The organism is Endozoicomonas arenosclerae, from assembly GCF_001562015.1.
Taxonomy (GTDB): domain Bacteria; phylum Pseudomonadota; class Gammaproteobacteria; order Pseudomonadales; family Endozoicomonadaceae; genus Endozoicomonas_A; species Endozoicomonas_A arenosclerae.
In genome coordinates, this window is the sequence record NZ_LASA01000056.1 from 1 (window position 1) to 57,671 (window position 57,671).

Here is a 57,671-nt window from a genome sequence, read left to right on the forward strand (position 1 = left end):
GGCTTATGGTGTCCTGAAAAAACAGAAAGTGTCAGGTCATCAAAACGACGCTGACATTCTTTACAAGAATATCTCTGTCTGTCAGGCTGTGAATCGTCCTTGCCTTGGCGGGTTATGTCTGAGCTGGCACAGTGAGGGCATTTCACCCCGTCAGGCCAGCGAATCTGGCGTATCTGTTCAAAGCACTTGGCGTTGTCGAGGAGGTCATAAAGTTTCATGACACTTTTGTACAAGAAAACGTCTTCTATTCATAGTCAAATAACTCGTCCTCAACCAGCTCCCCAGAATCCATTAAGAGCCTTTATTTTTTGCACTTTTTGCTGCTTTCAGCATACAGCTGATTCTTCTGATGGAAAAAGCAGACCAGCTGGACAAGGCCACCGCCCAGGTCATTAATGCCAAGCGTCATCAAAAGGCCGCTCCGGTATTGGAAGAGAATTGTCCTGACCTTAATGTTAAAGAAGCCTACCGGATACAACAGAAGACAGTAGACCTGCAATTGCATGAGGGGCAGCGAATTGTTGGTTACAAGGCGGGTTTAACCCATAAGAAAGGCCAGCAAGCCTTTGGTCTTAATGAACCCGTAACAGGCGCTTTGCTCTCCGATGCTCTTTGGCAGGCTGATAGTGACTACTCTGTAAGCCAGGGCAAAAAGTTAATGATTGAGCAGGAGCTGGCTTTTCGGCTGGATAAGGACATAACCCGAGCCGTCTATGATGTGGAAGAACTTCGCTCCTATATCTCGGAAGTAGCTCCCGCTATTGAACTGCCGGACCTTGGATTTACCGGAAAGCCCAGAGGGGTTGATGTCATCGCCAATAATGTTGCCAATAGAGCCTTCCATATTGGGCAATGGCAAACTATTCCGGATAACCTCGACTCTATGAACTTATCTCTGAGCTGCAATGACCAGACTCTGAGTCAGACTCAATCGGGCAATACCATGGAAGGTCAATGGGAAGCGCTACTGTGGATGGTTAATCAGCAGTTTAAACTGGGCTATCCACTTGAAGAAGGACATGTTCTGATGACGGGAAACCTTGTTAAATTGTTGCCCGGTAAGCCTTGCGAATACACGGCGGACTTTGCCAATTTAGGGAAGCTGGAGTTCACTCTTACCCGTTAAAAACAGCCCCTGAGTTACTCAGGGGCTATCTGACTTAGGAGTTGTCTGAAACTCTCAAAACCCGTTCGGGCTGAGCTTGTCGAAGCCCATTACCACCACCCTTCGACAAGCTCAGGGCAAACGGCATCCGAGTAAATCGGGAAATTATCAAGAGACAAATCTTTACTCAGCAAAAGCTCTACCTTCAGCAATTCTACCCCCCAGGGCAGCCAGCAGTGCGGCCGATGACCCCAACGTCATCTCCAGTTGTCTGGCCCAAAGGCAATAGCGCCACAGGTGATAATCCTTGTCGATGCCAGTACCACCATGCAGATGCTGGGATGCATAACTGACGCGGTGCCCGGTATCTCCGGCCCAGATTTTGGCCATGAGGACTTCGTTAGTCGCTTCTTTTTCAGAATCCAGCAGAGACACGGCCTGATAGGTAGTCAGCTTCAGGCAGGTCACATCAATAAAGCAATCTGCCGCCCGATGTTGCACCGCCTGGAAAGAGCCTACAGGCACTCCAAACTGAACCCTCTCACAGGTATAACCTGCTGTAATTTTCGTGGACTGATCTGCCACACCTACCTGCATCGCACAGCTGGCAGCCATTGTTCGCTCGGCAACCCAAAGCGCTGCAGCCTGACCTTCAGACCCAGTCATCAGCACATCTTCTTCTGCAACAAGTGCCCCAGTTAGAACCACCTCATACCAGGGCTCGCGGGTTGTAGAAACTTCCCGGTTCAACTCAACACCATCAGCCTGAGGGTCCAGCAGGAAAACGCCCACTTCATCCCCTACTTTTGCTGTCACCAGAATACGCTCGGCTTTATAAGCAAAAGGCACTGCGATCTTGCAGCCTGTCAGTTTAAAACCTTTACCAGCAGATTCCGCCACAGTAGCAGGAGCAGAAGGGCACTCGGCGAGAGCTTCTAAAAGACCTGCAGTAATCAACTTTTCTCCGGAAACCACCCCAGGCAGTAAACGCTTTTGCTGTTCAGGGGTACCAAACTTCTGAATCGGCAGAGCAGCACTGACCAGTACGGGAATGACCGGTGCAGCGGCAACGGTTCTACCAACCTCTTCAATAAAAAGGCTGAGTTCGGTGAAACCAAACCCCATCCCACCATTCTCTTCTGAGATGGAGGTACCCAAGAGACCCGACTCGGCCAGCTGAGCCCAGAGCTTTTCGTCAAAACGATCTTCCTGCTGATCTATAACATTCAGACGCTCGGTAGTCGAAAGGTCAGTAAGAATCTGGTTAGCCAAATTCTGAACTTCTTTCTGGGTGTCGTTAAATGAAAAATCCATAGTGATTGCTTCCTTCTATCCTGGCTCCGGGCGGCTTATCGTTTAGCTCTGGGCATGCCCAGACCGCCCCGGGCAATCAGGTCACGCTGAACTTCATTGGTACCACCACCAAAGGTAATGATCGAAGCGGTCCGATACAGCTCTTCCAGACGACCATTTAATACAGACCCTTTCGAATCCCTGTGCAGAGTACTGCTGACACCCAACACTTCCGCCAGATTTCGATAAAGCTCAACAAAGAACTCGGTACCGTACACCTTGGCAGCGGAGGCATCTTCCATGGCCAAATTCCCCCGGGTCATTTCAGAGGCCTGTCGATAACAGATCAATTTCAGGGCTTCCAGACCAGCACGACATTTAGCCAGGTTGATCTGAACCCAGGGCTGGTCAATCACTGTTTTACCACCGGGCATCTCAGTGTCGCTGGCCCACTGAGTCACGTCATTGAACAGCTTCAGGAAGGAGCCCACATTAACCAGAGAAAGTCGCTCACGGTTGAGCTGCTCAAAAATCATCAGCATGCCCATACCTTCATCACCCACCAGGTGATCAGCAGGTACACGCACATTGTCGTAATAAGTAGCATTGGTACGAACATCACCCAGAGTATGAACGGGTGAACAGCTGTAACCTTCAGCGTCGGTGGGTACCAAAAAGATGGAAATAGCCGAATGACTTTTCACTTCCGGATCAAAGTTGGTTCGGGCCGCCAGCCAGATGTAGTCAGCATGATGCGCCAGTGAGGTCCACATTTTCTGACCATTGATCACCCACTCATCGCCGTCTTTTTTCGCTGTAGTCTTGAGAGACATCAAGTCGGTTCCGGCACCCGGCTCCGAATAGCCGATCCCCAGCATCATCTTGCCGCCGAGGATTTTCGAAACCAGCTCTTCTTTCATTCTTGCTGTGGCGTATTTGGCCAGAATGGGTCCGACCGATTCAGTCGTCAGGAAAGGGAAAGGAAAGCCCGCCCTCATCACTTCTTCGACAAAGATGAACTGTTCCATCTCACTCAGACCGCGACCGCCCATCTCTTCTGGCCAGCCGACACCAATCCAGCCATCTTTGCCCAGCTTGTCCATGGCCTCCCAAAACAAGGGGCCACCCCCTTCGCCGACAGCCTTGGAGACTTCAGCTGTCAGCTCAGGGGTCATTAATTCACTAAAATAGGCTCGCAACTCCTGACGAAGTGCGTCCTGTTCAGGGGTAAATTCTATTTTCATTGCAGCACCTGAATTCCTTTCGCCCGTCGAAAAGGGCGCAGAGACATTGACTGTCCATGCGCCCCCTCAACTCAGATTGATAACTCAGTCAGAATTAAGCTTCTTCCAGAAGCTCATTGACGTGAGTGATACTGTCGGCGTATTCGAACAAGAGACGCTCAACAACCCGACGACTGGATTCAACGTTATTGATCTGGCCAACTACCTGTCCGACCGGGTTGAACGCCACTTTCTGGCACTCACCCTTGGCAGCATAATGGTGTGTACGACGAATACCGTCAGCTGTTACCAGACCCTGCAGCGGCATACCCAGAGGATCAGGAGTATCTTCACTGGCCCAGGCCTCGGTCCACTCATTCTTCAGCATCCGGCAGGGCTTACCTGTCCAGCTGCGAGAGCGAACGGTATCTTCTGAAGTAGCGCTCAGGTAAGACTCTTTCTGTGCAGGCTCAGCTTCGGCTTCTTCAACGGTCAGCCACAGGGAACCGGTCCAGACACCTTGAGCCCCCAGGCACATGGCGGCAGCCATCTGACGGCCATCACCAATACCACCAGCAGCCAGTACAGGTGTGTCGCCTACAGCGTCAATAATCTGGGGCCAGAGAACGATGGAACCCACATCACCGGTGTGACCACCCCCTTCGCCACCCTGGGCAATAATAAAGTCGAGACCGGCTTCTTTATGCTGAACCGCCTGCTTAACACGACCACACAGAGCACCAATCAATCGACCCGTATCCTGTACCCGCTTGATAATATCTGCAGGAGGAGTACCCAGGGCATTGGCAATCAGGCGACAGTTTGGACGCTCTAGTGCCACATCAATCAACTGGGAAGCAATGGCTTCGTTCCAGCCCAGAAGACCCATTTCGTCGTCTTTATCTGGCCATTCTGGAACACCGTGTTCAGACAGCAGTTTGGCGGCAAAGTCGTGATGCTCCTGAGGCACCATGGCTGAAAGCATGCTCTCCAGCTTCTCAGAGTCCATCTCACCCATGCCTTCGTATTTCTGGGGGATTACAACATCCACACCGTACGGCAGATCACCAATGTGAGCATCAATCCAGTCAAGCTCTTCTTTCAGTTTCTCTGGAGAGAAACCAACAGCACCCAGTACGCCCAGACCACCTGCCTTACTGACAGCAACCACTACGTCACGGCAGTGTGTAAATGCAAATATGGGGGTTTCTATCCCCAGCTTTTTACAAATTTCGGTTTGCATAATACCAGTCCCTTATCTTGTTATTGTTCTATGGTGACAGCACTTAACACCGATTAAGCAGAACAAACAGCTCTACTAGTCGATAAACTGGACGTTTTGATCCAGTTCAGCCCGGCCAACCCTGCACGAGTTGGCAGGATGTTCCTTATCTTCATAGCCAAATGAGATTCCAAACATCAGCTTCATACCAGCCTCCACATCCAGCTCTTCTCTGACCGTGTCACAGGCAAAGCTGAGGGCAGTCTGTGGACAACTGGCCAGCCCATGGGCACTCAGACTGAGCATCAATGTCTGGGCGTACATACCCAGATCCGCTGCTTCACGAATACCAAACTGCTCTGGCAAAAACAGAAAGGCAGCATGGGGAGCTCCAAAAAAATCAAAGTTGCGCATAAAGGCTTCGTGCCTTGCGGCCTTGTCTTCCCTGGCTATGCCCATGGCTGAGTAAAGATCACTGGCAGCGCCATATTGACGCTCTTTATAGATACCTTCGTAGCTGCCCAGATAAGGAAAATCCATCTGGTATAACCCCTGATTCAGAGCGTCCTGCAATTTTTTTCCCAATGCACGACAGCTGTCACCACTGACTACCGCTATATGCCAGGGTTGGGTATTACAATTGGAAGGGGCTCGTGCGGCTTCGGAAAAAATCTGCTGCAACAGCTCAGACTCAGCGCGCTGCTCTGTGAAGGCCCGTACGGATCGACGGTTATCCAGGATCTGTTGAAAAACAGTACTGTGATCGGTGCTCATAGTGTTTGAGGTGCCATTGCTGATCAACGTACACCTTTTGCCTCTGTTTGTTCTCTGCCACAGATTTCACCGAGTTACTGAAAGCTGCTTCGGACACCATGGCTATTGGCTTTTTATTCAAGGCTTTTGACGCATTTAAAACACGTGCTTTACCGTACATACCTTCGTCTGAATCAACAAGGGTATCATCGTTCAAACAGACGATGCCCAAAGGCCAAAACCTCGACAGTGGCGGGCTTTTTTGAAGGTTTACAATTCTGACTTTAACGGTATAGTTAAGTCACTCATCTTAACGCTGTTTACTCTCAAACAGCCATGAGTCGGAATGACAGCTTCGACAAAAATTATAACAAGCGCTGTATTCCAGAAATGGCAGCATTTTCCAAACGGCCATGAGCTTTATTAGCAGCCATGGGCAAAGAAAACAGTTTTGTGAAAATGCAATGCGTCCAATGGATCGAATGAGAATAATAAAAATGACATGGAATTTATCAGCAGGATTCATCCCCTCTGCTCAGAAGACTGCTACGTTTCTTTCTGCCATAGCCCTCTCTGTTTCCGCGGCAAATGCTAACAACCTTCCCCCTGAAAACCCTTATCTTGCCGACTCCACATACCCCATTACCCATGTAACCAGCGCCCAGCAAGGTGCCATCGCTGTTCAGGGCCCAGAAGACAAGAATCGTCGTTTAACTGACAAAGAAAAAGAATACATCTACACCGGCCCAAGCCACCTTATCTTCAGCATTTCCGGACAATACGACAATGGTAAAAGGGTAATCTGGTCTTCAGGGTCTGATCGGTTGATCAAGCAGGATTATGACACCTTTGAAGTCATTGATACCGTCATGCTCCGTGAAGATGAAGGCTGGGATGAAGCCTGGTCCGAAGAGAGAATGGAAAAAGTTGCCTCAGGGTGGGAGCCGCTAAGGATTTATAACGCCCTGCAGGAAATGCTGCGGTTTGCTGAAGCTGGCGGTATCTATCCCATGATGGATGCTGATAACAACTTTTACCTGGGCAGTACTGACGGCACTATTCAGGTTTATGGTGACAGCAAGCCTGATGACCCATCATCCACTATTTCACTAAAACACCGCTACCAGATCAAAGCCCCGGTTACTGGTAAGGTTAATGGTTTCAACATCAGTTATGACGGCTATATCACAGCCGTAACAGACGACGGGTGGATGGTAGCCATGAGTCGGGATTTCAAGGAGCAGTATCAGATTAAGCTGGAAGGCGCTCCGCAAGAATCCTACAACAAGGAAGATCCTCTTAGTGGCTGGGTTCGTAATTCTTTTGCCATGGACCCTAATGGCATGACTTATGTGGTCAGTCGTGACTTTCTTCATGGTGTGAAATGGACGGGTAAAGGCTGGTCTCAGGACGCCAAAGATGGTGCCTGGATAGCCCCCTACTCCAACACTAAAGGCTTTGGTTCAGGTTCCACACCTTCACTGATGGGCTTTGGTCAGGATGACAAACTGGTGGTCATCACAGACGGTGATGAATTGATGAACCTGACACTCTTCTGGCGCGAAGCCATTCCTGAAGACTGGAAAGGACTCCCCGGAGAAGATCGTCGTGTTGCGGGTAAAATTGCCGCCAATATGGCCCGTGAAGATCTGAAAAAGGTGCAATCCGAACAGTCTGTGGCGGTTTACGGTTATGGTGCGGTGATCGTCAACAACCAGCCACCCAGCCTGCCTTTTTATGCTCCTGATATTTTCGCTCCTGTGTTTGTTGGCTTACTGGGCAATGAAGAAGATTATAAGCCTCACGGCATTCAAAAGTTTGTCTGGGATACACAAACCCGAACCCTCAACCAGCAATGGGTGAATAACAATATCAGTTCCCCGAACTCGGTTCCGGTCATTGCCGCTTACAACGACATGATTTACACCGGCGGTGTGCGTGATGGAGAGTGGACACTGGAAGCTCTGGACTGGAACACCGGCACGGAAAAATTCCACTGGATTCTGGGTGATAACAAGTACAACACCAACTTTGCCCCCCTGGCCATTGATCCCCAAGGACGGATTACTTATGGGACTACATGGGGTCGGGTTCGCTTGAATCCAGCCCCCTGAGCCCTGAACAGCATTCAGGCCACTCAGGCCTGAATGCTGATATTCAGTGTTCTTTCTGAAGAGTCATGGACAGGCTGTCACAAGCCCCCTGATAGAGATGCCCTTCCTGTAATATAAACATCGCCTCGATCACATCCTTATCTTTATCCTTAATTAACAGAGGGACACCCTCCACCGACACATCGAAAGCATCAGACACCCCTTCCACTTTTTTGACAGGAACATCAGACATTAAAAACTCACTATCTGCAGATTTGACCGCATCTACACCAACGTTTTTAATAACTCTATCCAGACGAACTCTGGAAAAGTGATCGTTATATCGCTTGCTCGCTGCTCTGTAGAGCTTATCCTTACGCACCAGCTTAACTTCCGAATCCAGACTCAAAGAGGCCCCCTTCAGAATCCAGCTGGGCAACTCAGTGAGACAAGCATCTTCCTGTGAACACCATTTCCCTTCAGACAGTCTTTTCATATAACAACGGGCAGACTGGTTTTCCTTGAACCTCTCAGCAACATTCCCCTCCATCATGACTTTATACAACTTTCTGTAAGTCCCCATTGCGACCTCAGGATTATCTTCTGCAATCACACCTGCATAAGCCATAATTGCGTCCACATTGGCTTGCGTACCCAATTCCGGATCATCTTTCAGGAACTCTATATGCCAAAGCAGACGCTCTACCGAGAGTGTGTTGAAATGTCGTATATCGACTACACTCAGCAAGCTTTCGGCCTTATCTGTCGCTTCTCTCTGCTGATTGAAAAACGCCACCCACTGCTTGTTTTCTGCATAGTTGTCTAACTGTAAAAAGTACTTCCTTAAAGTAAGATCCAGAGGATAGGCAATACAAGCCAGACGCAGGTTTTCGAATTCAAACCGATTACAGAAATCCAAATCAGAACCCACATAATGACCTTTATCATCCATCAGGAACACTGAACCTGAAGAAAATGCATTAGAGGTGCCTTCAGCATCCTGAGGCTGCCTCAAAGGTATTACACTTTGTGTCAGATTGGCCACCAGCTCTGGACTGTCCAACGATCCTGACAGGCCTTGAACATGCTCCACCTGCCACTGGGCCTGCCGCTTCCAAACAGGATCAAGCAGGTTACCATTCATAAACGAAAGCCAGTGGACTCGCTCCCACTTCTGATCAAATTCAGGCAGGAGCAGCAAATGAGCACTCCCTTTAAAATCCAGATAGGTCTTATTACCGACTACACGACACTGAACGGCTTCGTCAGAGTTCATACCTTTCTGAAGAGAGGAAGGCTGGCAACGAAAGCGCCCATCCACTTCAAACAACTGGTTCTGGCCAATCCAGATACTGGCCAGAGCATGATAAGCCACAGCAAATCGATACCCTCCCGGCTGAGCTTCAAAAGAAGGGGTAATGGTAAAACCTCCACGTCCGGGATCAGGCATCAGCGACATAGCCTTATCCTGCCAGTCTACTGAATGAACCAGCCCCAACCATGCCCTTCTAGACGGTAAATCTTCCCACATCCCCTCACAACCATTAACCAGTCCTTCACCGCAAACGGCCATATGGAAACGAATAAATTCAACGTGTTCCTGATAATCAGCACTGCAACCTTTGAAGTGTTTCTGGCAGGAAATAAAGCTGTGATTGAAGGCTTTTACCTTCTTTTTCAGGTCAAACTCAGCAAAAGGCAAATAGTCCTTTGCACTAACCACACCATCCTTTTCCCGGTATTCCATCATGCCCAGAGGCAAGCTCGGATTCATAGACAGAGCCAGAAGCATATTCAATTTGTTCAAATCCCTGTTCTTCTGAAAATAAACAAACAGGTCTGAAAGTTTCTGATAACGAACCAATGTCCGATCATCAGGGGCCTGGGCATAATAGTTACTGAGTATTTGCCACTGTAAAAGTGCCATGAAAGAAACAATGGAACCTGTAACAGCCTGAGAGACGGCACTCCCCCCTTGAGAGAACACAACCCAGTAAACAAGATGATATAAACCCAGGAAAGAAACGCCTGATATCCTTGGGTATTCGGTCATAAAATGCCAGTTTTGCTGCTCAATGCTGACCACAGGACTCAAGCCACTTTGCCTGTTAAACAACCTTTTTTTAGCAGGCCGGGGCCTTTCCAATTGAGTGTGTGCTTTAGCATTACCCTTCTGCTCATCCCACTCTATCAACTGCTGACCATTCGAAACCAACAAACGTTTCGGTGATACACCACCTTGGTCTGATAACCCATAAACTCTTCCGGGAATAAATTTAACAGGCTGCCCACTGATTACACTTGATAACACCTTATGCCAACGCTCGTGACCTTCAGAAACAAACAAATCGTATGGCTCCTCCACATGGTCGGGGACAAGCCCTTCAGGGTTAGCAGGTCTCTGGAGAATGGGTGAGTTCATAACAATTAACTCTTTACTGGCAGCTTTCAGTTTTCTGTTCTCGTATTCCAAAAATCCGGAAAGCCCTGCCTGATCCAGATGGTAAAGAGGTGAAAAGCCAAGATAGCTGACATCTTCAGGGGGAGTAACCCTGCTCAACTGTTGCAGATAATAAACACGGTGCATATCGTGCTGGTACCAGTCCGAGCTCTCTGAAACTTGCTCTATAAGCCAATCAAAACAATTGCCATGGACTTTTTTAGCCGGTTTCCCCAAGGGAAAGCCGCACCAGAGAATCGCCTGACTCAATACATCAAGCCCCCCCATGGAAGCCAGCTCCAACTGCTCATCACTGAAACGCCTGGTCAGTTTCACAGACAGGCTCTCAAGCATTTCTCTGACAACCCCTTCTGCCATTCTGAAGTAAGGCTGATGCTTCACCTTCAAGCCTGGCCAATCAAGATATCCCACCTCGCCATACACCAACCCTTCCAGCTTATCGGGCAGTGTTTTCCTGTAGATATTCTGCAAGGGACCTGATTGATGAAAGATAGAAAATACCGGATGAGGCTGATCTTTGGTCATGACCTTCGCTGACTGCATAATCAGCTGAGCGGCACGATGTTGATCTCCTCCCAGGAGTGACTCACAAGCCATTGAATAATCTCGACTGACGTTGTCTCCTTTACACTGCACATCGACAGAAGCCAACTCGTCGGCAGGCTCGTCCTTAATACTGTCAGAGTGATCCATTGCTTTGGCTTCAGAGTGATCCATTGCTCTCCAATACCAGAGGGTAATACCAATACCTGTGGCAAAGAGCACACCTCCGACCACCACTTTCACTACTGAACGAAGAGGGGTTGATGATATACGCCCTGAAGAGCGGATCGAAGCGGCCTTCTTTTTAAGCAAAATGACAGGCTTTGTAGCTGATTTTTTTGGTTTTCTTGACAAAAACCGGCCTAATTTTTTGACTTGCTCCACAAAAAAATCACTGAGCTTAGACACGTTTTTTCTGAACCAACCGGGTGCTTTCCCCTGTCCATTGCGATCACAGCATTTTGCTGTCATACCAACACTCAGGCCAGCTACTACGCTTTCAGAGCCAGGTGTTTCTATTTCGCTGACTTCGTTTGGCTTATTCTGATTCTTTTTTTTACTTTGATTTCTGAGACTTTGCCCCCCCTTATTGCCCTGCCTTTGATGTGGATTAGCGCTTCTCTTATCTCTTTTTTTCTTCTTACTCTGCGGACCACTCGGCTTTACCTCAACCTTTTCCTGATTTTTCCCATCTTTATCTGGCTGCGAGGATGAAGAAGTCAAATAGTCAGGCTCATCCTTATCCTCATTATGACTAGGAGGGGAGTCGTTCACTGGCTCTTCTACTGGAGTGGGCGGGGGTGTGGGCGGGGGAGTAGCTGAATTTAAAGAATGCTGATCATCAAGTTCCTCTTCATCCTCAGACTGAGGTTTATTGTCAGTTTTGTCATCACTCGATCGAGAATAAGGGCTGTTATTGCCCGCCACCATCAAAGGCGGTTCCTCAACAGGGTGATCATCATTTGACGGTGAATGATTAACTGTCAATTCTATTGAAGGCTCAGAGTTTTCATCTTTGTCTGATTCATCTTTTTTGTTTTCGCCTGCAACTGTCAGATTGCTATCATCAGGCTGAGCCCCTGCGCCAAGATCATTCTTTTGATAATCCTCATTATCAGAAGAGCTTTTATTTTCGTTGTTACCCTCATTCTCTTCGTCACTCTCAATTTCATCAATTATTACGGGCTGAACTTGATTGAACTCCGGATTGAACTCCGGACTGAACTCCGGATTGAACTGCGGATTGAACTGCGGATTGAAAACCAATTGCGGACTGGTAACAGGCACAAATACAATGCCTCCAGGATGGGCAGGCATCTGATGCGGTCCTGGAGGTGGAAACATGTGAGGAGGAATAAAGCCTGCCCCTGTATAACCGGGAGATCCCACCATATGAGACGATATTGGGGGTATCTGACCCATGACTTGGGGAAAATAAAAAGGCTGCTGCTGTAAATGGAAACCTGACTGTGCCTGTATATGCTGATTCTGGATATGAGTTTGAAAATTCATCTCCATAAAGGAAAAAGCAGGAGAACCTTGAGGTATTTGAAAAACCTCCTGCTCAGAAATGGCTATTTCAAAGCCTTGCTCATTAAGAGACCACTGGCCATTAATCAATAAATTATAAGAAGTGCCCGATAAAACATGTACCGCTCCTGATTTCTTGGCCAAGCCAGAAAACTCAAGATCGTCTATAGTCCTGAGAATTTCAATTCCAGCCCATACCTCTCCTTGTACCCCTCCCCCCAGGAAGAGCAATAATACCAGTTGAACAGAAGCCTTTCTGACACACTTGAGCATAGACACACCAAGACTGCGGTTTTCAGGATGCGAATTAAAAGCCCAGTTCATATTAGCGTCAGGAAATGAATGCGTATAAATATTTTTTAAAAAATTATTCTTTTGTACGGATCTTCAGCGCAGATATCCATTTCGACAAAAAATTATGCATGAAAGGATCTTGTAAATTTTAATTCGCTTGACTTAAAATCAATGCTTGATAGTCATTCATTGACGTATAATCAACTCACGATAGTACTTTTATTGTCGTCTGTAATAACAATAAATGAGAATTCAAGATGATACGGAAGCTGTCTCTGCCAGGCTTCGCTCTGGCTTGTGGAATCCCCTCTGTTCTGGCCTCGGCCATTGCCTTTGCCCAACCCAACATGCCGCCAGCCAATGCTTACCTGGCTGACTCCCCCTATCCAATCACTCACGTGACCAGTGCTCAGCAGGGTGCCGTTGACCTTAAAGGGCCTGTCAGCCAGTCACGTCGACTGGACAACAAAGAGATTCAATACCAGTACATTGGCCCCAACCAGTTGATCGTTACCCTGTCAGGACAATACTCTGATGGACGCAGGGTACTCTGGTCTGCCGGTGCGGATCGAGTGGTCAAACAGGATTATGATTCCTTTGAAATGATCGACTCCTTTATGACACGGGAAGACGAAGGGTGGGACAGCGAATGGGCAGAAGAGCGGGAGAGAAAAGTATCCTCCGGTTTTGAACCCCTGCGTATCATCAATGCTATTCAGGAAATGTATCGCTTTGCCGAGGCCGGCTCCCTTTACCCACTGATTGATAAAGATAACCGCTTCTATCTCGGCAGAGACGATGGAAACATTGTCGTTTATGGTGACAAGGTAGAGGGTGACAAGGTAGAGGGTGACCCGTCATCCGCCATTGAGCAAAAGTACGATTACAAGATTGCCGCACCTGTGACCGGCAGGGTGACTGGAATTAATATGTCCTACGATGGTTACCTGATTGCAGTCACTGATGATGGCTGGGTGGTCGCCATGAGTCGTGACTTTAAAGAGCAGTATCAGGCCAAACTGAATTTCGCTCCGGAACAATCCCAGAATAAAGACGATCCACTCAACGGCTGGGTAAGAAACTCTTTCGCCATGGACGAAAAAGGCATGATGTACGTTGCCAGTACCGAGCATATGCATGCCATTAAATGGACGGGAAAAGGCTGGTCTAAGTCGCCCCAGGACGGAGCCTGGTCTGCACCTTACTCAAATACTAAAGGCCGGGGCACAGGCTCTACACCTTCCCTCATGGGCTTTGGTGACGAAGACAAGCTGGTAGCCATTACCGACGGTGATGACCTGATGAATCTGACGCTTTTCTGGCGAGAAGCGATTCCCAAAGACTGGAAAGGTTTACCAGGAGAAGATCGTCGTGTAGCCGGTAAAATTGCTGCCAATATGGGTAATCCTGACCTGAAGGAAGTTCAGTCTGAGCAATCGGTAGCTGTTTATGGTTACGGTGCAGTCATTGTAAATAATGAGCCCCCTACCCTGCCTTTCTATTTACCGAATATGTTCGCACCGGTCTTTGCCGGACTGCTGGCCAATGAAGATGAATACCGCCCACTGGGCATCCAGAAGTTTGAGTGGAAACCTCAAACCCGAACTCTGGAAGAAGCCTGGGTTAACGTTAATGTCAGCTCACCCAATGCCGTCCCTATCATCTCCGCCCAAAATAATGTTCTCTACACAGGTGGAGCGCGTGATGGTGAATGGACCATGGAAGCCATTGACTGGGAAACCGGCAAGGAGAAATTCCACTGGATTCTTGGCCCTAACAAATACAATACTAACTTTGCCCCTATCGCTATCGATCCCGAAGGTCGTCTGACTTATGACAGCACCTGGGGCCGGGTTCGCCTGAACCCTCAGGGCTAAATCATTCAAACCAGTCAGGAGCCTTTGGGTTCCTGACTCATCACAGGAAGTTGATTGCATGATTCTTGAAGTGGCTGTATTAGATGTTAAGCCCGACCTGGAAACTGACTTTGAACAAGCTTTTGAGAAGGCTCAAACCATCATTGCCAGTATGAAAGGTTATGTCTCCCATCAGCTACAAAAGTGTCTGGAAAAAGACAACCGCTATTTGCTGTTAGTGAACTGGGAAACTCTGGAAGATCATACCGAAGGCTTTCGTGGCTCTGAGGAATACCAGGAATGGAAAGCCTTGCTGCACCACTTTTATGAGCCCTTTCCGGAAGTGGAGCATTATCAGACTGTGATCCGTTCCTGACCCTTTGAAAAAGGCAGTTCCCTTAGCTGGGCTGCCTTATAACCTGATCGTATTTATCTCATCAATTCTCTGGCATATTCTCCGATTCTCTCAACCAGAACAGAGGATATTTCTTCAGGTAATTGCTGTCTGTACAGCAAGACCATACCTTCCATTTTTTGCAGAACTTCTTCCCTGGTGTTCAGTGAGCTGACTGTTCTGCGGATTAAATATCCACAGTATCTTTCAATGGCCTGCATCAGCTGATCCCCCTGATTTTTGTGATCCAGAATCAGCACGGAGATATGGTTCAATAACATAATCCCGTATTCCTCGCTCTCCTGATCCCAATACCAGCCATTGGCTCCTTGATAAAGCTCTGACGCCGCAGCAAACCAATTACGTCTGACCAACTCTTCGCCTATCATAAACAGCAAGGGGTATCGGTTGTGAACAATAGGTAACCATGCCAGTTCACGACCAAACTCCAGGGTACTGCTGGTAAATTTTCCCACCGTGTCTAGCAGAGTTTTTAAAGCTTGCTCCCTCAATTGAGCATGCTGATCCGATAAGGTCAGCATTTCAGCCAGAGCAATAATCCTGTCCCTGCAGTTGTCCAACGATCCTTCGGCCTCACAGGCAACAAAGAAACTCGCAGCATCGGTCTCACTTTTTGATCTGTCCAGATGCTCAAGGAAGACATTGCCCTGCCAGCTTCCCATTTTTCTGATATGTTCTAACAGTCTCTGCAGCAACTCAGACGCATCCAACGCTGATGAATCAGGTTGTTCTGATTCTGAATCGGAATCTTCTCCAGACTGATCAATCCTTTGCTGAAGCACCGTCAAAATAGCCCAGGCTTGTAACACAGGATCATCATCAACCGTATCATCTTCAAGTATGACTTCAGGTGACTGATTCAGCCGATCAATATTCTCCAGTACAGAGAAAGGCAAGTTTTTGAACACAGCCTGGGGATGGACAGTCCAGTATTCGCTGATCATACGAAAACTGTCTTCCGTTCGAACAGCTTTATGTAAACCTCTCAAGCGCTCAATGAAAAACACACTGGTTTTGTCGCCCATTTCAAGGGCCAGTAAAAATGAAGGAAACAGCCTCACTGCCGAGGGTAAAAAGTGGTTATAGAGGATTTCCGGAGTAATTTTATGATGTTTTGCCCAGTAGTCGACCACCCGTAAATAGTGCCCAAGGGGATTATCCAACTCTAAAAGCTGCTCGATGATAGCTGGCAGATTTGCCAACCCGTCTAGACCTTCCAGGTTTCCGGAAAGCTGCTTCAGTGCGAGTTCCCGCAGGTCGATCACGTCTTTCTCATACTTCTTAGACTCAAGTTCCAGCTCCATATACCACTGAGGAGTATAGGGTAAGGCTTCTGGTTGAGGCTCCCAGGGTATCAGTGCTGTTCCCGTTTCAACCTCTGACACGGTTTCAGCCTCATGATCTTTCAGCCATTCCAGTTGCGCCTTCACCTGCTGACCTTTGGCATTTTGAAGAAGTCGCAGTGCCTTTGAGTAGAAATCTCTTTGAACGGGTTCAAGCCCAGCATGCAGGCTACCTCTATAACAGTTCTGGGCAAGCTGTCCGAGCATGGCTGTTTTGTATACTGACCGCCAGCTTTTCTGCCAGCACTGGTTATTCTTCATGACCAGATTCAGCATGTAGGAAGGGAAGTGTTTCATGTCCCAATTGGCCATAATCTGGTACGCCAGAACGCCCAATAAAATATTCTTTTTAGTCAGGCCACTGGCAAACTGTCTTGCTTTATCCGGATTGAACAACATCGGACTGCAACTCAATATATAGGCCAGATACCCCTTACCATGATCCAGATTTTCACCCGAGATCAATAATAAATCATTAGTCAATTGAGTTTGAGCTGAGGGAAAGTCACAACAAAATTTTGTTGCCAGAGGGTTGGTGCAATAATTCATGTACTGCAATTGGGCAGTGGTTTGGGTAACAGGCAGCAGATGACCTTTATGCTCAGCCGCCATGGCTTTGAAAGCCTGCTCATCCGTCATCTGCCCGGCAATGCACTTTAATATAACCCCATTGCCTTTTTTTCCGGCTTTTCCAAGTTTTAATAACCTGGTTTTCGCCTTTGAATCCAGAGACATGCCTAAAGCACTTTGGCAGAGCAAATACATAGGGCTGCTCTGGCTTTGAGCCAATGCCTGAAAAACCAACTTTCTGTCTTCATCTGATCCTGCAGCGGCCCATTGCAACAATAACCTATCCAGTTTAAGGACAGTATCAGATACTGTTTCAGTCCGATCGAGCAACTGAAAATCCACTTCCAGTTGCTCACCATTATGTGCCGCCACTCTCTGGTAGAGCACGGGCACAGCCTGGGGGTCGAACTGGCAGGAATGGCTATTCAGAAACAAAGATAAAGCCTGTCTTCTAGCGCATGGCAGATAGACCGCCGATGACACCAGAGGATACCTGCAGGAAACCCGGTCAGAATCACTTATGCAAAGGAAACACAGATAGTTTGCACCCGCCTCGCCATTGAACGCTGCAGCCTCCAACAGTCGAGTCACCTCTTCAGACCGAAAAGCCTGAGAATGCACCCACACTTTTGGAAGATTGCCACTGATTTGCTGAAAACCTGCCCGGGGCCCCATCAAAGCAGCAAAGAACAGCTTCTCCCGGACTCGCCTGTTTTCAGGTAATGCAAGAAAGTGAGGATCCAGAAACTGTGCTTCCAGTTCGGTTGAATCCCGATGAGACCAGTCAAATCCCATGCCTACGTGCTCAGGACCTTCTAATAATTCAACCTCAGGGGGAAAGGGTAACCAGATAGCAGCTTCCGGTATATGTGGCCATCGACTTTTAATGGCGCTCAGTTGTCTTTTGAGATGAATTGCCTTTGGGTTGTTAAGGGCATAATGAACTACCCCGCAGCAAGCTGCGGGGTATCCTCAGTGCAACTTGAGTGGTCAGTCCATAAACAGACTGATTTGGTTCGGACTTATTTCCTTCCGGTGTAGCTGCTTGTACTCCGCATTGCCTTGGTTTTTGACATAATTTGCAATTACATCTTCATTACCATGCTGGCCGACAGTATTCATAAAATATCCTGAACTCCAGAATGCTCCACCCCATAACTTTTGCTTAACTTCAGGGTTTTTCTTGAAAACTTCACGTGCCGTGATGCTCTTTACTTTCTGAGCGATCGACTTCGGACTCATGGTCGGTACCGACTGTATAAGAAAATGGACATGATCCTTATCAGCACCAATTTCTAAGAAGTAAATTTCATAACGCTCTGAGATAGCCAAGCATACCTCCTTCAACGTCTTGTCTACTTCATCGCTAAAGACCACTCTTCGATACTTTGCTGGACAGACCAAGTGATACATAAGAACAGTGACATTGTGGGATTTGTGGATGAACCTACTTTTAGCCATCCACAAAATGTAGTCACAAGTTCATGCTGCGGCTAATGCCGCAGAAACGCAGCAAGCTGCGGGGAATATGACCCGTAGAGATTCAAGCATTTATCTTCTACCTTGACATATTCCCAGACATTCTCGGCTTTAAATACCTTACTCATTCAATTCTAATAATCTTCGGATATTCTTTAATCATCGGAATTTCAGCCATTTACTTTGTAAATAAAGAAGATTCAATCAAAAAAGGATATAATAATTTAAAAAACAAGGCCTTCTTTAAGTGGCTTTTATTACCTGCATACATCGCCACATATGTCACATCACATTTTGCTTTAATCTTTGTCTGTATACTTCTAGTAGCTTCACCATTCTTAGGTTACAAAATTGGATCTGAGAGCAGCCTAAAACAGAAGGCATTATTCCAAGAGCTCTATGAAAAAACTGCCTGCGATATGAGCAAACTGGCAAAGCCCTATTCCTGTGTTTTCTTGATTGACGGAAACAAGAAAATTTTACATGGGAAGTTAATTGCTAAATCACAAACTCATATAGCTATCTGGGATGGAGAAAAAACAGTAGTCGAACCACTAGGTGACTCCAAAATAGAGATTCGATTTGGCAAGCTGGAAGAGCCAGACAAGTAACTCATTTGATACAACTGCTCTCTTCTTTCATACCCCGTCAGGGCGAAGCTGCCTTCTCAGGAACTTTCTTCCTGTTCTGCACTCCAATATCTATTAGGGATATCGTTTTGCTGAGGGAGCCAGTCAGTGATCAACCATCCATTTCTACAACCCAGCATTTCCAGTGCACATTCAGAGGAAGATGACTCTGTCAGCTGGCTCAGTATTCGACAAGAAGAACACACCTCTTTTTCAAATGCTCCACTACGGCTGGCTGGTCGGCGAGTAAAACTGAATTACACTGCCAGCACGCCGCCTCCAGAACCCAACCTCCCCAGACGCAAAGGCAGAAAATCCAAAAGAAAAGGAAACCGTGTCAACAAGCCCAGAGTGATTCGCCATATTAATGGAGTCACTGAAATAGCTGGCTCTTCCCGCATTCTGGAATGTACCCAATCCCTCTCACACCTTTTTCATCATGATCACCAAATAGTTCGGTTTCCTCTTCATCTGATCAGACCGCAAACAGTAGAAGAGAGCCCAATTCCTGAGCTCGAAGAAGTTACAACTTCCCCACCACGCTCACCTGAAGTCATTTCAGAAAATACCTTTCAGGCACCTGCGGACAGCCCACCTTTTCTTGAGTTGGAAATGTCAGAGAGTCCACATGAAGCACGCCCTATTGAGGCGGATACGGAAACACAGCCAACCCATAACCTGGCACCTGCACCGAATACTTCAGAGCCAGCCCTTGAAACTCCAGCACCAACAACTGTCACACAGACCATCCAAACTCAGCCAAACTCAATTCATATGACCTTTCGAGTAATTAAACCCGTCAGAACGGTTCTACAGACATCTGCTGGAGAAGTGTCAGGACTTCTTGTCCCTCCAGCTTTGATCGGCCGTAAAAAACCGCAAACCAGAGAGCAGCGACTCCAGCTGAACAAAGAAAGGGAAAAGCTTCGCCGCCAGAGAAAAAAGCAGGAACAAACTGTCCTCGAACAGAGTAACCAGCAACGAGCCCTGGAAACAAAACAGCAGGTCTCTTCCCAAATACAAAGAGATATCAACTCAAGCGATATTGTGCAGGTACTCAGAGAGCGCAAGCAGGAAGGAAAGTTAAGTGTCGCATTGACAGAAGAAAACTTTGAGGAGTTTGCCCTTTTCGTACTGGAGTCTTCCTGCGTGTCCCGAAGGTGTGATTTCTCATTCAAAGGCCAGGAGTACGAACAATTAAGACGCAGTATTCAAACTACACTGAGAAGCCGAATTGACCGACAACGCAAAGCCACTTATATAAACGAGCTTAAAAACGCAGCCTCTTCAGCCTCCCAGTCAACAACTTAAAGCTAACCAGCCTACTCGTAAATCAATCGTCCACGCTCACCATAAAGCTCATCAATCAGCTTCAGAGCCTCAGGCTTTTCTTTAGTACTCAGGAACCCAAAGACATTGTCGCCTTCTTCCTGGCTGATATTACTGCCTCTCAGCTCAACTTCTTTTGCCCAATCCAGTGGCGCTCTCCAGCCCGCCTGAGGAACCACTTTGGTGGTACCGCCAGCCCAGGGCCTTCTTGCACGCCACTCGTTTAGCAATGTCTTGTACGACTCAACCAGTACAGGGTAATACTGAGCAATATTATTTTGCTCATTAGGATCAATATTCAGGTTATAGAGTTCATTGGTAATGGTCTGATACTCAAACGTTCTGTCTACCTGTTGAACCAGCTTCATACCGGCAAATGTCACAGAAAAGTGGAAGAAGCCACCAATAGTGTCTTCAGAACCATTGATCAGAGGCTTTGAACGAGCCTTTTTAGTGCCTTCTACCAGGTTGTCCCAGAAGTCTTCACCATCCAGAGGCTTGGTATTCTTCATGGCAATATTTGTAGCATTAGCCAGTGAAGGGAACAGGTCCATGGCACTCAAATATTGATTGCTGACGGTATTCTCAGGCAGTACTCCTGGCCATTTGATGGTCGATACAACACGGATACCACCTTCATACGCGGTACCCTTCTGACCTTTCAATGGGAAGTTGCTGCCACCACCAGTTTCTACACCACCGTTGTCACTGTAGAAAAGCACAATGGTGTTATTTTCAGCACCCTGTCGCTTAATCTCATCCATTACCCAACCCATACCCTGGTCCATAGCATAAACCATGGCAGCGTATGTACGACGGCTCTTGTCTTCGATGTAGTCAAACTTCTTGATCAGAGACTCAGGCGCTTCCAGAGGCGTATGAGGCGCCTTGAAAGGGATATACATAAAGAACGGGCTGTCTTTTTCCCAGTCTTCCTTCAACCAGCGAACCGCATCACTGGCCAGCAAATGTGGCCCGTAATTCACTGCAGGATCGATGGTGGTTACATCGATGGTTTTCCCGTTTCTCTGCAAATCAACCCCCCTCTGAACAGTGTGTTCAAAGAAGTTTACGTTGGTATTCAGATGACCAAAGAAGTAATCAAAGCCACGGTTGTTTGGCGTATGTACTGGAATTGAATGCCCCAAGTGCCACTTACCAAACATAGCTGTCTGATAACCATTCTCCTGGAAAGACTCTGACATGAAGTGCTCGGACATCGGTACCGCTGTCTGTTCCCAGGGATAAATCGTTGAGTATTCAACGCCCATGGTAATAGGATCGCGCCCTGTCAGCATCGCTGCCCTGGTAGGCGTACATTTGGGATTGGTATAAAAGCGATTGAGACGAACCCCGTCTTCAGCAATGGAATCAATATTAGGTGTAGGGTATTCAGAGCCGTGGTAGCCCACATCAGCCCACCCCAGATCGTCGGCAAGAAAAACAACCACATTGGGTGGCTGATCAGCAGGTACAGCCTGAGCACTGGTTGCTCCCAGCCCTATAGCTGCAAGACCTGCTATGGCCAGTTTTATTATTTTCATTTCGAGGCATATGTGTTTAAAAATGGAGTACAGACTCTAATTAAGTTACCCCTGAAAATAGAGTGAACCCGTTCACACTGATCAAAATTAAGGCGTTTTTCTTATACTGTCCGATCGGGAAATAGCTGCAATAAACTGCCTCAGTCCTGCTGACACGCTATCAATTCAAGCAGCCAGGTCTCCCGCTCAATAGATAAACCTTTTTTAGGGCTGTTAGCCATCACAGCTTGATTATGAGCAATGGCTTCGTTGATATTGATCCAGACAGGCTTCATTCCGTTAGCCACTTCGTAGTCTTCGTGTCTGGGCTCTCCCAGCTCAGGATCAACACTGCAGAAAAAACAATAAGACGACATATGCAAGATGTCATGCTCAGGCTTATACCAGGGACGAAACTCTTCATAGATGCCCAGCTCACTGATGACCTGGATATTTCTGGCTCCGGTTTCCTCCTCAAGCTCCCGAACTAACCCTTCCCTGATGTCCTCTCCTTCATCAACACCCCCGCCGGGCAGACTGTAGTCATGATAGCGCTCGGTATACATCAACAGGATATCGTTACCATTCAGAACAATGGCACGTGTAGCTAATCGGTGGAGTGTTGAACCTTCGAGGTTTTCAAGATCGGGGTGGCGAGTCGTTCTGAGAGTCTTCAATGGGCTTTCCTGAGCAACCGGAAGTCACGAAACCCTCTTCGTCACTTCCGGGGTAAAATCATTCACAAGAGTGCGATTCAAATCAGGAGACATTGTACCTGTTATTGTCTTTTTCACGCTTACAAAATCTACGTTCAAACTCAGGGTGCCTTGAGCATTCCACCCAGAGCCTGACAAAATCGCTTGTTCCGACCAAAAACATCACCGCATTGATGAATCACCTTCTGGGTATAAGGGTCTTCTTTGATCGTTTTTTTCACTTCGGGGTCCTGCTGGTAGTTATGCAGGAACTCAAGCAATTCATCTTCTGAAGCAAACTTGTCAAATTCGGGCTGAGTTTCCAGGTAAGTGCAAAGTACCGGATTGAAACGTATTTTGGCATCATAGCTATTAAGCGCTTCAGACATATCATTCAAATGGCTTTCCCTGTCATCAATCATCACCACCTGACTCGGCCTTTTAAATGCCCCTTTCTTAAGCAGCTCAACCAGGGTTTCACCTTTCTTGTTACCATGGCTCACCATGACCACACCATGAATTAGCTTGATGCTTCTGTCTCCCGACAATTTGAACACTTTCTCGGGACCGGTATCAGTGAAGTGAATGCCGGCCCTTTCCAGCTGCATCTGGGTAACATCGGCAATTTTTCGCCCTCTGGCAGTCATACCAATGACTTTGATACCGCGCTCTCGCAAATTATCCAGCACACCAGGCAACTCTTCATCCGTGGGCACAACAGCCACCTTTTTATAGACCTCCACCAGCAGTGGATCTATAGACTCGGCCAACTCTTCCTTAGTCTTATCCGGATGAGCTTTCTGCTCTTTGTCCAGCAAGTAATAGAACATATCCGACCGCCCCAATAACTGCCCCTGGGGACTGGTAATGGTGGTGTCATCCAGATCCAGGATGATCAGAATGTCATCTGGATAAGGATACTGCGCCAACAGCGATTTCAAATACTGTCCGGGTTGGGGGGTTTTGTCCCGGGCGACGATTTCAGCCAGTGAATGGGCAGTCATCAGCATGGTCAGAAGCACTCCTGCGAGCAGCTTATATTTATTCATTGCACAGCCTACAACTTCTACTTGCCAAGCCAGTTCCAGAGCATCTGGACGCTCTGTCAGGGCTACTTTAAAGCTGTAACTATAGACAATGCTTTATATCGGCCATTCTGGAAAGCCCCCAACTTTCAACACTGATTGACCCAGTAAGCACCACAGCAGCAACCACAACTGAATATACAAACGAACTGCACCATAAAGGATGTTAGTGTCAGGTAGAGTCCAGTCCATAACATGTCATCACCGGTCTCTTTTTGATGCTTTGGCCGAGATTGATGACACAATGTAAAAACCTCTTTGTCTTTAACTCCCTGATAACACAAATGTCCTGGCAGACTGACCCAATGACCGCCATGCTGGTCTTTTTGCACTTTATTATTAATCTTTTTCCTGAACTGGCTGATGGCCTGATCGGGATTATCGGATTGGCAATCTGCAACATGAACAGACTTTTCCTGTCCTCCTGACAACCAGTATCCAGTCTGGTTATTCACTGGGGCCATTCCCCACTGTCCAGAGTCCGGCCTGCAAAAGGAGAAAGTCTTGATAGGCTGACCACTTGTGTTTGTAGTTTGGAATTGCTCCAGCTGGAGGGTATTGACCAGCTCCGTCATTTCATCCAGATCAGGCGCTGCGGGAAAGTCCTCAGCCATTGCCAGAACCGGCAGTAAAAACACAAGGAGTGCTCGCAAACGAAAGGCCATTTCACACCTGTTAGCAAGTTAAAGGAGTGAAAGTATAGTTAGCGAATCCGGCCAGACTTGATATTTCGCCAACACTCAAAAGAGCTGAAATCCCCCCTGACTCCGGCGCCTTCATTACGTACAATACGCAATCTGCCAAGAGACGTCGCTTTCTCAAAGTTTCGCAGTCATGACTATAAAACGGTAAAGCCCGGGAGAAGGACAGTGATCAGCAAACTGGACCAACAGGCCACAAAAACTCTGCATCAACATTTTGCAGACCGGCTGGCCAACTCCGGATTTCAGGGGGATATAGAGCTGGGTTATGCCAACCGAACGGTTTTGGCGACCGACAACTCTATCTATCAGGTTTACCCGGAAGGTGTCCTGTACCCTGCAGGCACCCGGGATTTAAGCAAAATCCTGTCCCTGGCTAACGAACCTTCTTTCCAGGCTATTGTGTTATCCCCACGGGGAGGTGGTACCGGCACCAACGGTCAATCGCTGACTTGGGGATTTATGGTGGACACCAGCCGTCATATGAACCAGGTATTGGAGATTAATCCTGAGGAGCGCTGGGCAAGGGTTCAGAGCGGTGCAGTAAAAGACTACCTGAATGAACTGGCAGCAAAGCACGGATTATTCTTCGCTCCGGAACTATCCACCAGCAACCGGGCAACTGTAGGTGGCATGGTTAATACCGACGCCAGTGGCCAGGGTTCCGTTGTCTATGGCAAAACCCGCCATCATGTTCTGGAGCTGACTTCAGTATTGGCGGACGGCACGATTTGGACTTCATCACCGCTGGAAGACCAGGAACTGGACGAACTTTGTCATCGGGATGACCGGGTGGGTGACATTCATAAAGCCGTGAATGAAGCCTATCTTCAGAATAAAGACCGTGTTGAACAGGTCTTTCCTAAACTCAATCGCAATCTGACCGGTTACGATCTGGCCAACATTCGCAGGAAAGACCCAGTCGATCGCGAAGATATTGGCAAGTTCGACCTCAATGCCATTCTCTGCGGCTCCGAAGGCACTCTGGCCATGGTCAGTGAGGTCAAGGTGAACCTTCTGCCTATTCCTGAAACTTCAGCACTGGTTCTGGTTTTCTATTCCAGCTTTCAGGAATCTCTTCGTGATGCACAGTCACTGATGAAAGCGACTCCGAGTTCCGTGGAGACAATAGACTCCAAAGTACTCTCTCTGGCAAAAGCAGACAGTGTCTGGGAAAGCGTCAAAGCCTACTTCCCTGACGACATCCATCTTATTGATGGCATCAACTTTGTTGAATACACAGGTCACTCTGAAGAAGAAATTCAGGAAGGTATATCGCGATTAAAACAAGAGCTGGATAAACCTTCCGAGATCAACCGAGTGGGTCACAGTATCGTACTCGGAACGGCTAACGTTAAAAAGATCTGGAACATGCGCAAGCAGTCCGTTGGCTTGCTGGGTAATATGGAAGGCGACGCACGTCCAATACCTTTCGTGGAAGATGTAGCCGTTCCCCCTGAGAATCTTGCGGCATTCATTGCCCGCTTCAGGGAGCTTCTGGATGGCCACGACCTGTCCTACGGCATGTTTGGTCATGTAGATGCCGGAGTTCTGCACGTTCGCCCAGCCATTGATATGAAAGATGTCCAACAGGAAGTTCTGGTCAGAACCATCAGTGACGAGGTGGCCGCTCTCGCCAAAGAACATGGCGGCGTACTCTGGGGTGAACACGGTAAAGGCGTTCGTTCTGAATATGCACCTGACTTCTTCCAGGACCTTTACCCGGTATTGCAGGACATCAAGGGAGCCTTCGACCCACACAACCAGCTGAACCCCGGAAAGATAGCAACGCCTTCGACTCAGGCCTCAGAAACTCTGCTGAAAATTGATGGCGTTCAAACCCGGGGACAACTGGACAGAACCATTGAAAGACAAGCATTCGAAGCTTTTACCAGCGGTATGTATTGCAACGGCAATGGCGCGTGTTTCAATTACAGCCCTAAAAGCCCCATGTGCCCAACCTGGAAAGCCACTCTGGATAGAACCCAATCCCCCAAGGGACGCTCCGGACTGGTTCGCGAATGGCTGAGATTACAAAGTGCAGCGGGCAATAACATTTCAGAAGAAATGGGCAAAGCTCGTCAGTCAGGTCTTTTTTACAATGCCATGGATAAAACACGTAACACGATTGATAAGTTACGCGGCAAGGAAGACTTCAGCCATGAAGTCTATGAAGCGCTGGATAGCTGTATGAGCTGTAAATCCTGCGCTGGGCAGTGTCCGATTCAGGTCAATGTGCCGGACTTGAGGTCAAGGTACTTTGAGCTTTATCACACACGCTACCTCCGCCCGATTAAGCACCATGCCGCAGCAATGCTTGAGCCCATGCTGCCGAAACTGGCAAAAGCCAAACCGGCTTATAATCTGGTCGCTAATTCGGGCCTGATGAACAAGATTGCAGCAAAGACAGCGGGGCTTCAGGACCTGCCTGCCATCACCAGCACCTCACCACTGGAAGACAGTTGCCGTTCAGGAGCCTCTGTAGCCTCCGAATCATTGCTGAACTCCATGACTGAAGAAGAACTGTCTCGCACCGTTGTTATTGTTCAGGATGCTTTTACCAGTTTCTTCGAAACCCCCTTGCTGACAGACCTTGTTGAATTACTGGTAAGGCTGGGATACCGCCCACTGGTTGCCCCTTACAAACCCAACGGAAAGGTTTTGCATGTATACGGATTCCTGGGACGTTTTGAGAAAGTAGCCAAAACCAACGCTCAAGAGCTCAAGAAACTGGCAGACAAAGGGGTAGCACTGGTGGGTATTGATGCCGCTGTAACCCTCACCTATCGCGATGAGTATGAAGAGGTTATGGGTAAGGAAGCGCCAGAAGTGCAGTTGCTGTCAGAATGGTTTGCCAGTCAGGCAGATACTATCAGAGAGCAAAAGCTGAACCTCTCGGGAGAGTTCAAACTGCTGGGTCATTGTACTGAAACCACCAATGCCCCCGCCGCACCGGCACAATGGCAAAGACTCTTCTCAGCCTGTGGATTGACGCTAACCCATCAACCTACAGGCTGCTGTGGAATGGCGGGCATTTATGGCCATGAAGCACGAAACCAGAAGACCTCCCGAAAGCTATACGATATGAGCTGGAAGCCGGTGGTGGAAAACCCCGAAAATACCGGACAGCTGGTGGCGACAGGTTATTCTTGCCGAAGCCAGGTAAAACGTCTTGGGAATACTGAAATCCCTCACCCGGTTTCAAAACTACTGGCATTAATGAACGGGTAACAACCGGGGCTGCAGGTATCCCCCTGCAGCCCTTCCAGGAACTGCACCAGCGACTACGACTTTTACAGAATCCCACCCTGAATTTATTATACGACAACAAGCATTTATTTATTTCCTATCCTGATCAACCCACACCAACACTTTTTCCTCTTGCCCAGTGGCTACTGGAAAAAGAAATATCAGATATTCTATGCCTCGAATATGGAGTAATCAGTCATTATTATCTTACCTGCTACTACCTTCCAGAAAGGAAAAAGTTCTATTTCAGTGAAAACAACATTACCCACCGTACATCCTCCTTAAACACGATATACCTAAACAGAAGCCAAATAAGAATACTTGCTGCGTTACTGATTAGCTCCAGTACCTTTTTCAAACCAATGCATTAACCCACTTATTAAGCAGACCATCCACAACGATCTTTCTAAGCCTTAAGATTAGGCGCCACTTAATTGTGACCGCAGGTTCTGAAATGAGCTCTATAATGGGACTACCCATTCACATGAACCACCAAAGCCATGTCACCACAAGCCCCTTTGTTTGAACTTTTGGAACATACAGTAGGCTTTGCCTTCCACTCTATCAATCCTTTGTTAAGTGAATGGGTTGCCTGCTGGAATGGCTCTGACCCGCTACTGGATATTGGCTGTGGTAATTGCATCAATGCTTTGAAGGGCATAGAAGCCGGAGCAAAAGTTCTCGCCACTGAACTGGATAGCAATGCCCTGAAGCAACTTGAGCAAGATTATCCGGACGAAAATAATCTGTCTTTTGCCTATCTTGAGTTACCTGACAAGATCCCCTGTGAGGGCGAAAGTGTTTCCGGCCTGCTCTGCTCAGAAGTGTTTCACTTTATGGATCATGAAGAGATTCAGGCTTCTATTCACGAGTTCCACAGGGTATTGGTGAAAGGTGGCAAAGTCATTCTTACCTGCGCCAGTGAGGATATCGCCATGCTCGGCCCTGTAGGTTTGAAAGAAATCAGACGCTCCCAGCGAGAGGCTTTTCCGCAACTGCTCAGAGCCTACCATGACCCTTTGGAGCTGATTGAACAGGCCTGTAGATTAAAGCCTTCAGATCACTTTGCCTGGGAGTTAATCCAACAGCACCATAGTATCTATCCCAAGAACTACTTTAATTTCTTCCATCCCGGGCAGCTGGCTGAAGCATTCAGAGACAAGGGCTTCTCCATAACTCTGGCAGAAACAGGGCCTGCTCCATACTACCCTCTGTGGGAACACGGTGATCACGATCAAGTACGTGTTATTGCTGTGAAGGAATAACCATGTTGCACCCACTTCCGAAATTCTCACCTGCGGAAACGTATTTTGATTTACATTCAAAGTCATCAACCCGCTGATCAATGACTGGACTCCATCAGGGATGGAGCTCATCCACTGCTTGCTAGATGCCAGGAAACCAGACTGAGAATCCTGGGCCCATATTTCTATATAGGCCCCATAAAAATCTCATCCCACAGCCAGAAGTCCCGACAGCTCACCCCGATTACCGATCAAATCGGCAAGGGTGTATCGATCCAGTACTGACATAAAGGCTGACATTGCCTCTGCCAGCACACCCTTCAGACGACAAACCTCTGATATTCGGCACACGGGCTCTTCGCAATCCACCAAAACTATGGTGGATTCCATCATTCTTACTACAACGCCAAGATTGATGTCATCAGCAGCCCGTCCCATTCGAAAACCTCCACCTTTGCCACGTACTGTAGCAAGGTAGCCTTCCTGACCCAGGCGCTGAACAATTTTCATGACGTGATTTCTGGAGAGATCATAAACGTCCGTGACTTCCTGGATTGAGATCAAGCGGTCCTGAGGCTGCAGCGCCGAGTAGATCAAAATTCTGAGTGCGTAATCGGTATGTTTGGTCAATTTCATGCGAACTATAGACTTCTTTTAAAGATGCATATAGGATGCACCTAACAAAGATGCATTACAAATGCTTCTTTAATAAAAAAACCATTTGGAGTCATCCCCCCATGAGCCTGAGTGAAAAGACAGTATCCATCGTCAAAGCCACTGCACCCGTTCTCGCAGAACATGGCGAGGCTATTACCCGCTTCTTCTACCAGCGTATGTTCAACAACCATCCTGAACTGTTGAATATTTTTAATGCGACTAACCAGAAGACGGGTCGTCAGCAGGCTGCTCTGGCTGCAGCTGTTTATGGCTATGCCGCTCACATCGACGATCTGGGTGCCCTGAGCGAAGCCGTTCAGCGTATCGCTCATAAACATGCCAGCTTCAACGTTAAGCCTGAGCATTACCCGATCGTAGGTGAAAACCTGTTGGCAGCCGTAGCTCACGTTCTGGGCGATGCTGCAACAGACGAGATTCTTGAAGCCTGGGGAGAGGCTTATGGGTTCCTGGCCAACATCTTCATTGAAGTTGAAGAAGGTATTTATAAAGAAAGCGAAAGCCATAACGGCGGCTGGCGCGGTACCCGTGAGTTCAAAGTAGCTCGTAAAGTCAAAGAGAGCGACCTGATCACCTCTTTCTACTTTGAGCCAGTCGACGGTCAAGCTGTTGCAGACTTTAAACCCGGTCAATACATCGGTATTTACATCACGCCTGAAAACAGTGAAAACCGTTGCATCCGTCAGTACAGTTTATCCGATGCGCCTAATGGCAAGAGCTACAGAATCTCTGTAAAACGTGAAGGTGCAGGCGATACTCTGGGTGTTATTTCCAACTACCTGCACGACCATGTACAGGAAGGCGATGTTGTAGAGCTGAGTCCTCCTGCCGGTGACTTCTTCCTGGATACCCGCAACGAAAATCCTGTCGTTCTGCTCAGCGGTGGTGTGGGTGTTACTCCAGTGCTCAGCATGCTGAATACCCTGACTTCCCTGAACACCTCTGAGCCTATTCGCTTTGTGCACAGTGCAGTAAACGGCAGCGTTCATGCATTTTCTGACCATGTAAATGCTTTGGCCGAGCAACGTGATAATGTTGAAAAGGTTGTTTTCTACGATCAGCCAGCAGAAGGTGACCAGAACTATGATCATGTTGGGCGTACTGACCTGAACCTGATCCGCGACCAGATCGAAATCTCTGGCGCTCATTATTACTTCTGCGGACCTCTGGGCTACATGTCCATGGTGAATGAAACACTTCAGGGCTGGGGTGTTCCATCAGAGAACATTCACTACGAAGTATTTGGTCCTCACAAGGATATCTGATTATTGCTGGAGAGAGCTTTAAAGCTCTCTCCATCTGACCTTTTATTGTCACCTCCCTTTCCTGCTCCGGATCATCTTTTCAAAAAGTCCAGTTTCTGGCACTCATTTCACCCCATCTCTGTTGCTAGATTCTTGATATAGAGGGAATAAAACAGGGAAGTACGCAATGACTCCGGGTCCTTATGAACAGGTTCGCGACCTGACTCTAAACCGTAAAAAGTTTGCACCGGGTACCAAGGTTGGACTCAACGACCAGAATGAGTTGGTTGAAGTCGTAGCCAGCTATAAAGACTGGGTTGTGACCAACCAGGATCCGGTTCGACTCAGAAACCTGCTTGGCTCCCTGATTAAATCCGCCCGCCATGTGAACCAATATCTCAACCTGAGTGATCGCTCCGCTTCAACGCTTGAGACAGAATTAACCGGTGAACTGGATTACTCAGTACTGACTGATCAGGTCAAAGAGTTCCTTAGATCACCCGCCTGTCAGATTATCAGAACCCGTGAACAGCTGAACAAGGCTCTGCAGACCTCTTTGCAAGCAAGAAAGCCAGAGAAAAATCTGCAGGAAAAGCTACAGAAAGAAATGCATGAAGGTTTCTCAAGGTTCTGTGGTTTTATGGACACAACAGACCTGAATCAACTAGTCGGATTCTATAAAGCGGCACTTCTGGAATGGCTGGATGAGTTCAGTTATCACTGTTCAAGTCAGGGCTTGGACGATGTATACCTAGCTACTCAGGACAGCTTTGACGCATTCAGCAAAAATCTTATAGCTGAGACTCTTGGACAAGCCCATAAGCCCGTAAAAACTCCTCCAGGTTCACCTACACCAGAATCGGATCAGTCCGATGAAGAGTTTGGAGAGTTTGTGAGCTACACCACCTCCTCACCGCTCAACTCCCCTCTGGAAACGCTTTCTGATGAGGACAATTCAAATGTACCCACTCCACAACCGGATGACGTGGTACCGCCTTCTACTGCCAAGGCTGACAATCATCAAGAAAAGGATGCCTGGTATTTTTATGGCAAGGACGCCCAGCCCCTACGGGAATTGGACAATTTGTTAACAGCTGGCAATGCAGAATCTCTGGAAAGCCTGTTCGAAAAACTCCGTCAAAACCCAAAAACGGGAAAAGACTTCCTGGATGTTAAAGGATATGAACTCAGGGAAACACTGAATCAAACACCCGAAGTCATTGCTAAAGAACTGCAAAACATGCAGTTGCCATTAGATAATCATCTGGCAATGGCTTCCGATAAAAAATCCAAACAAGCAGATCCACTCTATGGAATGATCATGTCTGCTGCTCGTGCTCAAGGAGAAGAAGTCGCTCGCCGACTCCCTGATGATAATCATGATCTGGTCGAACTGGGGCTCTACCTGAAATACCCGGAAGTTATTGGCATGTGCAAGCCCATAATCACCCAGCAGCTTCGCGTTCTGATACAACTTTGCCCTGACCAGGAACAACACTTTATTGAAGTAGCCAGACAAAGCTACCTTACACCTCAGAGAGGACACTTCGCATTCCACGTTCCGTTATTTGGAAAAGCATCCAGAGAGGTCTTATTACTCTCTGACTTTACCCGCGAAGAACATATCATTCTGGAGTTCATCAAGTCATTTCCTCAGGCTGCTCTGGAGCTTGATGCCACAGCCTTTGAAAACGCACTGATACACCCGGAACTTAGTGAGTTTTGGACACCATTCATTACCCGAAATGCGACAAGACTCAGCAAAGAACAATGGCAGGCACTCTTTAGTGGAGTGCCTCCAAAGTTTCATGAAGTCATGGAAAAACAGCTGTCTAAAACGCCTCCAATGACCTGCCAATTCCCCAGCACTTACGCCCCTAAGGTAGAAGTTTATCTCAAAGCCAATCCAGAACTTTTATGTAAAGCATTGGAGTTACCGAGAAAAGTTGAATCGGGGGGATTCAGAACACTACAAGCCGTTGCCAGGTCACTGCCCATTGAAGAGTTGATTGAGCTATCAAACTTGACTGGAAGCCCGGTTATTACCCGGTATCTGGTTACATCGCTGGAAGAAGCCGTAAAAAAACAGAGCACTATCCCCCTTTCCTCAAGATTGATTCACTTCATCAATTTACACTGGGGAGATCTTTCGCAAGAAGTCCAGTTCGGAATCTTTGAAACCTTCTCTAAACCAGACCCGGAACTGACCACAGAAGATAGCCAGCAAATAAAGCGCTTACTCGAACACAATCAATCATTCTTAGCCAGCGCCTGCCTCTCCATGGATTTTGGCCGGTTGATTTGCTCTCCATGGATTGTTCTTCCAGTCTCACACTATGCTAACGGCTTTGAGCAATTCCAGGGAATGGTGTTAGAAGTATTGGACCAGATGCCTTCACCTCCCCCACCAGAGGATATGCAACAGTCACTGCAGGAACGGTTGAACCTGACTCACTGGTTCCGAAAACACCGCCATCACCTGTATGGAAATACTTATGCCGATATACGACACCCCAGTATTCCTAAACTGGTAAGCACTAGTCCAGCCAAGCAACTGGAAGAACTGATTCTCTTCAGAGTTCAACAGGCTGAACGGGGCCCCAGAAAAGCAGAAGCTTTGGGTACATTACTAGGCTGCGCTTATTCAGATCGCCAACTGCTGGAAATCTACAACCATCCCAATTTCCCCAAAGATACTCTGAAAATAAACGACAAAGTATTTTTGTCTCAGCATCGCGGCCCCATCGTAGCGCAATGTATGGCCGAAAGTTTCGGCGATCACCCTGACGATGCCATTGTTGAAATTGGACGAGCACACGCAGGCATCATTCCGGAAACTCAATGGCGAAGACTTAACCTGAAAGCCCAACTCAAGCTGGCTGAAAGAGATCCAGCCATTGCTGCAACCCTGCTCTATGATCCAAAACTTCCTCTTCCAGCCAGAGCCTGGATTCACGCTCATCAGGAGCCTGCGGAATTATCGCTGCTGGATGATTGGCAAGCCGCTTGTGAAAAAGATCAGTTTTCTGCCAGAGAGCTGGAGGAGTGGCAGTTGGCACTTGAACAACTGGCAGTCTGCGAAGCCGGTAGAAAAAGACTGATATCAAAAGACTTTCCCTGGCCCGAAAGGGACCCTCTCACCTTGAAAGGCCGTGTCTATCTGAAAGTCATGGAACAGGATGCCCGATACTGTCAGGCAGACATTGTTGAAGCCGTTATTGCGGTGAAAAAGCAAAAATTTAAACTATTGAAAAGTCTGGCTGACGTACTAGCCAGGCATTATCCAGAGATCAAAACCCATGGGCAGCTTAAGGCAGACATACTCACTCGCTCCCATTTTATTCTATCCAAACTGATAGCCCATTCAGAACCTGCCGCTCTGGACTTCTGGCCCCAATGCACTGATGAAGAAGCTTTGAAGGCTGTGGCCAACAAATCACTGGCTCTTTCACTGGATATTCTCGAGTCCATTCAGGCTTCAAGACCACAGGAAGGCTATAAGCTCCCACTACCTACCAGGCTGGGATTGATCAAACACAGCCCGCACCCTGAAATCAAACGACGCCTTGCCTTTATGGAGCTCCATAATTTACTGGCAAACAGGGATATTTCCAGAGAACTCAGAAGCGAACTGGATCAACGCGTTGAAGACCATCCATTATTTAAATTGATCCAACAGGAAGAAGAACTGTTTAAAGCGCTACAGGATATGGTAGAGACAGGCCAGGGCACGCCAAAAGGTCTTCTCGATGAAATGGAAGACTGTGGCGAAGAAAGTCTGAGGTTATTACTGACACCACTGCAAGAGCGAAAAAAAGTTGAAGAGCGATCACTGGGGTTCAGAACACTTCTGGTGCTGACCAACCAACCCACCAGCATTGCCAGGAATCAATATGACAAGTTGCTCTCTGGGGCTATCAAATACGAAGCCATAGCCCGCAAGATTCTGGAAGATAAATCGGAAGGCATGGAAGCCATTCGAAAGACCCTGGGTCAGGAAAAGCTGATCAAACTGATAGGCCCTCATACTGAGCTTTGTCTGGAAGTCATGAAATCAGACAAGCCTTTCCCAATTAGTGATGCGACTCGGCTGCATTGGGCCAAATGGCATTATGCGATTGCCCAGAAAATGCTGACGGACCCTGCAACTTATCTCCTGGATCCTGACAGCCTGAAGAATCCTGATATCGTTAAAATGGCCTCTCGCTCTGCAGACAGCTGTAAGCTCCTTATGTTGAGTAGAAAGTGCAAAAACCTGAGAACGCAATTACAACCAGCAGACTGGGTCACCATTGCCACCACACAACCCGAGTTCATTGACCAGCTGAAAGAAAATGCACAACTCAGCCAGACCTTGGGCCTGGATGATCAACAACTGTTACTAATAGGCAAGAAGAGCAGCAAATGGCTGTCTTTCATGCTGGACAATGTTGATTTCGATGCCTTATTCAAAAGCATGTCACCGGATGACCTGAAGTCTCTGGCCAAGGCCGATGCAGAGAACTCGGGATTGATTCTTCTCAAAGGATTCACTCAGGGAACCATCACAGAACAGGATTTCTTAGCGATGGCCCAAGAAGGCCGTCAATTTAAAGCCTCTGTATTAAAACACGCACCAGAGCATGTCGCTAAAACTGTCAACGAGGAGCTGTCTAAAAAGCCTCTGCAAGCTGGAGATCTGCCCACAGAAGAAGGATTCACAAATTATGAGGGGAATCTTGCTGCATTCAGTCAGGGCAAGGACTTCGGAGGCCCTGAAATTGATCATGGATGCTGCGCTGGATTTGTTATTGATTTCTGTCTGTTTTGCAATGATCCAACCAGTAACCCCGTCAACTACCTCAATCAGAGAGATCAATGGAAAGCCAATCGCAAGACCAGTGACTATATGAGAAAAGTACGACACTACCAGCGTAATCAGGATTCCTACAGCGATAAAAGCAACCCGACCCTGATAAATATTGATGGCTCAAAAGTAGCCAGCAGTGATCCGGAAGCCAGTATTGTTCATACCAATGGTAAACGCAGGCTGGATGTGAAAGCCCTGATGGCTGAACTCAGACAGCATAAAAGACTTTATATCGCCAGCGCCACTCATGCGGTTGCCCTGACTCTGCAAGAGAACCCATTACTCGGAGATACTCTATATCTGTTTGATGCCAACCATGGTTTGTACCGGTTCAGCAACTTTATGGGGGATGACGATCAGCTGGATGACGTGGAAGCGTTGATCAATGACTGGCTGATGAAAACCGGGAAAGGAAAGCTGGACGTGAAGGTTCACCATTTACAGCCGGATGCCTACACGACGCCGGGACTGAGCAGCCCGACGTCGTAGATAGAATCAGGCAGTGGCTACCTGAGGCTTCAGGCTTTCGCCGGCTTTTTCATCATCAAAGATGGTCTTGTCCAGCTCACCTTCTGTTTTGGCAATAACGGTGGAAACCATTACGTCGCCCTGAACATTCACCCAGGTACGAGCCATATCGAGAATACGATCAATAGCTGCGATCAGGGCTACACCTTCAATAGGCAGACCTACACTGGACAGCACCAGACTCAGCATAATCAGACCAGCACCCGGAACACCAGCAGTACCCACTGCTGCCAGAGTAGAAGTAAAGATAATGGTCACGTAGTCAGCCATGGACAGATCAATACCGTATGCCTGAGCAATAAACAGCGCACACACACCCTGATACAGAGCTGTACCGTTCATGTTTACGGTAGCGCCCAGAGGCATGACAAAGCTGCAGATACTCTTGGACAGACCCAGCTTTTTCTCACCCGTCTGCAGACTGACAGGCAGAGTACCGGAGCTGCTGGAAGTACTGAAGGCAACGGTTTGCACGTTCATGGTCGCTTTCAGGAACTTGCGAGGGCTCAGGCCATTGGCTTTCAGGAAGATGCTGTAGAGACCGTAGATCAGGAAAGCACAACCAAAGTAAACAGAACCAATCACTTTAGCCAGCGGCAACAGAACTTCGATACCGTTCTGCCCGGCCACAGCAGCCATCAGACCAAAAATACCGTAAGGCGCAAAGCTCATAACGATACCGGTCAGCTGATACATGATTTCAGCACCGGACTCGATCAGCTTTTGCATAGGCTCGGCTTTCTTGCCCAGAGTGCTGATAGCAATACCCACAAACAGCGCAAAAACGATGATCTGAAGGATCTCACCTTTGGCCATGGACATAATCGGGTTGGCAGGAATTGTGGCCACCAGAGTGTCAATCATGGAGGCTGATTCTTTAACTTCACCGACCGCCGGAGCTACCAGATTCAGACCTTCACCCGGAGCAAAGAAGTTACCAATCAGAAGACCTACAGTAATGGCTACTGCACCTGTAGTGAGATACAGAGCAATACTCTTCAGTGCCACACGACCCATCTTGCTGGAGTCGTTCATTGAGGTCACACCACTCACCAGGGAGCAGAAGACCAGAGGTACGATCAGCATCTTGATGGCATTGAGGAACAGGTCACCCAGTGGCTTGAACATGACCGCATCAGGACCCATAGCGAATCCGGTAGCCAGACCCAGCACCATGCCTGTCATGATTTTCTTCCAGAGTGGAATGTTCTTCCACGTCTGATAAAGACCGTTTTTCTGATCCTTTGAACTCATATTCTCTCCAGATAGAAAGCTTTACTGCAGTCAGTAATGAGGGGGCAGACTTTAACCAACCGTTGAAGAATAAAAACCTGTGAATTAACAAGTTTCTGGTTCGTCTTTTACTCTGGACAGGTTTGTTTTCAACAATAAACACCCACCCAGCTAGTGGTAATTACACTACTGACTGATAGATAGTATTAATTTGGCAGACGGGTAGCGTGTAAGAAAGAGATGAAACAGGCAACGTCTGAATCAAAATGATCCACTACCCTTATTTACGACGGGGCGAAAAATGACAATATTTGTTAAACATTGCAATCTGCGAAAAACAGAGTGTTGACCTGCGTCAATTTTGAATAAAACTGCGAATCCCCTTGTTTCAACCTACACGCCTTATAAATCATGATGTTCAGCAATAATTAATTCACACACATTATAACGTGAGTAGCAACGATTCAATCAACAAACAACAAACAACAAATAGATTCGATCTTAATCAATAGATAGTAATACCTGAGTAGACTTTTACTTTTACCAACAGACTTAACCCAACCAAGGAGTGGTGCAAAAGACTTTGAACGATTAAATGAAAGTACACATTAATGAATAAATAGTCATAAATAATGAATCATGTTCTATGATTATTTCCATCACACACCTTGATTTTCAGAGTAAACCCAATGTTGTTAAAGGTCTGGATTACTTTTTTAGCGGCAACTTTTTTATTCAGTGTAACGCCCGGAGCAGGCGCGCTGACCAGCATGTCATCCAGCCTTAATCACTCAAAGCTCGAAACGCTAGCCACTCTTCTTGGTCTCGAGTGTGGCATTTTAATCCATCTTGTTCTGGTCGAAGCAGGAGTTGGAGCATTAATTCTGGCTTCAGACACTTTATTCAATATCATCAAATGGCTGGGGGTTCTTTACCTGGTGTATCTTGGGATTGGAAAATGGTTTGCCAAGCCCCTAACACCCAAACAACTATCCAGCACGGTCTCAAGCCAACCACTTTTGAAAGCAACACTGGTCAACCTGTCCAATCCCAAAGTGATCATTTTTCTTGCCGCCCTGCTCCCCCAGTTCATTAACCCTTACCAATCGCTTTGGCCACAGTATCTTGTGCTCTGCTTGACTCTCCTATCAGTTGATTTACTCGTAATGACCATTTATGCACTTTTCGCTAAAAAATTGGCCACCATAGCTTTTAAGCATCCCAGGCAACAGAACCGCCTATTTGGATCTTTATTCATAGGCTGCGGAGGCCTGCTTTCCTTTATAACAAAAGCCTGAGACAACTTCTGATGAGGCGATTATTTGGAGCCGGCAGCTCAACAGGCTACCATAGAGTTTTGTCTGAAACGTTCTAATGGCCAAAGCAAAATCCAGAAAAGCCTATGTCTGCACTGAATGTGGCAGCGAATCAGCCAAGTGGCAGGGGCAATGCCCGGACTGTAAAGCCTGGAATACTTTCAAGGAAGTAAACCTTGGTCCCGCAGCCTCTCCTGCTATCGGTGCAGCCAATAAATCCGGCTTTGCGGGAACGCTCAGCGGCCTGCAAACCCTTAATGAAGTTGATGTTGCCGAAGCCCCCAGATTCAGCAGCGGTGTTTCAGAATTTGACCGGGTACTGGGCGGTGGCTTTGTCAAAGGCAGTGCAGTTCTGATAGGCGGTCATCCCGGAGCGGGCAAGAGTACCATTCTGCTTCAGGTGCTTTGCCATGTTGCCCAGAGCATGAATGCTCTTTACGTATCCGGTGAAGAATCTCTCCAACAGATCGCGGCTCGTGCCAAACGCCTGGATTTGCCCACTGATCGCCTGAAGATGCTGGCAGAAACCTCAGCTGAAAACATTGTTGCGGTCGCCGAACAGGAAAAGCCGGGCATCATCGTTATTGACTCGATTCAGGTCATGTATATGAACGGTGTTGATGCTGCTCCTGGTGGTGTTGCCCAGGTTAAGGAATCTGCAGCTTTTCTTACCCGCTTCGCGAAACAGACCGGCACTGTTCTTCTGATTGTCGGTCATGTAACCAAGGACAACTCTCTTGCTGGTCCTATGACCTTGTCGCATATTATCGATACCCAGATCATGCTGGGGAATACCGACGACTCCCGTTTCAGGGTCATGAGAGCGACTAAAAACCGTTTCGGTCAGGTCAATGAGCTGGGCATTTTTGCCATGACAGAAAAAGGCATGAAAGAGGTCAAGAACCCTTCTGCCATTTTCCTGTCCCGAACGCCTGAACCAACCTCCGGAAGTATTATCAGTGTTCTCTGGGAAGGTACTCGACCACTTTTGGTTGAAATCCAGGGACTGGTTGTTGAGTCACAACTAGGCAACCCTCGCCGTGTAACAGTAGGCCTGGATCAAAACAGACTGGCTATGCTGCTGGCAATCCTCACACGACATGGAGGTATTTTCACCAGTGATCAGGATGTCTTTCTCAATGTAGTTGGTGGCGTCAAGGTCACTGAAACCAGTGCTGACCTGGCAAGCCTGCTGGCCGTTGTTTCCAGCCTTAGAGACAATGCTCTGCCGCAAGATCTTTTTGCTTTTGGTGAAGTAGGTCTGGCGGGTGAGATAAGGCCAGTCGCCAATGGTCAGGAACGTTTGGTAGAAGCGGCTAAACATGGATTCAAGCGAGCCATTGTGCCTGCGGCCAACAAACCCCGAAAACCGATTGAAGGGCTGACGGTTGTTGCCGTACACAAACTGTCTGAGGCTCTTGAGGCTATATAAGCCCTTTGAACAAGAACAGCCAGACAATATAGAAATACGTTACTCCCGCAATTAAGAGCTGCACCTGCGCAGCTCTTAATGCTTCATGCACATGCTCTCTCAGTGGAGGAAGGACTAATTCCACAGGTTGCATAGGAAGGGGTTGCTGAAGAGGCAGATGAAGGTCTCCATGGACAAAGTGCTCTGCTAGTAAATCAATGCTCACCGCATTCCCAAACTGCCCTGTATTTATCTCTCCTCCGGTGATTGCCAAGCCTCCGTCATGAGCCAGCCCCATCTGCAAATGCTCGGTATGGAGTATATGCTGCACCACTAGATCGCCATCCGTAGTGCTTTCCTCCTCAAGAGACAGATCAGGAAAATGAAACTGGACTTGCCCTGATTCCTCAGCCAAAACGGTCACAGTATGTGCAAAGGGCACCCCCCCTGTGATAATACCTTCATTAAATACAAGGATATCGGCCTGCAAAGGATCCAGAATAAGGTAATCAGTATCGGTCTGTGTTTGAGTCAGAATATGAAACCCACCCACTACGACTTGTTCCGGGAGATTAAATGTTATCGAGGCCATAACCAATCCATTTGGATCGGTATAGGTGTATGTCAACCTTCTACCTGCCACGCTGTATGAAAAGGTCAGTCCCTGTTCACGGAGAAATCTAAAGTGGCTGGAAAATCTGGCTCTACTCCCGGTACAGTAAAAATCCGGCATCATCATGACCCGAAAGCCACTTTCCTGCTGGCTAAATTCAACCCGGTACTGTTCATCTTCAGCTACTTTCAGCTTGAAGTTGCTTGCGGCAATAAACACAGCCAGGGCTTTCAAAGGAAGCAAAAAACCTGATAGCAACACGGCACTGTATATTAGAGTCCTGAACATTCAACCGCTCACGTTTGTATCGATTCCCGAATGCCCTTTCAGGTTTTAATATTTTATTCGCTACACATTATGGCATTTGCCTGATTTGATGCTGGATGCAAATTTTCAGAATTATCGGGGTCCCAGCCATCCTGTTATACTTCGCAGCCAAATTTTCAAATCAGGTTCCAACATGCTCAAAGGTCTTTACGGTGTAACCGACAGCCAGCTTCTCCCCGACGATCGTATTCTGCTGGAAGCGGTTGAACAGGCTTTGATGGGGGGCATGAAAGTTCTTCAGTACCGGGATAAAAGTCTCGATCATGACAAACGGCTTCGTCAGGCCAGCACCCTGAGAGTGCTCTGCCACAAGTTCGGTGCCTTATTTATTATCAATGATGATATTGAGCTGGCAGCAGAATCAGAAGCGGACGGCGTTCATCTGGGTCAGCAGGATGAAACTGTGGAAGCGGCCAGAAAAAGACTGGGAGATTACGCCATCATCGGTATCAGCTGTGAAGGCTCCCTTGATCAGGCTAAAACTGCTGTTGAACAGGGTGCCAACTACATCGCTTTTGGGCGCTTCTTCCCGTCTCGTACCAAACCTGATGCCAAACCGGCTGACATATCCCTTCTGCCAGCAGCTAAAGAGGCCTTCAACGTCCCTGTTGTAGCCATAGGGGGAATTACCGTGGATAATGCCCCACAACTTGTTGAGGCGGGTGCTGATATGGTGGCCGTGGTCCATAATCTGTTTGCTTCCACAGATATCCAGAACCGTGCCCGCACCTTTGCAGAATTGTTTTAATCAGGAATAGATCATGTCCCTTCCCCATGAACGCTCAAGCACTCTGTTTACTGAAGCCCAGACCGTGATTCCCGGAGGCGTGAACTCTCCGGTCAGAGCATTCAAGGGTGTAGGTGGCAAACCTGTATTCTTCAAAAGCGCCAAAGGTGCCTACGTTCAGGACGTTGATGGCAACAGCCTGATCGATTATGTAGGCTCCTGGGGCCCTATGATTCTTGGCCATAACCATCCGGATGTCGTCAGTGCCGTTCGTGATCAGGCGCTGGATGGTCTGAGCTTTGGTGCACCGACATCACTGGAAACCGAGCTGGCCCTGAAAGTCCGCGAGATTTTCCCATCCATGGAGTTGCTCCGCATGGTGAACTCCGGGACTGAAGCGACCATGAGCGCCATCCGACTGGCTCGCGGCTTTACCGGTCGTGACAAAATCGTAAAGTTTGAAGGCAACTACCATGGCCATTCAGACTCCCTGCTGGTTAAAGCCGGTTCTGGTGCCTTGACCCTTGGTGTACCCAGCTCTCCTGGCGTGCCTGCTGCTCTTGCAGAAAGCACCATCACCCTGACCTACAATGATCTGGACTCCGTTAAACAGGCATTTGCAGAAGTAGGCAGCGAAGTGGCCTGTATTATTGTTGAGCCAGTGGCCGGCAATATGAACTGCATTCCTCCTGTCGAAGGTTTTCTGGAAGGTCTGAAAGAAGTTTGTGACGAACACGGCGCTCTGTTGATCTTTGACGAAGTAATGACCGGCTTCCGCGTCTCTCTGGGTGGAGCGCAGGCTCATTACAATGTTAAGCCTGACCTGACGACTCTGGGCAAGATTATTGGTGGTGGCTTACCGGTAGGTGCTTTTGGCGGCCGTAAGGATGTAATGGAGCACCTTGCCCCTCTCGGTCCTGTGTATCAGGCTGGAACCCTGTCCGGAAACCCTCTGGCCATGGCTGCTGGTCTGGCAACATTGAAAAACCTGAGCCGTCCCGGTTTCCATGCTGAGCTGACTGAAAAGGCCGCCAAACTGCTGGCAGGTTTGAAAGAGAAAGCTTCTGAACACAGCATTGCCTTGCAGACTTCCCAGGCTGGCGCCATGTTTGGTCTGTTCTTTACCGAGCAGCCTCGCATTGACCGATTTGATCAGGTTATGAAATGTGACGGTGACTTTTATGGTCGCTTCTTCCATGCCATGCTGGATGAAGGTATCTATCTGGCACCTTCCGCCTTTGAAGCCGGCTTTATCTCCGAGGCTCACAGTGATCTGGAAATCCAGAAGACTCTTGAAGCCGCTGGTCGTGCTTTTCAAAAGCTGTCCATGAGGTAATACATTTCACGTTATGAGTTCACTGGCTCTATCGGATGCGGTGCTGGCGGCAGCCAGCGCCTTCGCTGTTTTTTTACTCTGTCAGCAACAGGCTTTTGCCCAGATCCACAGAACAGCGACCAAAGGCGCACTTCTGGGCTTCCTGCTGATTACACTGGCAGCAGTATCCGGCACCCTGAAATTTGGCTTCTCAGATATCTGGACAGGCGTTTATATCTTTCTGAATAACGCTGCCACCTATCTTTCACCGCCCCTGATTGGCACAGCTATCGCCCTGCTGCTATCCAACAAGGAGTGGAGCAGGCCAGCCTGGGGACGGATGATTATTGCCCTTTGCCTGGCCTATGAAATCACCCGCTGGTATGGATTAGAAACCCTTTACCGGGATGCCCTGCTGGCCGTCAGCCTGACAGTAGCCTTGTACACCGTTCTCAGAGCTCAGATAGAGCCTGGCCCAAAAGGCCTGTTATTGATTGCCTTTATCAGCTTTTTTATAGGGGGTCTTGTTATTGGCAATGAAGGAACTCTGGGTGGCTACCTCAGAATCAACCTGTTCCGATACCTGATTGCTCTTGGCAGCCTCCTGTTGGGTACCGGCTTATTCATGTTGTTGAAAAATCAGAACAAGATGGCCGAACAGGCGGGCACAAATCAGGAATAAACGGCTCCCTCTGCCCTGAGCTTCAGGCTCAGGGTAAGCAGTATCTATACTGCTTACTAATCAGGGTATTTGCAGGGAAGCAAGCGTGGACAATCCTCCTTCTACTCCATCTTCTGGAGCCATAGGCCCCAGTCAGTCGATTCAATCCCATTCTTCAGAGTCCAGTCAGGTCAAGGAGCCACTAAAAGGTAAACTTGATCGCCATGAAGTGACCGCTCTTGATGGTAACAAGGTTGAGAAAAAACTAGCGGATTCACCCAAAGAAAGCCGAAAAGCCAAGGCCTGGAAAGGTTTCAAGGACTTTGTGTCGATCAAGTCCTCTCCTCCCAGATATACCTACAACGCCAACGTTCAGGTAGGTGGGCAAAACTTCAGGGTCTATACCAACAGTCCCAACCTGAATGTCTGGACGAATAACCCTAATACCGTCGTCTCCAGTAATACCCCTCACACCCATGTTCAGCATTTTCATGCACAGCCTTTCCAGGGTAATCCCTTTCAAATGCAGGTACCTGGCCTTGGCGTTTTACAACTGCAACAGCCTCTGGTGTTTCCACAAACACCTTTTAGCTTTCCTCCTGTTTATCAACACCCACCGGCTCCACCACAGCCTGCTAAACCGGTCTTTACCCATATCTATCAGGATGAGGCTGTCTGCAAGAAGATCGATCAATCCAGAGTGACAGATCGATTCCACATGTCGAATGACCAGGTGGGACAACTGGAAAGCTTATCTAAACGCGAAGCCGATCGTTCAGAGCGCTTTCCAAACACACTGGATTCAGCTGTCGCAAAGCGCAAATCCTTTGATTACAAGCGACTGAATGAAATCGTTAAGGAGCATCAGGGCAAACTGTCAGAAAAGCTCCCCACTGAAGATGCTGCCATAAAAGAACAAGGCAAGAAGATGATCGACTCTCTTGAAGAAGGCATGAAGAGAATTGATACCATTTTCAAAACCGGCGTCCATTACTTCCCTGAGGAAGAAGTGGAAATGCTAAAAGACATGAGGCAGCAATTAAACAATGAGCGCTCTCTGGTGCTTCAGGTTTTGAGACAAGACGGTGCCAGCGCTGCTGGAAAGAAACTGGACTGGAAGGCTGCCACTGAATTCAAACGACTCGGATACGATCTCACCCATGACGTCACCCGACACTTGAGCGAGTACCAGGGTAAAGAAGCCAAATCTGAAGAAGCTCTAGGCTCAGGCAAAGCCCACACCGTCACAAAACTAAGCTTTGAAGAAGATGGTGAAACGGTTGAGAAAGTTTTCAAATCTGAAGATGCAGTGGATACCAGCCACTTTAAAGAACATACCAACAAAGACAAGTATCTGGACACCCAGCGCCCCAGATTCGCTGCAAGAAACCTGGCCAGTCAAAGTCTTCAGGATGCTCTTGGATTGAAGCTTCTGCCGAAAACCGAACTCACCGTCCACAATGGCAAAGTGGGTCTTTTGATGGATGTTGCCAAGGGCAAGCAACCTTATACCGCAAAAGAAGGGATAGCCAAAGATATCCCATTCGACCCCAAGGAGAATCCAAAGGTAGCAGCTGAAATTGCCAAAAATCTTAACAGTGCCGAATGGCTGGATTGTTTCTGTGGTCAGCAGGACAGAAACACTGGAAATTATCTGATAGACCCTGAATCCGGCCAGGTCACACTGGTTGATAATGACCACTCATTCTATCCGGGACAGTCTTCAATCGACAGTTCCGAGGTCAGAGCAGGTGCCTCGGGTTGGTTATCTCCATGGCCTGGACCACCCACTCTCATTGACCGTGAAGTTCTGAATAAGCTCAATGCCACAACAGTCGATGATATCTCAGCAAGATTGACCGGTTTGCTTGAGCCTGAAGAGATCAGAGCCACCCTGAGCCGACTCGAAGAGCTCAAGGAGCATGCAGAAGTATTGGAAGAGCAGGGGCTGGTTGTGGATAACTGGGAAACCTGGCAAAGCAAAACCCAGCCACCACTGAGCGCCATAGACTACATTCGTCGTCATGGAAGCCAGAGTGCTTACCTCAATGCCATTCCTGCACTCCGAACCACTGAGTCGGCTCCTCAACAAAGTTCAGGAAAGCCTCAGCCAAGAACGCCTTCAAGCTTATAAAGGGAACGCATATGAGCGAGAAACTGCACTCTAACAATGAGCTTGAAGCCGCCAGAAGTCTGATCCAGGGGGCAGGTTTACCTATGCCTCCCATTCCCAAAACCATTTCAGAGAAACTGTTCAGACCGGGAGATACCCGCTACTTCACTTCCAGAGAAAATACGCCGGGCCCCTGGAGTCTGGGCTGGTTTCTTGAAGAGGTAGAATTCGGGAATCCACAGAACTATGTCATGGTCGGCATAGACGGTCATGGGCAGGAGTCGGCTGCCACACACTTTTATCTGGTTGAAGAAGATATTGCGTTCTTTCACCAGAGCCAGCTTGTCAGCTCAACCAACCCGGAACTGGAAGAAGATCTTTCAGACCAGTACCAACTGATGGCAGTTATGGCCGTTGCAATGGCTCAAGCCAAGGAAAAAGAACAGATACCCGCAGACAGCCGCCTGATCATTGTTCGACCGACTTATCGACAACCATTCTGGGGGATACAGCCCACCCCGGGGCACCCTATTGACTGGAAAGATGCTGAAGATGCATTGCTCGACGCCAGCAGCTGGCTGGCCAAAAGAATGCACTGATCGGGCTGGGCTTGTCTCAGGAATACACTGGTTGCTTATGCAGGAGGCATAGGGAACGGTTTAACGTTACTGCCCTTTGCTTCAGAGACTTTGGCAGCCCCTTCTTTTTCAACTTCATCAATGCGAATAATAGACGACAAAGGAATGTAACTGCGCTTCACACCTTCGAAGGTGCTTTTCAGTTTTTCTTCACTGGGATCAACCAGCAACTGACTGCGTTCTCCAAAAGCGAACTCTTCTACCTCAATAAATCCCCAGAGTTCACTCTGGAAGATTTGTCGTGCATAAACTTCAAAGACTTCTGATTCATTCTGAAAAATAACGCGAAAAACCTGGGATTTCGACATTGACTCCAAACACCTGTGACGCCGTGATTCGGTCGGACGTATAAAATAAAAGGCGGCTAGCATATCACAGTCTGAAACTTCATGAGCTAATGAAAAACGAGGCCAGACCCGCGATAAGCCACAACAGACTCAGACTGATTCCGACACCCAACATCGGACTTTGACAGAAAGGCCAACCTTATCTAATAACAGTGTGTCCCCCATTTTCCTTTCCGCACTTTGCACTCTAGTTCCCAATAAGCTTCCAGGCTCGTCATGAATACACGTCTCCCGCTGATTATTGCTCTGACCGTTTTCTTTTTCATTCCTCATGCCTTTGCTACGGATCAATGCTCCGATATATCCGGACTTGGTCTGGAAGCAAGAGAGCAACGATTCACGGTTATGAAAGAGAGCTTTATAGGTGCTATGAAACCTTCAGAACACCTGGATCAGATTCAAGCACTGAGTAGAGATCCAGACTTACTGGATGAAGCAGGCGACCTTACACTGCAGACCTTTCCCGACATTATCAGAAAGCAGTATCCCTCTGTACCCAAAGAGGTTCTGGATAAATTCTCTGAAAGGATTGAAGAACTCGACAGGGTGGCGGACTGCTATCACCATGGCAAGCGCAATAAAGATGCACTGATGAAGTTGCGTTATCGCAAGGTCAAAGCCACTGACAGCCCTTATATCGGTTTTTTGCTGCCCAAGAGAAAGGATCAGCCAAGACAAGCCAAGGTCGCCAGTGCTGCAACATGCTACGACAGACAGTGTGACTTCACCGTCAAAAATGTTGATGACCTGGACAAGGATATTATTCTGCTGGTCCAGAGACCGGCCCGATTGAGCACTTCGGTCATGTATTCAAAGCCACTGACCGATCCTAAAGCAACAGCCACCAAGCCTTTGCCTGAGCGAGCCTATCTACTGGAACTGGATCTGCAGAAAGTGGGAGAGTATTTCAGCAAGCCTGAAATCTACATGCAGCTCTCCTACTACAACGGTGATCAGCTGGTACGCCAGGACACCATTCAAATTCCCTGGGCGAAAGAAAAAGGCATCAATAAAGGCAAGACTGAGCTGATCATCTGGCTGAATGCTGATTCTGTTCAGCTCACCCTGATGGAGAATGATTGGGAGATCCCTTTTCGGCTGATTGGCAAAATCCTCAGCAAGGCGGTTGAAATCGGGATGCAACTGGCCAGTGCCAGTCATCCTGAGATAGGCCACATCCAGAATGCTCTTGACACTCTCAGTAACCGTTCATCATCGGAAGCCCCGGATTTCTATGATGCTCTGGACCGCATGAATGCTGATGACCTGCTGGATACTGTTCGTCTTCAAAGGACAAACCAAGGTACTTACATGCCTATGAAAAAAGGGGTTGTAAAAATGACACTCAAGCACGACTACACCCCCAAAACAAGAATGAGGAACGAACTATAAGGCGATGGTACTCACGTAATCACTGCATAATGGGTTAGAAATATTGCTCACTACCTTCCGGTGATCACTGCCGTTATAATGGCGACCTTTTCACCAGCCAGATCAGTTGTCACTGGTTTTGCTATTCTGAGTCCTCTGAAGCTGAAGAACTTCAGTTTCAAGGCCTCAGACCCGTTAAACAGCAGACAGGAATCCGGTTTTGGCGTCTGAAATGACCAAGACAGACTTGAGCCCAGAAAGCGAAAGCATGAGCGCAACAAAAAAGCTTTATATCAAGACCCACGGTTGCCAGATGAACGAGTACGATTCAGCTCGAATGGCTGACCTGCTCGGAGAAACCCATACCCTGGAGTTGACAGACAATCCGGAAGAAGCCGATGTTGTGCTGGTGAACACCTGTTCTGTACGGGAAAAAGCCCAGGAAAAGCTGTTCCATCAGCTGGGTCGCTGGAAAAAACTCAAAGAAGCCAATCCAGACCTCGTGATTGGTGTTGGCGGCTGCGTAGCCAGCCAGGAAGGGGAAGCCATCCGCAAACGGGCTCCTCAGGTCGACGTGGTATTTGGACCACAAACCCTGCACCGTTTGCCGGAAATGATCGACGCGACCCAAAGCAATCATATTCCTGTAGTGGACGTTACCTTCCCGGAAATCGAGAAGTTTGACCGTCTGCCCGAGCCTTCTGTAGAAGGTCCTACGGCCTTTGTTTCTATCATGGAAGGCTGCAGCAAATACTGCACATTCTGTATTGTTCCCTACACCCGTGGTGAAGAGGTCAGCCGTCCAATGGATGACGTTATTGCCGAGTGTGTGGGTCTGGCAGAAAAAGGTGTTCGTGAAATCAACCTGCTGGGACAGAACGTCAACGCCTTCCAGGGTGAGAAGGACGATGGTACTCATTGCGATCTGGCAGAACTGATTACCATTGTTGCCGCTATTGATGGCATTGACCGGATTCGCTTCACCACATCACATCCCAAAGAGTTCTCCCAGAGCCTTATTGATGTGTATGCGGAGGTGCCCGAGCTGGTGAGCCACCTACACCTTCCGGTTCAAGCCGGTTCAGACCGCATTCTGTCCATGATGAAACGTAACCATGAAGTGGAAATGTATCGGGACAAGATTCGCCAGCTACGTGAGCATCGACCCAACCTGAGCCTGTCCTCAGACTTTATCGTGGGCTTCCCGGGTGAAACCGATGATGATTTTGAAGACACCATGAACCTGATCAACGAGATCGGTTTTGATGCTTCTTTCAGCTTCATCTACAGCAAGCGCCCGGGCACACCTGCATCCGACATGCCGGATGATGTTCCGGAATCCACGAAAAAGCAGCGTCTGAAAATTTTGCAGGATCGCATTAATCAGCAATCCATGCAGATCAGCCGTCGTCTGGTAGGCACTACCCAGAAGATTCTGGTAACAGGCTACTCCAAAAAAGATCCGGGTGAACTGAGTGGCCGTACTGAGTGTAACCGTGTGGTTAACTTCAAGTGCGCAGAGCCTCGCCTGATTGGTCGTTTTGCCGACGTTGAGATTGTTGAAGCTTTCCCTCACAGCCTTCGCGGCACTCTGCTCGACTCTGAGCTTGGTCTGGTTGGCTAACCTCAAGACCTGAAAAGTGCCTGGCCTCAATGAGGCCAGGCAACGACTACCGCCTACAAACCCGCAGAAACTGTACAGGATTTATGGGCCGCACTGTCCTTGTACCCAAACAGTTCCTCAATCGCCTTGTGATAGCCAAGGAACATGTCATGTTGCTTCAACGGGTTTGAGCTGCTGTATTGATGCTGCTGATCATCACAGACGTGTTTGAAGCCATAGGACTTGGGAATGCCGGTAATAGGATCGCCTTTAACCGTGACTCTCAGGGTTTTATTGCACCCTACGGTGGCCTGATACATCTCTTTGAAGGGATTATTCCCCACTAGTGGGCTGGCAAAGGTTATCACGGCATCCGGAGTGCGCCCCCACTCATGGAAAAAAGTCGCCGCAATCGTGGCCACTGCAGCACCGAGACTGTGTCCAACCAGAAGAACTGTATAATCTTCAGGGATGGCCATTAGCTGTCCTTTCAGATCACTGGACAGATTATTGAAGCGTCTCCAGAAACCACTATGAAGCCAGACTGAGCGATCATTGATGGTAATGGCGTGAGGCGTGAAATCAATGTTTCCGAACCAATCCTTGAGATTGGTGAAACGGGTGCCACGAAAAGCAAAAACCGCAACTTTTTCGGTATCATGGGTCAGCAGAATATAAGCCTGATCATTCTCGTAGCTGTAACCTCTCCAGCCCTGCATATCACAGGCATGGTCATCAAAAACACTCTCATAGGAATGAAAAAGCAGCGGCTTGCCTACACCATTGGGCTTGGTTTCTTTCCCATATATCCTGCCCTCACTATGGCAGGTCGCTCCGGTATCGGTATAACCCTCTCTGCAATGTTCATAACAGACAGGTCCTGCTCCTGAATATCCATGCTTACAACCGGGATAACAAAGCAATCCACTTTTCTCCAGCCCATTCCTGCATTGGCTGGTCAATGTTCTGCCTGCGCCTCTGCCATGAGTCTTTTTGAAGAAGAAACTCAGAAAGCCTTTCTTGCGGTAACAAGTCGCACCATGATCGTGATGGGTATCCGGACAACTCTGCCAGCACACAGGGCCCACGCCATAATATCCTTCCTTGCATGACGGGTAACACAGCAAACCATGACGCTCTTCATTTTCACGACAGCCAAATGGCTCTCCTGCTCCCCTGCCATAACTCTTCTTGGCATAGACCTTGGTATCCTTACGACACAATGCACCATCATCTTTGTAACCCGGCCTGCACTTCTTCCAGCAAACCGGTCCTACCAGCTTGTAATCGTCCGGACAAGATTCATAACAAAGCGCTGCATTTTTCTTCAGACCATGGGCACAACGACCAGGAAAGCTGACCCGGGTAGAACTCCAGTTTTCCTGAATTCTGCCTTCTCTCAAGTAACTCCCCTCCTCACTGTCAATATTTAACGGTTGGTAGGATGCAACTGAAGCCGCTCGAGCTAACCATACATAGTCTTCTATCTGGATATCTCTGGCATCAACAGATTCAAAATTAAATAAGGACAACACAGCCAATATGAAAGTCCATTTGCAACTCTTAACCATGCTGACAGCGGCAGTCGCATAGTCTGAGGCAACCTGTATGACTGGCACAGGGAAGAAACTCGAAAGCATAAGAGACACCTTAACCAGAAGCCTGCCCATCAATGGTCAACAACCCATAGGGTTAACAGCAAACTTCAGTTCAGCAAACAGTGGTTCAGGATAGATACGGTAAAGACTAATAAATCAGACAACGGCCAATTGAGTTGACCTTGCTGACTCAAAAATAGCAAAAATAAGAAAAGCTTAAAGAAATTATTAATACTTTGTCGCTTAATATAAATTAAACAAAAGACTCATATTGAATGCATATCGATGAAAAAAACATTCGTTTAAGAAAACTCAAAGAACCAGCCTCTCCCTTTAAATTAGTACTTTATTGCCAGTCAAAAAGCCTGACTTCCTACCTTCCACTCCGATGAGCTCTATATGTCACCCATTGACAGCTCATGCTGATCCGTTACAGTGTCCTCAATCAAAAAACATGCCACCACCACCCTGCCAGACTCGCTCAACAGCAAGAAGGTCCGTTGGGCGGCATTTCCATAGAATCAAATAATCACGGAGCAAACCATGTCAGTTTTGAGAGTCGCTGTGAACGGAGCCAAGGGCAAGATGGGGCAAACAGTGGTTGAGTTTGTTCAGAAGCACAGCCGCCTTGAGCTGGCAGCTGCAATAGACCTGGGCGACGATCTGGCCGCAGAAGTGAAAAACAACTCTGCAGATATCGTGGTCGACTTTACTCGTCCTGAAATCCGCATGGAGACCGTTAAGAACACGCTTTTCTCTGGAGCTTCCGCTGTAGTCGGCACGACCGGTTTTACACCTGAAGACCTGGAAACCATTCAGGGCTGGGTTAAGGAAACCGGCAAAGGCTGCTTTATTGCCCCCAATTTCATTGTCGGCAATGTCCTGATGCAACAGTTTGCCAAGCAAGCTGCCCGCTATTATGAATACGCAGAGATCATCGAATATCATCACGAACAGAAAGTCGACTTCCCTTCCGGTACAGCAGTAAAAACCGCTGAGCTGATGAGTGAAGAGCGTGAAAAGTTCAATGTAGGAACCAACGATCAGGTGGCCAACATTGAAGGCTCCAGGGGCGGTGACTACAAGGGCATTAAGCTTCACGCTGTACGCATGCCTGGCTTTGTGGCTTCACAGGAAGTGATTCTCGGTGACAGTGGCCAGTATATGACTATTCGTCACGACTCCATCGAACGCACCAGTTATATGCCCGGTATTCTCATGGCCAGTGAATACATTCACGGTAAGGCAGAACTGGTTTATGGTCTGGAACACATCCTGTAACGGAAGCAATGTTTGCTTAAACAGATGACATTGTGAAAACCTTCGGTAAAATCAGGCATTAAACAGTCAGACTCAACGCGTTTTTATGGCTTCAGGCTCACGCAATTATGACCTGAAGCCAAGAAAATGCTGCAAGAATCGGGCTGCAGTGTATGCTTAACATTATGTATCGCAGTAAGAGCTGAATTCCCGACTTGAACACCCAGATCCAAGCACCACAGACAAAAAATGCTGGCAAAACCTGCCAGTTTCTCCTGGAACCGGACGATCCCCGTCGCTTCGCAGAGCTATGCGGACAATTCAACCAGCACCTCAAACAGATCGAACAGCGCCTTGGCGTTGATATTCGTTATCGTGGCAATCAGTTCACGGTGAAAGGTGATGACAAGAATGCCCAGGCGGCGACCGAGATTCTTAAACGTCTGTACCGGGAAACGGGTAAGACGGACCACCTTACTGCTGAAACTGTTCACCTCTACCTGCAGGAGTCTGCGGTGGAATGGGTTCATGAACCCAAATCAGACAGTCTGATTACTCTGCGCACCCGCAAAGGTACTGTCACTCCACGGGGTGAAAACCAGCAGAATTATGTTCGCTCCATTCTGGCGCATGACATAAATTTCGGGATTGGCCCTGCAGGTACCGGTAAAACCTATCTGGCAGTGGCTGCTGCAGTTCAGGCTCTGGAAGAAGAGGAAATCCGTCGCATCCTGCTGGTCAGACCTGCGGTGGAAGCAGGTGAGAAACTGGGCTTTCTGCCGGGTGACCTGTCACAGAAGATCGACCCTTATCTTCGCCCTCTCTACGATGCTCTGTACGAAATGCTGGGCTTTGAGAGAGTGGACAAACTGATTGAGAAGAATGTAATTGAGGTGGCACCACTGGCCTACATGCGTGGTAGAACCCTTAACAATTCATACATTATTCTCGACGAAGCCCAAAACACCACTCCGGAGCAGATGAAAATGTTCCTCACCCGTATCGGCTTTGGTTCTACAGCAGTGATCACAGGTGACATTACCCAGGTTGACCTGCCACGGGGTACCCGCTCTGGACTGGCCCACGCTATTGATGTGCTCAAAGGCGTTGAAGGCATTGGCTCTACCTGGTTCAATGCCAAAGACGTGGTTCGCCATCCGATTGTCCAGAGAATTGTTCAGGCTTACGATCGTTTCGATCAGACCAGCCAGAAAAACACCAAAGCCGTTTCAGGGGTTCAGTAATGACTGCAGAAGTGCATGTCGATATTCAACTGGCCAGTGACAGCCCGGTACTTCCATCCGAAGATGATCTTCATAAATGGGCTGCTGCTGCCGTGGGCCAGCACCGCGATGAAGCAGAAATCAGTCTGCGCATTGTCGATATTGAAGAAGGTGCTGAGCTGAACCAGCAATGGCGGCAGAAAGAAGGGCCTACCAACGTCCTGTCCTTTCCTTCCGATCTTCCCGAAGAACTGAACCTGCCATTGCTGGGCGATCTGGTGATCTGCGCTCCGGTGGTAGAGCGGGAAGCACAGGAACAGGACAAAGAACTTCAGGCACACTGGGCTCATATGATGGTTCATGGCACACTGCACCTGCTGGGTTATGACCATATTGAAGAAGATGAAGCCGAGGCCATGGAATCTCTGGAAACAAAGATTCTCCAGAACCTGGGCTTTCCCGATCCGTACCAGTCTGAAAAGAACGGATCATAATTACAGGAGACGCTGGCCGAATCATGGTGATGTGGGTTCACCACCCATCCATGGGAAGGCCTTCACGGTAATATAAGGTAATGAACGACGACACTGCGCCGGGCGACTCGCCCGCCCCAACATGGAAAGAGAAGTTGGCGGCCCTGTTCAGCCAGGACCCTCAAAACCGGAGTGATTTGCTGACACTGCTCAACGATGCCGGACTCAGAGGCATTATTGATCATGAAGCCCTCAGTATCATTGAAGGGGCTGTCCAGGTAGCTGATATGCAGGTGAGGGAAATCATGATTCCCCGCTCGCAGATGGTCTGTGTCGATGAAGACCAGGAGCCCAGAGACTTTCTGCCTAAAGTCATCGAATCGGCTCACTCCCGCTTTCCAGTCATCGGTGATACCAAAGACGAGATTATCGGTATTCTTCTGGCCAAGGACTTGCTGCCCCTGATTCTTCAGAACGGCAAGTTCAACATCAAGGATCACCTGCGTCCTGCCACGTTTATCCCTGAAAGCAAGCGTCTGAACGTTCTGCTGAAAGAGTTCCGAACCAACCGCAATCACATGGCCATTGTCATCGATGAGTTTGGTGGTGTTGCCGGACTGGTCACCATTGAAGATGTACTGGAACAGATTGTCGGAGACATTGAAGACGAACACGATGTCGATGAAGACAGTTTCATCAAACCGGTTGAGGAACAGGCACGTACCTTTATTGTTAAAGCCCTGACTCCTATCGAAGACTTTAACGAGCACTTTGAATCGGCCTTCAGCGACGAAGAGTTCGACACCATCGGCGGTATTGTGCTTCAGGAATTCGGACACATGCCTAAAAGGAATGAGTTCGTAGAGATCAACGGCTTCCGCTTTGATGTTCTGAATTCTGACGGCCGGCGTATCCGACTGTTGCGAGTCAGCTCTGTCTAGTTCAAACTCTCTCATCCGGGGACTGTCAGGCTGAGCTGTTAATGCACTCTGACACTCCCCCATCAGCATCTGTTTCTGAATGAATCAATGATCCGCTCATAAACCGATGCTTTTTCTTTTAGAACCGCTACTTCAAACAAAAAAAGCAGGTGCCACAACCGGTACTCAATACCGTTGCCAGTCCTGATATGCAGTAATAGACAGTGAGAACGAAATGACTCTGGATCAATGGGTAGCTTACCTGACTGCCTCCCTTGTACTGATTATGATCCCAGGCCCTGATACCTTTCTGGTGGCAGGCTGGAGTGCCGCCAAAGGCTTTAAATCTGGAATCCAGGCTGCCCTGGGAACCGTAAGCGGTATTCTGGTTCACACCTGTGCCGCAGCAATGGGATTGTCAGCGATTTTATCCACTTCAGCCACGGCATTTATGGTGATTAAATTCATTGGCGCTGCTTACCTGGTTTACATTGGCATTAAAACCATTAAAGACGGCATCGCTTCTGCGCCTGACCAGACTTTGCAGGAAAGAAAAAACAATCCTTACTTTCAGGCCCTGCTGACCAATGTGCTTAACCCGAAAGTGGCCCTGTTCTTCCTGGCTTTTCTGCCACAGTTTATTGATCCTTCAAAAGCTGCGGCCAACCAGTTACTGGTATTAGGAGCCGCCTTCTCAGCTTTAACCGCTGTTTACTACCTGTCACTGGTTTTTCTGGCAGGAAAAATTGCCCGCAAGATTGGCCAGAACGCCATGATTCAGAATCTGGCAAAATGGCTGGGTGGCATCATGATGATTGGATTTGGACTCCGACTGGCATTGGCCAGTAACCGTTGAGGAAGCAGCTGGCTTCCTGTAACTCATTATAAGGAAAAAATAAGTTTCCTAGCTCATGGCTGCCCTATGAACAAAAAGACGCTCTATTTTGGCCATCTTCTGATACTGCTGGCAGGGGGATTATTCCCCCTGGGTTTCAGCCCTTTTAATATCTGGCCAGTATTGATTGTTGCTACAGCAGTGGGCTTTACCCTGTCTCGCACAGAGTCGGTAAAAACAGCCACCTTGCGCGGCTTGCTGTTCGGCATCGGCATCTTTGGTACAGGAACATCCTGGGTTTATGTCAGCATTCATAATTTTGGAGCAGCGTCCGTTCCTCTTGCTGCTTTGCTGACTGCCTTGTTTGTCCTGACTCTGGCCAGCTTGCTGGTTATGCCTCTGTTCTACCTGTATGCCAAGCTTCGGGATCGACTCACTATTCAAGCCCCCTGGCAGCAAGCGCTTCTGTTTGCGGCACTCTGGACTATTTTTGAATGGGTTCGCAGCTGGCTGCTAACTGGATTCCCCTGGTTATTGCAGGGCTACTCATTGCTGGATACCCCTATACAGTCATGGGCACCTGTCGTAGGTGTTTTCGGACTGAGCCTGCTGATGGCTACTACATCAGCCCTGATCACAGCTACCCTGGTTTCTGATCGAACCAGACGCAACCCTGCATTCATTGCCCTGTCTATTACTCTTCTGTTCTGGGTAGCCTCAGTGCCGCTAGGGAAAAAGCAATGGACACAACCAATCGGTGAGATCAGCTTCAGTGCAGTTCAGGGCAATATCCCCCAGCTTTTAAAATGGGATCCCGGCTATGTTCAGGAAACCATCAATACCTATTACGGCCTGTCTGAACAGGAGTGGGATCAGGAGCTGATCATCTGGCCTGAAAATGCCATCCCGCTTTTCTACAGTCAGGCGAGATCCGTTTTAAATCAGCTTGATAAGAAAGCGGCTGAAAACAATAGCGCCCTGATTCTGGGTATGCCGATAGACGAGCGCTCGGAATCTCAAATATCGATGCCGAACGTGAAGTATTACAATGGCATTATTGCCAAAGGTCTGGGAGAAGGTCGTTACTATAAACAGATACTGGTTCCCTTTGGTGAATACGTTCCTATGGAGTCAGCTCTGCGGGGGCTGATCAGCTTTTTTGATCTGCCTATGTCGGCATTCAGTCCGGGAAGCAATGATCAGGAAAAGCTGAGAATCCCGAATGCTGTGATCACAGCCTACATCTGCTATGAAGTGGTGTACCCCGACTTTGCAGCCCGTCAGGCAAGAGACAGTGGTCTGTTAATCACAATCAGTAACGATACCTGGTTTGGTAAATCTATTGGCCCCGAGCAGCATTTTCAGATGTCTCGCATGCGCTCTCTGGAAACGGGTCGTTACATGATAAGGGCCACCAACGACGGCATCAGCGCTCTTATCGACGACAAGGGTCAGGTTCTGGAAACCATTGAACGTTTCAAGCCGGGAGTACTGAGAGGAACAGCTGAAGTCATGAAAGGTAACACACCCTTTATGCTATTCGGTTCCTGGCCTGTTTTGATTCTGAGCTTGCTTATGATTGTATTGGCAGGGATCTGTGCGAGAAGAACTGTAAATAGTTAATTAATATTGTGGACTCAACAAAAGAAAAAGGGTGACCTGAGCGTCACCCTTTTTCTTTCAGCGTTCTTTTAATGAAGAATTAAACGACACCCAACTCTTTCAGTCGCTCCATCAGATAGCTGTGCTGGGTATG

Annotated in this window: 43 protein-coding genes (1 of these 43 running past the window's edge); 25 read left to right on the top strand and 18 right to left on the bottom strand. The window is 48.2% G+C overall.

Features of this window, described 5'->3' with window-relative positions; genetic code table 11:
- Positions 1-218, bottom strand: a 218-nt coding sequence (locus WG89_RS29220) for a transposase (RefSeq protein WP_172806724.1), incomplete at its 3' end; no start/stop codon positions are given.
- Positions 219-349: 131 nt separating this feature from the next.
- On the opposite strand from WG89_RS29220, the gene WG89_RS05855 reads away from it, so the two are divergent.
- Positions 350-1,126, top strand: coding sequence for a 2-keto-4-pentenoate hydratase (locus WG89_RS05855; protein ID WP_062262711.1), 777 nt, complete (start codon positions 350-352; stop codon positions 1,124-1,126).
- 162 nt (positions 1,127-1,288) lie between these two features.
- Here the strand turns inward: WG89_RS05855 and WG89_RS05860 are convergent, their stop codons facing one another.
- The 4 genes from WG89_RS05860 to WG89_RS05875 all read right to left on the bottom strand — a co-directional run bounded on the left by WG89_RS05860 (position 1,289) and on the right by WG89_RS05875 (position 5,617).
- The gene (locus WG89_RS05860) at positions 1,289-2,419 is read right to left on the bottom strand and encodes an acyl-CoA dehydrogenase family protein (RefSeq protein ID WP_062262714.1); all 1,131 of its coding nucleotides are present in this window, start codon (positions 2,417-2,419) and stop codon (positions 1,289-1,291) included.
- A gap of 35 nt (positions 2,420-2,454) precedes the next feature.
- Positions 2,455-3,642: an acyl-CoA dehydrogenase family protein gene (locus tag WG89_RS05865; RefSeq protein ID WP_062262717.1), complete on the bottom strand. Its 1,188-nt coding sequence runs from the start codon at positions 3,640-3,642 to the stop codon at positions 2,455-2,457.
- Positions 3,643-3,736: 94 nt separating this feature from the next.
- The gene (locus WG89_RS05870) at positions 3,737-4,864 is read right to left on the bottom strand and encodes a nitronate monooxygenase (RefSeq protein ID WP_062262719.1); all 1,128 of its coding nucleotides are present in this window, start codon (positions 4,862-4,864) and stop codon (positions 3,737-3,739) included.
- 75 nt (positions 4,865-4,939) lie between these two features.
- Positions 4,940-5,617, bottom strand: coding sequence for a nitroreductase (locus WG89_RS05875; protein ID WP_062262721.1), 678 nt, complete (start codon positions 5,615-5,617; stop codon positions 4,940-4,942).
- A gap of 476 nt (positions 5,618-6,093) precedes the next feature.
- On the opposite strand from WG89_RS05875, the gene WG89_RS05880 reads away from it, so the two are divergent.
- Positions 6,094-7,710, top strand: a complete 1,617-nt coding sequence (locus tag WG89_RS05880) for a hypothetical protein (RefSeq protein WP_062262723.1) — start codon at positions 6,094-6,096, stop codon at positions 7,708-7,710.
- A gap of 43 nt (positions 7,711-7,753) precedes the next feature.
- Here WG89_RS05880 and WG89_RS05885 read toward each other — a convergent pair whose 3' ends face one another.
- The gene (locus WG89_RS05885) at positions 7,754-12,547 is read right to left on the bottom strand and encodes a hypothetical protein (RefSeq protein ID WP_062262725.1); all 4,794 of its coding nucleotides are present in this window, start codon (positions 12,545-12,547) and stop codon (positions 7,754-7,756) included.
- Positions 12,548-12,774: 227 nt separating this feature from the next.
- Here WG89_RS05885 and WG89_RS05890 point away from each other — a divergent pair, with 227 nt between their 5' ends.
- Together WG89_RS05890 and WG89_RS05895 are read left to right on the top strand one after the other, a co-directional pair.
- On the top strand, positions 12,775-14,394 hold the full coding sequence (locus tag WG89_RS05890) for a hypothetical protein (RefSeq protein ID WP_062262727.1): 1,620 nt from the start codon (positions 12,775-12,777) through the stop codon (positions 14,392-14,394).
- A gap of 58 nt (positions 14,395-14,452) precedes the next feature.
- Positions 14,453-14,749, top strand: a complete 297-nt coding sequence (locus WG89_RS05895; RefSeq protein ID WP_062262729.1) for an antibiotic biosynthesis monooxygenase family protein — start codon at positions 14,453-14,455, stop codon at positions 14,747-14,749.
- Between the two features lie 53 nt (positions 14,750-14,802).
- Here the strand turns inward: WG89_RS05895 and WG89_RS05900 are convergent, their stop codons facing one another.
- Together WG89_RS05900 and tnpA are read right to left on the bottom strand one after the other, a co-directional pair.
- On the bottom strand, positions 14,803-17,496 hold the full coding sequence (locus WG89_RS05900; RefSeq protein ID WP_062262731.1) for a hypothetical protein: 2,694 nt from the start codon (positions 17,494-17,496) through the stop codon (positions 14,803-14,805).
- 195 nt (positions 17,497-17,691) lie between these two features.
- Positions 17,692-18,162, bottom strand: coding sequence for an IS200/IS605 family transposase (gene tnpA, locus WG89_RS05905; protein ID WP_062261083.1), 471 nt, complete (start codon positions 18,160-18,162; stop codon positions 17,692-17,694).
- 437 nt (positions 18,163-18,599) lie between these two features.
- Here tnpA and WG89_RS05910 point away from each other — a divergent pair, with 437 nt between their 5' ends.
- Both WG89_RS05910 and WG89_RS05915 read left to right on the top strand, forming a co-directional pair.
- A complete protein-coding gene (locus WG89_RS05910) occupies positions 18,600-18,791 on the top strand; it encodes a hypothetical protein (RefSeq protein ID WP_062262734.1) in 192 nt (63 codons plus the stop codon).
- A 126-nt stretch (positions 18,792-18,917) separates the two neighbouring features.
- Positions 18,918-20,120 carry a hypothetical protein gene (locus tag WG89_RS05915; RefSeq protein WP_062262737.1) on the top strand — a complete coding sequence of 401 codons (1,203 nt, stop codon included), beginning with the start codon at positions 18,918-18,920 and terminating at the stop codon, positions 20,118-20,120.
- An 11-nt stretch (positions 20,121-20,131) separates the two neighbouring features.
- Here the strand turns inward: WG89_RS05915 and WG89_RS05920 are convergent, their stop codons facing one another.
- From WG89_RS05920 to WG89_RS05935, 4 genes are all read right to left on the bottom strand, one after another.
- Positions 20,132-21,682 (bottom strand): arylsulfatase B, encoded by a 1,551-nt coding sequence (locus WG89_RS05920; RefSeq protein WP_062262740.1) that lies wholly within the window; start codon positions 21,680-21,682, stop codon positions 20,132-20,134.
- A gap of 140 nt (positions 21,683-21,822) precedes the next feature.
- The gene (locus tag WG89_RS05925) at positions 21,823-22,338 is read right to left on the bottom strand and encodes an NUDIX hydrolase (RefSeq protein WP_062262743.1); all 516 of its coding nucleotides are present in this window, start codon (positions 22,336-22,338) and stop codon (positions 21,823-21,825) included.
- A gap of 140 nt (positions 22,339-22,478) precedes the next feature.
- Positions 22,479-23,405 carry a DUF2608 domain-containing protein gene (locus WG89_RS05930; protein WP_062262746.1) on the bottom strand — a complete coding sequence of 309 codons (927 nt, stop codon included), beginning with the start codon at positions 23,403-23,405 and terminating at the stop codon, positions 22,479-22,481.
- 125 nt (positions 23,406-23,530) lie between these two features.
- Positions 23,531-24,106, bottom strand: a complete 576-nt coding sequence (locus tag WG89_RS05935; protein WP_062262749.1) for a hypothetical protein — start codon at positions 24,104-24,106, stop codon at positions 23,531-23,533.
- Between the two features lie 204 nt (positions 24,107-24,310).
- On the opposite strand from WG89_RS05935, the gene ydiJ reads away from it, so the two are divergent.
- A complete protein-coding gene (gene ydiJ / locus WG89_RS05940) occupies positions 24,311-27,373 on the top strand; it encodes a D-2-hydroxyglutarate dehydrogenase YdiJ (RefSeq protein WP_062262752.1) in 3,063 nt (1,020 codons plus the stop codon).
- A gap of 518 nt (positions 27,374-27,891) precedes the next feature.
- Entirely contained in the window at positions 27,892-28,656 is a 765-nt protein-coding gene (locus tag WG89_RS05945) for a class I SAM-dependent methyltransferase (protein ID WP_062262755.1), read from the top strand.
- Positions 28,657-28,842: 186 nt separating this feature from the next.
- Here WG89_RS05945 and WG89_RS05950 read toward each other — a convergent pair whose 3' ends face one another.
- Positions 28,843-29,271 carry an Rrf2 family transcriptional regulator gene (locus tag WG89_RS05950; protein ID WP_062262758.1) on the bottom strand — a complete coding sequence of 143 codons (429 nt, stop codon included), beginning with the start codon at positions 29,269-29,271 and terminating at the stop codon, positions 28,843-28,845.
- Positions 29,272-29,372: 101 nt separating this feature from the next.
- Between WG89_RS05950 and hmpA the strand changes: the two genes are divergently transcribed.
- Positions 29,373-30,575 (top strand): NO-inducible flavohemoprotein, encoded by a 1,203-nt coding sequence (gene hmpA, locus WG89_RS05955; protein ID WP_062262892.1) that lies wholly within the window; start codon positions 29,373-29,375, stop codon positions 30,573-30,575.
- Positions 30,576-30,741: 166 nt separating this feature from the next.
- A complete protein-coding gene (locus WG89_RS05960; RefSeq protein ID WP_062262760.1) occupies positions 30,742-35,892 on the top strand; it encodes a hypothetical protein in 5,151 nt (1,716 codons plus the stop codon).
- 6 nt (positions 35,893-35,898) lie between these two features.
- Here the strand turns inward: WG89_RS05960 and WG89_RS05965 are convergent, their stop codons facing one another.
- Positions 35,899-37,185 (bottom strand): dicarboxylate/amino acid:cation symporter, encoded by a 1,287-nt coding sequence (locus tag WG89_RS05965; RefSeq protein ID WP_062262764.1) that lies wholly within the window; start codon positions 37,183-37,185, stop codon positions 35,899-35,901.
- A 668-nt stretch (positions 37,186-37,853) separates the two neighbouring features.
- Between WG89_RS05965 and WG89_RS05970 the strand changes: the two genes are divergently transcribed.
- Positions 37,854-38,462: a LysE family transporter gene (locus tag WG89_RS05970; protein ID WP_079253687.1), complete on the top strand. Its 609-nt coding sequence runs from the start codon at positions 37,854-37,856 to the stop codon at positions 38,460-38,462.
- A 76-nt stretch (positions 38,463-38,538) separates the two neighbouring features.
- Positions 38,539-39,912: a DNA repair protein RadA gene (gene radA / locus WG89_RS05975; RefSeq protein WP_062262771.1), complete on the top strand. Its 1,374-nt coding sequence runs from the start codon at positions 38,539-38,541 to the stop codon at positions 39,910-39,912.
- On the opposite strand, the gene WG89_RS05980 is transcribed toward radA, so the two are convergent.
- Entirely contained in the window at positions 39,905-40,738 is an 834-nt protein-coding gene (locus tag WG89_RS05980; RefSeq protein WP_172806725.1) for a hypothetical protein, read from the bottom strand. The two genes, radA and WG89_RS05980, sit on opposite strands and share 8 nt — an antisense overlap.
- A 226-nt stretch (positions 40,739-40,964) precedes the next feature.
- On the opposite strand from WG89_RS05980, the gene thiE reads away from it, so the two are divergent.
- The 5 genes from thiE (at position 40,965) to WG89_RS06005 (ending at position 46,246) form a co-directional block, all read left to right on the top strand.
- A complete protein-coding gene (gene thiE / locus WG89_RS05985) occupies positions 40,965-41,579 on the top strand; it encodes a thiamine phosphate synthase (RefSeq protein WP_062262895.1) in 615 nt (204 codons plus the stop codon).
- A gap of 13 nt (positions 41,580-41,592) precedes the next feature.
- The gene (gene hemL, locus WG89_RS05990) at positions 41,593-42,894 is read left to right on the top strand and encodes a glutamate-1-semialdehyde 2,1-aminomutase (protein WP_062262776.1); all 1,302 of its coding nucleotides are present in this window, start codon (positions 41,593-41,595) and stop codon (positions 42,892-42,894) included.
- Between the two features lie 13 nt (positions 42,895-42,907).
- Entirely contained in the window at positions 42,908-43,555 is a 648-nt protein-coding gene (locus WG89_RS05995; protein ID WP_062262778.1) for a hypothetical protein, read from the top strand.
- An 85-nt stretch (positions 43,556-43,640) separates the two neighbouring features.
- Positions 43,641-45,668, top strand: coding sequence for a hypothetical protein (locus WG89_RS06000; RefSeq protein WP_062262781.1), 2,028 nt, complete (start codon positions 43,641-43,643; stop codon positions 45,666-45,668).
- A gap of 11 nt (positions 45,669-45,679) precedes the next feature.
- Positions 45,680-46,246, top strand: coding sequence for a hypothetical protein (locus WG89_RS06005; protein ID WP_062262784.1), 567 nt, complete (start codon positions 45,680-45,682; stop codon positions 46,244-46,246).
- Positions 46,247-46,281: 35 nt separating this feature from the next.
- On the opposite strand, the gene WG89_RS06010 is transcribed toward WG89_RS06005, so the two are convergent.
- The gene (locus WG89_RS06010; RefSeq protein WP_062262787.1) at positions 46,282-46,593 is read right to left on the bottom strand and encodes a DUF1820 family protein; all 312 of its coding nucleotides are present in this window, start codon (positions 46,591-46,593) and stop codon (positions 46,282-46,284) included.
- Positions 46,594-46,848: 255 nt separating this feature from the next.
- Here WG89_RS06010 and WG89_RS06015 point away from each other — a divergent pair, with 255 nt between their 5' ends.
- Positions 46,849-48,024, top strand: a complete 1,176-nt coding sequence (locus WG89_RS06015; protein ID WP_062262790.1) for a hypothetical protein — start codon at positions 46,849-46,851, stop codon at positions 48,022-48,024.
- A 247-nt stretch (positions 48,025-48,271) separates the two neighbouring features.
- Entirely contained in the window at positions 48,272-49,627 is a 1,356-nt protein-coding gene (miaB, locus tag WG89_RS06020; protein WP_079253691.1) for a tRNA (N6-isopentenyl adenosine(37)-C2)-methylthiotransferase MiaB, read from the top strand.
- 53 nt (positions 49,628-49,680) lie between these two features.
- On the opposite strand, the gene WG89_RS06025 is transcribed toward miaB, so the two are convergent.
- The gene (locus WG89_RS06025) at positions 49,681-51,246 is read right to left on the bottom strand and encodes a lipase family protein (RefSeq protein ID WP_172806726.1); all 1,566 of its coding nucleotides are present in this window, start codon (positions 51,244-51,246) and stop codon (positions 49,681-49,683) included.
- Between the two features lie 501 nt (positions 51,247-51,747).
- Between WG89_RS06025 and dapB the strand changes: the two genes are divergently transcribed.
- The 6 genes from dapB (at position 51,748) to lnt (ending at position 57,538) form a co-directional block, all read left to right on the top strand.
- Positions 51,748-52,485, top strand: a complete 738-nt coding sequence (gene dapB, locus WG89_RS06030; RefSeq protein ID WP_079253688.1) for a 4-hydroxy-tetrahydrodipicolinate reductase — start codon at positions 51,748-51,750, stop codon at positions 52,483-52,485.
- A 194-nt stretch (positions 52,486-52,679) separates the two neighbouring features.
- A complete protein-coding gene (locus WG89_RS06035) occupies positions 52,680-53,708 on the top strand; it encodes a PhoH family protein (protein WP_079253689.1) in 1,029 nt (342 codons plus the stop codon).
- On the top strand, positions 53,708-54,181 hold the full coding sequence (gene ybeY / locus WG89_RS06040) for an rRNA maturation RNase YbeY (protein ID WP_062262800.1): 474 nt from the start codon (positions 53,708-53,710) through the stop codon (positions 54,179-54,181). The genes WG89_RS06035 and ybeY overlap by 1 nt, the downstream gene beginning before the upstream one ends.
- An 80-nt stretch (positions 54,182-54,261) precedes the next feature.
- Positions 54,262-55,101 (top strand): HlyC/CorC family transporter, encoded by an 840-nt coding sequence (locus WG89_RS06045; protein ID WP_062262803.1) that lies wholly within the window; start codon positions 54,262-54,264, stop codon positions 55,099-55,101.
- 214 nt (positions 55,102-55,315) lie between these two features.
- Entirely contained in the window at positions 55,316-55,936 is a 621-nt protein-coding gene (locus tag WG89_RS06050; RefSeq protein WP_062262805.1) for a LysE family translocator, read from the top strand.
- A 66-nt stretch (positions 55,937-56,002) separates the two neighbouring features.
- Positions 56,003-57,538, top strand: coding sequence for an apolipoprotein N-acyltransferase (gene lnt, locus WG89_RS06055; RefSeq protein ID WP_062262809.1), 1,536 nt, complete (start codon positions 56,003-56,005; stop codon positions 57,536-57,538).
- A 79-nt stretch (positions 57,539-57,617) separates the two neighbouring features.
- On the opposite strand, the gene WG89_RS06060 is transcribed toward lnt, so the two are convergent.
- Positions 57,618-57,671 carry the end of an isopenicillin N synthase family dioxygenase gene (locus tag WG89_RS06060; RefSeq protein ID WP_062262812.1) on the bottom strand. 786 nt of this gene lie beyond the right edge of the window, so only the last 54 of its 840 coding nucleotides appear in the window; its start codon lies beyond the right edge, outside the window — the gene reads right to left on this strand; its stop codon occupies positions 57,618-57,620.

Bases quoted from the DNA above. Each gene is read 5' to 3' on its own strand.
- WG89_RS05855 (WP_062262711.1), top strand. From the start codon at position 350: ATGGAAAAAGCAGACCAGCTGGACAAGGCCACCGCCCAGGTCATTAAT.
- WG89_RS05860 (WP_062262714.1), bottom strand. From the start codon at position 2,419: ATGGATTTTTCATTTAACGACACCCAGAAAGAAGTTCAGAATTTGGCT.
- WG89_RS05865 (WP_062262717.1), bottom strand. From the start codon at position 3,642: ATGAAAATAGAATTTACCCCTGAACAGGACGCACTTCGTCAGGAGTTG.
- WG89_RS05870 (WP_062262719.1), bottom strand. From the start codon at position 4,864: ATGCAAACCGAAATTTGTAAAAAGCTGGGGATAGAAACCCCCATATTT.
- WG89_RS05875 (WP_062262721.1), bottom strand. From the start codon at position 5,617: ATGAGCACCGATCACAGTACTGTTTTTCAACAGATCCTGGATAACCGT.
- WG89_RS05880 (WP_062262723.1), top strand. From the start codon at position 6,094: ATGACATGGAATTTATCAGCAGGATTCATCCCCTCTGCTCAGAAGACT.
- WG89_RS05885 (WP_062262725.1), bottom strand. From the start codon at position 12,547: ATGAACTGGGCTTTTAATTCGCATCCTGAAAACCGCAGTCTTGGTGTG.
- WG89_RS05890 (WP_062262727.1), top strand. From the start codon at position 12,775: ATGATACGGAAGCTGTCTCTGCCAGGCTTCGCTCTGGCTTGTGGAATC.
- WG89_RS05895 (WP_062262729.1), top strand. From the start codon at position 14,453: ATGATTCTTGAAGTGGCTGTATTAGATGTTAAGCCCGACCTGGAAACT.
- WG89_RS05900 (WP_062262731.1), bottom strand. From the start codon at position 17,496: ATGGGATTTGACTGGTCTCATCGGGATTCAACCGAACTGGAAGCACAG.
- tnpA (WP_062261083.1), bottom strand. From the start codon at position 18,162: ATGGCTAAAAGTAGGTTCATCCACAAATCCCACAATGTCACTGTTCTT.
- WG89_RS05910 (WP_062262734.1), top strand. From the start codon at position 18,600: ATGAGCAAACTGGCAAAGCCCTATTCCTGTGTTTTCTTGATTGACGGA.
- WG89_RS05920 (WP_062262740.1), bottom strand. From the start codon at position 21,682: ATGAAAATAATAAAACTGGCCATAGCAGGTCTTGCAGCTATAGGGCTG.
- WG89_RS05930 (WP_062262746.1), bottom strand. From the start codon at position 23,405: ATGAATAAATATAAGCTGCTCGCAGGAGTGCTTCTGACCATGCTGATG.
- WG89_RS05935 (WP_062262749.1), bottom strand. From the start codon at position 24,106: ATGGCCTTTCGTTTGCGAGCACTCCTTGTGTTTTTACTGCCGGTTCTG.
- WG89_RS05945 (WP_062262755.1), top strand. From the start codon at position 27,892: ATGTCACCACAAGCCCCTTTGTTTGAACTTTTGGAACATACAGTAGGC.
- WG89_RS05950 (WP_062262758.1), bottom strand. From the start codon at position 29,271: ATGAAATTGACCAAACATACCGATTACGCACTCAGAATTTTGATCTAC.
- hmpA (WP_062262892.1), top strand. From the start codon at position 29,373: ATGAGCCTGAGTGAAAAGACAGTATCCATCGTCAAAGCCACTGCACCC.
- WG89_RS05960 (WP_062262760.1), top strand. From the start codon at position 30,742: ATGACTCCGGGTCCTTATGAACAGGTTCGCGACCTGACTCTAAACCGT.
- WG89_RS05965 (WP_062262764.1), bottom strand. From the start codon at position 37,185: ATGAGTTCAAAGGATCAGAAAAACGGTCTTTATCAGACGTGGAAGAAC.
- WG89_RS05970 (WP_079253687.1), top strand. From the start codon at position 37,854: ATGTTGTTAAAGGTCTGGATTACTTTTTTAGCGGCAACTTTTTTATTC.
- radA (WP_062262771.1), top strand. From the start codon at position 38,539: ATGGCCAAAGCAAAATCCAGAAAAGCCTATGTCTGCACTGAATGTGGC.
- thiE (WP_062262895.1), top strand. From the start codon at position 40,965: ATGCTCAAAGGTCTTTACGGTGTAACCGACAGCCAGCTTCTCCCCGAC.
- hemL (WP_062262776.1), top strand. From the start codon at position 41,593: ATGTCCCTTCCCCATGAACGCTCAAGCACTCTGTTTACTGAAGCCCAG.
- WG89_RS05995 (WP_062262778.1), top strand. From the start codon at position 42,908: ATGAGTTCACTGGCTCTATCGGATGCGGTGCTGGCGGCAGCCAGCGCC.
- WG89_RS06005 (WP_062262784.1), top strand. From the start codon at position 45,680: ATGAGCGAGAAACTGCACTCTAACAATGAGCTTGAAGCCGCCAGAAGT.
- WG89_RS06010 (WP_062262787.1), bottom strand. From the start codon at position 46,593: ATGTCGAAATCCCAGGTTTTTCGCGTTATTTTTCAGAATGAATCAGAA.
- WG89_RS06015 (WP_062262790.1), top strand. From the start codon at position 46,849: ATGAATACACGTCTCCCGCTGATTATTGCTCTGACCGTTTTCTTTTTC.
- miaB (WP_079253691.1), top strand. From the start codon at position 48,272: ATGAGCGCAACAAAAAAGCTTTATATCAAGACCCACGGTTGCCAGATG.
- WG89_RS06025 (WP_172806726.1), bottom strand. From the start codon at position 51,246: ATGCTTTCGAGTTTCTTCCCTGTGCCAGTCATACAGGTTGCCTCAGAC.
- dapB (WP_079253688.1), top strand. From the start codon at position 51,748: ATGTCAGTTTTGAGAGTCGCTGTGAACGGAGCCAAGGGCAAGATGGGG.
- ybeY (WP_062262800.1), top strand. From the start codon at position 53,708: ATGACTGCAGAAGTGCATGTCGATATTCAACTGGCCAGTGACAGCCCG.
- WG89_RS06045 (WP_062262803.1), top strand. From the start codon at position 54,262: ATGAACGACGACACTGCGCCGGGCGACTCGCCCGCCCCAACATGGAAA.
- WG89_RS06050 (WP_062262805.1), top strand. From the start codon at position 55,316: ATGACTCTGGATCAATGGGTAGCTTACCTGACTGCCTCCCTTGTACTG.
- lnt (WP_062262809.1), top strand. From the start codon at position 56,003: ATGAACAAAAAGACGCTCTATTTTGGCCATCTTCTGATACTGCTGGCA.